Annotated in this window: 52 protein-coding genes, 3 tRNA genes, 2 pseudogenes and 2 riboswitches (2 of these 59 only partly in view); of the genes and pseudogenes, 35 read left to right on the plus strand and 22 right to left on the minus strand. The window is 62.4% G+C overall.

Annotated features, from left to right (window positions below; translation table 11 throughout):
* On the plus strand, positions 1-956 hold the 3' portion of the coding sequence (locus tag CAG46_RS15215) for an efflux RND transporter permease subunit (protein WP_085617614.1). Its footprint begins 2,191 nt before the window's first position; only the last 956 of its 3,147 coding nucleotides appear in the window; its start codon lies beyond the left edge, outside the window; the stop codon is at positions 954-956.
* A 134-nt stretch (positions 957-1,090) separates the two neighbouring features.
* Here CAG46_RS15215 and CAG46_RS15220 read toward each other — a convergent pair whose 3' ends face one another.
* The 13 genes from CAG46_RS15220 to nhaR form a co-directional block, all read right to left on the minus strand.
* Entirely contained in the window at positions 1,091-2,428 is a 1,338-nt protein-coding gene (locus tag CAG46_RS15220) for an MFS transporter (RefSeq protein WP_085617616.1), read from the minus strand.
* Between the two features lie 329 nt (positions 2,429-2,757).
* Positions 2,758-4,908 (minus strand): TonB-dependent siderophore receptor, encoded by a 2,151-nt coding sequence (locus CAG46_RS15230; protein ID WP_085617620.1) that lies wholly within the window; start codon positions 4,906-4,908, stop codon positions 2,758-2,760.
* Positions 4,909-4,978: 70 nt separating this feature from the next.
* Positions 4,979-5,389 carry a DUF2946 family protein gene (locus CAG46_RS15235; protein WP_085707967.1) on the minus strand — a complete coding sequence of 137 codons (411 nt, stop codon included), beginning with the start codon at positions 5,387-5,389 and terminating at the stop codon, positions 4,979-4,981.
* Positions 5,390-5,524: 135 nt separating this feature from the next.
* The gene (locus CAG46_RS15240) at positions 5,525-6,301 is read right to left on the minus strand and encodes a ParA family protein (RefSeq protein ID WP_085619105.1); all 777 of its coding nucleotides are present in this window, start codon (positions 6,299-6,301) and stop codon (positions 5,525-5,527) included.
* Between the two features lie 264 nt (positions 6,302-6,565).
* A complete protein-coding gene (locus CAG46_RS15245) occupies positions 6,566-8,137 on the minus strand; it encodes a sensor domain-containing diguanylate cyclase (RefSeq protein ID WP_085619103.1) in 1,572 nt (523 codons plus the stop codon).
* 78 nt (positions 8,138-8,215) lie between these two features.
* Positions 8,216-8,695 carry a hypothetical protein gene (locus CAG46_RS15250; RefSeq protein ID WP_075044663.1) on the minus strand — a complete coding sequence of 160 codons (480 nt, stop codon included), beginning with the start codon at positions 8,693-8,695 and terminating at the stop codon, positions 8,216-8,218.
* A 208-nt stretch (positions 8,696-8,903) separates the two neighbouring features.
* The gene (locus CAG46_RS15255; protein WP_085619101.1) at positions 8,904-10,244 is read right to left on the minus strand and encodes an OprD family porin; all 1,341 of its coding nucleotides are present in this window, start codon (positions 10,242-10,244) and stop codon (positions 8,904-8,906) included.
* A gap of 16 nt (positions 10,245-10,260) precedes the next feature.
* Positions 10,261-11,049: an ABC transporter ATP-binding protein gene (locus CAG46_RS15260; protein WP_085619099.1), complete on the minus strand. Its 789-nt coding sequence runs from the start codon at positions 11,047-11,049 to the stop codon at positions 10,261-10,263.
* A complete protein-coding gene (locus CAG46_RS15265; protein WP_085619097.1) occupies positions 11,046-12,062 on the minus strand; it encodes an iron ABC transporter permease in 1,017 nt (338 codons plus the stop codon). Before CAG46_RS15265 ends, CAG46_RS15260 begins: the two co-directional genes overlap by 4 nt.
* Positions 12,062-13,072 carry an ABC transporter substrate-binding protein gene (locus CAG46_RS15270; protein ID WP_085619095.1) on the minus strand — a complete coding sequence of 337 codons (1,011 nt, stop codon included), beginning with the start codon at positions 13,070-13,072 and terminating at the stop codon, positions 12,062-12,064. The genes CAG46_RS15265 and CAG46_RS15270 overlap by 1 nt, the downstream gene beginning before the upstream one ends.
* A 110-nt stretch (positions 13,073-13,182) precedes the next feature.
* Positions 13,183-13,381, minus strand: a riboswitch (cobalamin riboswitch).
* 28 nt (positions 13,382-13,409) lie between these two features.
* Positions 13,410-14,576, minus strand: a complete 1,167-nt coding sequence (locus CAG46_RS15275; protein WP_085619093.1) for a DUF1624 domain-containing protein — start codon at positions 14,574-14,576, stop codon at positions 13,410-13,412.
* Between the two features lie 203 nt (positions 14,577-14,779).
* Positions 14,780-16,906 carry a TonB-dependent siderophore receptor gene (locus CAG46_RS15280; protein ID WP_085619091.1) on the minus strand — a complete coding sequence of 709 codons (2,127 nt, stop codon included), beginning with the start codon at positions 16,904-16,906 and terminating at the stop codon, positions 14,780-14,782.
* Positions 16,907-17,014: 108 nt separating this feature from the next.
* A riboswitch (cobalamin riboswitch) is annotated at positions 17,015-17,223 on the minus strand.
* A 35-nt stretch (positions 17,224-17,258) separates the two neighbouring features.
* Positions 17,259-18,152: a transcriptional activator NhaR gene (nhaR, locus tag CAG46_RS15285; RefSeq protein ID WP_085619089.1), complete on the minus strand. Its 894-nt coding sequence runs from the start codon at positions 18,150-18,152 to the stop codon at positions 17,259-17,261.
* Positions 18,153-18,286: 134 nt separating this feature from the next.
* Between nhaR and CAG46_RS15290 the strand changes: the two genes are divergently transcribed.
* The gene (locus CAG46_RS15290; RefSeq protein ID WP_025338519.1) at positions 18,287-18,526 is read left to right on the plus strand and encodes a hypothetical protein; all 240 of its coding nucleotides are present in this window, start codon (positions 18,287-18,289) and stop codon (positions 18,524-18,526) included.
* A 29-nt stretch (positions 18,527-18,555) separates the two neighbouring features.
* Positions 18,556-19,308 (plus strand): TerC family protein, encoded by a 753-nt coding sequence (locus CAG46_RS15295; protein ID WP_003260907.1) that lies wholly within the window; start codon positions 18,556-18,558, stop codon positions 19,306-19,308.
* 131 nt (positions 19,309-19,439) lie between these two features.
* Here CAG46_RS15295 and CAG46_RS28920 read toward each other — a convergent pair whose 3' ends face one another.
* A complete protein-coding gene (locus CAG46_RS28920; protein ID WP_167506588.1) occupies positions 19,440-19,616 on the minus strand; it encodes a hypothetical protein in 177 nt (58 codons plus the stop codon).
* Positions 19,617-19,781: 165 nt separating this feature from the next.
* On the opposite strand from CAG46_RS28920, the gene CAG46_RS15300 reads away from it, so the two are divergent.
* Positions 19,782-20,516, plus strand: coding sequence for a peptidase C39 family protein (locus CAG46_RS15300; protein ID WP_085619087.1), 735 nt, complete (start codon positions 19,782-19,784; stop codon positions 20,514-20,516).
* Positions 20,517-20,636: 120 nt separating this feature from the next.
* Here CAG46_RS15300 and CAG46_RS28235 read toward each other — a convergent pair.
* The 3 genes and pseudogenes from CAG46_RS28235 to CAG46_RS15305 form a co-directional block, all read right to left on the minus strand.
* Positions 20,637-20,792: pseudogene (locus tag CAG46_RS28235) on the minus strand (gamma-glutamylputrescine oxidoreductase); the annotation flags it as partial.
* Between the two features lie 82 nt (positions 20,793-20,874).
* Positions 20,875-21,009: pseudogene (locus tag CAG46_RS28240) on the minus strand (gamma-glutamylputrescine oxidoreductase); the annotation flags it as partial.
* Positions 21,010-21,112: 103 nt separating this feature from the next.
* Positions 21,113-22,396 (minus strand): FAD-binding oxidoreductase, encoded by a 1,284-nt coding sequence (locus CAG46_RS15305; protein WP_025338521.1) that lies wholly within the window; start codon positions 22,394-22,396, stop codon positions 21,113-21,115.
* 203 nt (positions 22,397-22,599) lie between these two features.
* Here CAG46_RS15305 and CAG46_RS15310 point away from each other — a divergent pair.
* The 7 genes from CAG46_RS15310 (at position 22,600) to CAG46_RS15340 (ending at position 28,501) form a co-directional block, all read left to right on the plus strand.
* Positions 22,600-22,676 (plus strand) — tRNA-Val (locus CAG46_RS15310).
* Between the two features lie 202 nt (positions 22,677-22,878).
* A tRNA-Val gene (locus CAG46_RS15315) sits at positions 22,879-22,955 on the plus strand.
* 168 nt (positions 22,956-23,123) lie between these two features.
* Positions 23,124-24,494, plus strand: coding sequence for an oligosaccharide flippase family protein (locus tag CAG46_RS15320; protein WP_085619083.1), 1,371 nt, complete (start codon positions 23,124-23,126; stop codon positions 24,492-24,494).
* Positions 24,495-24,850: 356 nt separating this feature from the next.
* Entirely contained in the window at positions 24,851-25,993 is a 1,143-nt protein-coding gene (locus CAG46_RS15325) for a hypothetical protein (RefSeq protein WP_085619081.1), read from the plus strand.
* Positions 25,994-26,026: 33 nt separating this feature from the next.
* Positions 26,027-27,142, plus strand: coding sequence for a glycosyltransferase 61 family protein (locus CAG46_RS15330; RefSeq protein ID WP_085619079.1), 1,116 nt, complete (start codon positions 26,027-26,029; stop codon positions 27,140-27,142).
* A gap of 106 nt (positions 27,143-27,248) precedes the next feature.
* Positions 27,249-27,818, plus strand: a complete 570-nt coding sequence (locus CAG46_RS15335; RefSeq protein ID WP_025338525.1) for an SPOR domain-containing protein — start codon at positions 27,249-27,251, stop codon at positions 27,816-27,818.
* A 257-nt stretch (positions 27,819-28,075) separates the two neighbouring features.
* On the plus strand, positions 28,076-28,501 hold the full coding sequence (locus CAG46_RS15340) for an HD domain-containing protein (RefSeq protein WP_003260953.1): 426 nt from the start codon (positions 28,076-28,078) through the stop codon (positions 28,499-28,501).
* A gap of 14 nt (positions 28,502-28,515) precedes the next feature.
* Here the strand turns inward: CAG46_RS15340 and CAG46_RS15345 are convergent, their stop codons facing one another.
* Positions 28,516-28,758, minus strand: a complete 243-nt coding sequence (locus CAG46_RS15345) for a DUF1654 domain-containing protein (RefSeq protein WP_075044724.1) — start codon at positions 28,756-28,758, stop codon at positions 28,516-28,518.
* A 439-nt stretch (positions 28,759-29,197) separates the two neighbouring features.
* On the opposite strand from CAG46_RS15345, the gene CAG46_RS15355 reads away from it, so the two are divergent.
* The 3 genes from CAG46_RS15355 (at position 29,198) to CAG46_RS15365 (ending at position 32,613) form a co-directional block, all read left to right on the plus strand.
* Complete coding sequence (locus CAG46_RS15355; protein WP_085619075.1) at positions 29,198-30,580, plus strand: FAD-binding oxidoreductase; 1,383 nt, start codon at positions 29,198-29,200, stop codon at positions 30,578-30,580.
* A 14-nt stretch (positions 30,581-30,594) separates the two neighbouring features.
* Positions 30,595-30,945: a cupin domain-containing protein gene (locus tag CAG46_RS15360; protein ID WP_025338531.1), complete on the plus strand. Its 351-nt coding sequence runs from the start codon at positions 30,595-30,597 to the stop codon at positions 30,943-30,945.
* 156 nt (positions 30,946-31,101) lie between these two features.
* Positions 31,102-32,613 carry a CoA-acylating methylmalonate-semialdehyde dehydrogenase gene (locus CAG46_RS15365; protein WP_075044730.1) on the plus strand — a complete coding sequence of 504 codons (1,512 nt, stop codon included), beginning with the start codon at positions 31,102-31,104 and terminating at the stop codon, positions 32,611-32,613.
* A 74-nt stretch (positions 32,614-32,687) separates the two neighbouring features.
* Here CAG46_RS15365 and CAG46_RS15370 read toward each other — a convergent pair whose 3' ends face one another.
* On the minus strand, positions 32,688-33,776 hold the full coding sequence (locus CAG46_RS15370) for an asparaginase (protein WP_085619073.1): 1,089 nt from the start codon (positions 33,774-33,776) through the stop codon (positions 32,688-32,690).
* A gap of 404 nt (positions 33,777-34,180) precedes the next feature.
* On the opposite strand from CAG46_RS15370, the gene CAG46_RS15375 reads away from it, so the two are divergent.
* The 7 genes from CAG46_RS15375 (at position 34,181) to CAG46_RS15410 (ending at position 41,200) form a co-directional block, all read left to right on the plus strand.
* Positions 34,181-35,137, plus strand: a complete 957-nt coding sequence (locus CAG46_RS15375; protein ID WP_075044734.1) for a sugar ABC transporter substrate-binding protein — start codon at positions 34,181-34,183, stop codon at positions 35,135-35,137.
* 21 nt (positions 35,138-35,158) lie between these two features.
* On the plus strand, positions 35,159-36,712 hold the full coding sequence (locus tag CAG46_RS15380; protein WP_085619072.1) for a sugar ABC transporter ATP-binding protein: 1,554 nt from the start codon (positions 35,159-35,161) through the stop codon (positions 36,710-36,712).
* Positions 36,709-37,704: an ABC transporter permease gene (locus tag CAG46_RS15385; protein ID WP_015269786.1), complete on the plus strand. Its 996-nt coding sequence runs from the start codon at positions 36,709-36,711 to the stop codon at positions 37,702-37,704. Before CAG46_RS15380 ends, CAG46_RS15385 begins: the two co-directional genes overlap by 4 nt.
* Positions 37,705-37,708: 4 nt before the next feature.
* The gene (locus tag CAG46_RS15390; protein WP_085619070.1) at positions 37,709-38,731 is read left to right on the plus strand and encodes a LacI family DNA-binding transcriptional regulator; all 1,023 of its coding nucleotides are present in this window, start codon (positions 37,709-37,711) and stop codon (positions 38,729-38,731) included.
* Between the two features lie 15 nt (positions 38,732-38,746).
* A complete protein-coding gene (rbsK, locus tag CAG46_RS15395; RefSeq protein ID WP_085619068.1) occupies positions 38,747-39,655 on the plus strand; it encodes a ribokinase in 909 nt (302 codons plus the stop codon).
* Positions 39,652-40,050: a D-ribose pyranase gene (gene rbsD, locus CAG46_RS15400; RefSeq protein WP_025338538.1), complete on the plus strand. Its 399-nt coding sequence runs from the start codon at positions 39,652-39,654 to the stop codon at positions 40,048-40,050. Before rbsK ends, rbsD begins: the two co-directional genes overlap by 4 nt.
* 148 nt (positions 40,051-40,198) lie before the next feature.
* Positions 40,199-41,200, plus strand: coding sequence for a nucleoside hydrolase (locus CAG46_RS15410; protein ID WP_025338539.1), 1,002 nt, complete (start codon positions 40,199-40,201; stop codon positions 41,198-41,200).
* Here the strand turns inward: CAG46_RS15410 and CAG46_RS15415 are convergent.
* Positions 41,172-41,384 carry a hypothetical protein gene (locus tag CAG46_RS15415; protein WP_003260960.1) on the minus strand — a complete coding sequence of 71 codons (213 nt, stop codon included), beginning with the start codon at positions 41,382-41,384 and terminating at the stop codon, positions 41,172-41,174. The genes CAG46_RS15410 and CAG46_RS15415 overlap by 29 nt on opposite strands.
* Positions 41,385-41,660: 276 nt before the next feature.
* On the opposite strand from CAG46_RS15415, the gene CAG46_RS15420 reads away from it, so the two are divergent.
* Positions 41,661-41,981, plus strand: coding sequence for an I78 family peptidase inhibitor (locus tag CAG46_RS15420; protein WP_085619066.1), 321 nt, complete (start codon positions 41,661-41,663; stop codon positions 41,979-41,981).
* A 223-nt stretch (positions 41,982-42,204) separates the two neighbouring features.
* On the opposite strand, the gene CAG46_RS15425 is transcribed toward CAG46_RS15420, so the two are convergent.
* Positions 42,205-42,417: a cold-shock protein gene (locus CAG46_RS15425; RefSeq protein ID WP_003250656.1), complete on the minus strand. Its 213-nt coding sequence runs from the start codon at positions 42,415-42,417 to the stop codon at positions 42,205-42,207.
* A 162-nt stretch (positions 42,418-42,579) separates the two neighbouring features.
* Positions 42,580-42,885, minus strand: a complete 306-nt coding sequence (locus CAG46_RS15430; protein ID WP_085619064.1) for a hypothetical protein — start codon at positions 42,883-42,885, stop codon at positions 42,580-42,582.
* A gap of 338 nt (positions 42,886-43,223) precedes the next feature.
* On the opposite strand from CAG46_RS15430, the gene thrS reads away from it, so the two are divergent.
* The 13 genes from thrS to CAG46_RS15500 all read left to right on the plus strand — a co-directional run.
* Positions 43,224-45,146 carry a threonine--tRNA ligase gene (gene thrS, locus CAG46_RS15440; RefSeq protein WP_013972004.1) on the plus strand — a complete coding sequence of 641 codons (1,923 nt, stop codon included), beginning with the start codon at positions 43,224-43,226 and terminating at the stop codon, positions 45,144-45,146.
* Positions 45,146-45,697, plus strand: a complete 552-nt coding sequence (gene infC, locus CAG46_RS15445) for a translation initiation factor IF-3 (RefSeq protein ID WP_013972005.1) — start codon at positions 45,146-45,148, stop codon at positions 45,695-45,697. The genes thrS and infC overlap by 1 nt, the downstream gene beginning before the upstream one ends.
* A 61-nt stretch (positions 45,698-45,758) precedes the next feature.
* Positions 45,759-45,953 carry a 50S ribosomal protein L35 gene (gene rpmI, locus CAG46_RS15450; RefSeq protein WP_003250667.1) on the plus strand — a complete coding sequence of 65 codons (195 nt, stop codon included), beginning with the start codon at positions 45,759-45,761 and terminating at the stop codon, positions 45,951-45,953.
* A gap of 27 nt (positions 45,954-45,980) precedes the next feature.
* Complete coding sequence (gene rplT / locus CAG46_RS15455) at positions 45,981-46,337, plus strand: 50S ribosomal protein L20 (RefSeq protein ID WP_003250671.1); 357 nt, start codon at positions 45,981-45,983, stop codon at positions 46,335-46,337.
* Positions 46,338-46,446: 109 nt separating this feature from the next.
* The gene (pheS, locus tag CAG46_RS15460; protein ID WP_013972006.1) at positions 46,447-47,463 is read left to right on the plus strand and encodes a phenylalanine--tRNA ligase subunit alpha; all 1,017 of its coding nucleotides are present in this window, start codon (positions 46,447-46,449) and stop codon (positions 47,461-47,463) included.
* Positions 47,464-47,494: 31 nt separating this feature from the next.
* Positions 47,495-49,876, plus strand: coding sequence for a phenylalanine--tRNA ligase subunit beta (pheT, locus tag CAG46_RS15465; RefSeq protein ID WP_085619062.1), 2,382 nt, complete (start codon positions 47,495-47,497; stop codon positions 49,874-49,876).
* Positions 49,877-49,880: 4 nt separating this feature from the next.
* The gene (gene ihfA / locus CAG46_RS15470; protein ID WP_003250679.1) at positions 49,881-50,183 is read left to right on the plus strand and encodes an integration host factor subunit alpha; all 303 of its coding nucleotides are present in this window, start codon (positions 49,881-49,883) and stop codon (positions 50,181-50,183) included.
* Entirely contained in the window at positions 50,164-50,520 is a 357-nt protein-coding gene (locus tag CAG46_RS15475; protein ID WP_003250681.1) for a MerR family transcriptional regulator, read from the plus strand. Before ihfA ends, CAG46_RS15475 begins: the two co-directional genes overlap by 20 nt.
* A 113-nt stretch (positions 50,521-50,633) precedes the next feature.
* Positions 50,634-50,710, plus strand: a tRNA-Pro gene (locus CAG46_RS15480).
* Between the two features lie 1,164 nt (positions 50,711-51,874).
* Positions 51,875-53,434, plus strand: coding sequence for a type I restriction-modification system subunit M (locus CAG46_RS15485; protein WP_085619060.1), 1,560 nt, complete (start codon positions 51,875-51,877; stop codon positions 53,432-53,434).
* Positions 53,431-54,654 (plus strand): restriction endonuclease subunit S, encoded by a 1,224-nt coding sequence (locus tag CAG46_RS15490; RefSeq protein WP_085619058.1) that lies wholly within the window; start codon positions 53,431-53,433, stop codon positions 54,652-54,654. The genes CAG46_RS15485 and CAG46_RS15490 overlap by 4 nt, the downstream gene beginning before the upstream one ends.
* A 1-nt stretch (position 54,655) precedes the next feature.
* Positions 54,656-55,807 carry an AAA family ATPase gene (locus tag CAG46_RS15495; RefSeq protein ID WP_085619056.1) on the plus strand — a complete coding sequence of 384 codons (1,152 nt, stop codon included), beginning with the start codon at positions 54,656-54,658 and terminating at the stop codon, positions 55,805-55,807.
* Positions 55,808-55,926: 119 nt separating this feature from the next.
* A protein-coding gene (locus tag CAG46_RS15500) for a type I restriction endonuclease subunit R (protein ID WP_085619054.1) crosses the window boundary here: on the plus strand, positions 55,927-56,267 show its 5' end (the start). It continues 2,758 nt past the right edge of the window; only the first 341 of its 3,099 coding nucleotides appear in the window; its start codon is at positions 55,927-55,929; the stop codon falls past the right edge of the window.

A 56,267-nucleotide genomic window follows, 5' to 3' on the forward strand; every position in this document is an offset into this window, starting at 1 on the left:
ATATCGACCGCGACAAGGCGGCCCGCCATGGCCTTAACGTGGGTGATGTGCAGGACGCCATTGCCATTGCCGTGGGTGGCCGCACGGCCGGCACGCTGTACGAGGGTGACCGCCGTTTCGACATGGTGGTGCGCCTGTCGGAAACCCTGCGCACCGATGTCGACGGGCTGGGCAGCCTGCTGATTCCGGTGCCGGCCAGTGCTGCTGCGGGTGCCGGGCAAATAGGCTTCATCCCGCTGTCGCAGGTAGCCACGCTGAACCTGCAGCTGGGGCCGAACCAGGTCAGCCGCGAGGATGGCAAGCGGGTGGTGGTGGTCAGTGCCAACGTGCGCGGGCGCGACCTGGGTTCGTTCGTCGAGGAGGCCGAGCAGACGCTGATCGAGCAGGTGCAGATACCGCCGGGTTACTGGACCCGCTGGGGTGGCCAGTTCGAGCAGCTGCAGTCGGCGGCCGAGCGCCTGCAGGTGGTGGTGCCGGTGGCCTTGCTGCTGGTCATGGCGCTGTTGCTGATGATGTTCAACAACCTCAGGGATGGCCTGCTGGTATTCACCGGCATCCCGTTCGCCCTTACCGGCGGGGTGCTGGCGCTGTGGTTGCGAGACATTCCGTTGTCCATTTCCGCTGGCGTGGGGTTCATTGCCTTGTCGGGGGTGGCGGTGCTCAACGGGCTGGTGATGATCGCCTTTATCCGTGGCCTGCGGGAGGAAGGGCGCACGCTGCGGGCAGCGGTCGAGGAGGGCGCGCTGACGCGCTTGCGGCCGGTGCTGATGACGGCACTGGTGGCGTCGCTGGGGTTCATCCCGATGGCCTTGGCGACCGGGACCGGGGCCGAGGTGCAGAGGCCGCTGGCGACCGTGGTGATTGGCGGGATTCTGTCGTCCACCGCACTGACCTTGCTGGTGTTGCCGGCGTTGTATCAGTGGGCGTATCGGCGCGAAGAGGTGCAGGAGGGTTGAGCGTTTTGGGGCTGCTTTGCAGCCCATCGCGACACAAGGCCGCTCCTACAGGGGACCGCATCAGCCGCAAATTGACGCGATCCCTTGTAGGGGCGGCCTTGTGTCGCGATGGGCCGCAAAGCGGCCCCAAATTCTCAAACAGTACGACGAGCCCCAGCCCTAGCACCGTCGCCCCCCGCCTCATCATGCAACGAAATCCGCGAAGTCTCCGGCAACGCCAACCCACCCACCAACGCCACCAGTGCAATCACCACCAGGTAGAACGCCGGTGCCAGGCTGCTGCCGGTCTGCCCGATCAGCCAGGTCGCCACCAGCGGTGCGGTGCCGCCAAACAGCGTATAGGCCACGTTGTAGGTAATTGCCGAAGCGGTATAGCGGGTGCGGGTAGGGAAGCTTTCCGACAGCAATGCCGCCGTGACCACACCACTGCACAACGCCCCCACCGCCAGCAGGATCACCCCCAGCAGCGCACCGGACATCGAGCCGGAACTGGCCAGCCAGTACGCCGGGAACACGCACAGCATCACCCACAGGCAGGTAAAGCCGATAGTCTTGCGCCGCCCGACGCGGTCCGAGAACGCCCCGGCCAGCGGGCAGCCGACCGCGGCGAACAGCAGGGCCACGGTGGTTACCAGCAGCGATTGCGCGCGGGTCAGGTTGCCGACCAGTTGCAGGTAGGTGGCGAAGTAGGTGGTGAACATGTAGAACGACAGCGCGGTCAGCGAGATGAAGGCCCCCAGGTTGCGGATCGCCCGGCCATGGTTGCGCAGGGTTTCCTTGAGCGGTGAATGTTCATGCTCCTTGCCCTGGGCGATGGCTTCGCGGAACGCCGGGGTTTCTTCCATGCGCCAGCGCAGGTACAGGCCGACCAGCCCCAGCGGCGCGGCGATCAAGAACGGGATGCGCCAGCCCCAGGCATTCATCGCCTCGGCCGACAGGCTGGCTTCCAGGCCATAGGCAATCACTGCCGCGCAGGCAAAGGCGGAAAAGGTCGACACCGGCACGAAGCTGCCATAGAAGGCGCGCTTGTCGTTGGGCGCATGCTCCATCAGGTAGGCGCAGGCCCCGGCATACTCGCCACCGGCGGAAAAGCCCTGCAGGCAGCGCGCCAGGGTCAGCAGCGCGGGGGCTGCCAGGCCGATGCTGGCGTAGGTCGGCAGCAGGCCGATGAGGGTCGTGGAGCCGGCCATCAGCAGGATGGTCAGCGACAGGATGCGCTTGCGCCCGAGGCGGTCACCCAGCGCGCCGAACACGATGCCGCCCAGCGGGCGCAGGGCGAACGCCACGGCGAACACCGCAAAGGTCTTGAGCAAGGCCACGCTGGCGTCTTCGCTGGCGAAGAACTGGCTGGCGATCAGGGTAGCGAGAAAGCCGTAGACGGCGAAGTCGAACCATTCGACGAAATTGCCGATGGCCGAGGCGGCGATCACCCGGCGCAGGGTGGCGGGGGATACCTCGTGAGGTGCGGGCATGCGAGTGCTCTCCGGTTCCATTGGCAGGCATGATGAAAGTGGCGCGGTCGGGCCGCGCCATCATTGTTGTGCTTGCCAGTAGATAGCCGGGCGCTGGAAGGCGCTTTGTCGAGGGCGACCTCGGGATACCTGATTCAACCGCGAGCTGTTCGCTTGACGCGGTCCACTGTAGGAGCGGCCTTGTGTCGCGAAAGGGCTGCGCAGCAGCCCCTCGATTGCAGCTTCGCCACTGACATCGCCGGGGCCGCTCTGCGACCCTTTCGCGACGCAAGGCCGCTCCTACAAGAGCCAATGCAGGCCGGGATGTTCATGCAAGACAGGCCATGGGCTCAGAAGCGCATATCCAGCGCCAGCTCGAAGGTACGCGGCGGCCCCATGTAGTACTGGCTGTTGTAGGCCTGCTTGGCATACACCTCGTCGGTCAGGTTGCGTACCCGCCCAGTGAGCGTGGTGTGTTCATCCAGCCGGTAGCGGGCGAACGCGCCGAACAGGGTGTAAGCCGGGGCCTTGAGGCTGTTGGCGTTGTCGGCGTACACCGAGCCCACGTAGCGCCCGTCTGCCCCCACCGACCACGCCGGGGTCAGGCTGTAGGTCAGCCACAGGTTGGCGACGCTGGCCGGTACGTTCACCGGTGCGTTGCCCTTGCGCGATACCGACACGCCGTTCACCGCCTCGTTGAACTCGTCGTACTGCGCATCGACATAGGCATAGTTGGCCTCGGCCAGCAGCTTCGGCGTCACCTGCAGGCGCCCGGACAACTCGACACCGCGTGAGGTCTGCTGCCCGGCCTGGACCGTGAGGTTGGCGTCGTTGGAGTCGCGCACGGCAAAGTCCTTGCGCACGATCTGGTACAGCGCCAGCGTGGCTGCGCCGCGCCCGTCGAGAAAGTCGAACTTGCTGCCCACTTCCCACTGCTCGCCCTTGGACAGGTCGAACAGCCCGACGTTGGAATAGGTCGCTGCCGCCAGCGAACCGGCCGGCAAGTCGGCAGAGGTACTGTACTGCGCATAGACGCTGGCGGACGGGGTCAGCGCATAGGTCAGGCCGATACGCCCGGAAAGCGGTTCCCAGCGCCGTTCGAAGAACGCCGGCGAGGTTGGCGTTACCGCGCCGTAGTTGGTCACCTGCATGTCAAGGTAGTCGTAGCGCAGGGCGGTCAGCAGGGCCAGGCGTTCGGTGAGTTGCAGGCGGTTTTCGGCAAACACCGCGCGGTTGGTCACCTCGTGGCGGCGTTGCTTGGTCAGGCCGGCATTCACCCCGGGGATGTCGTCGAAGCTGCCGGGGTCGAAGTGTTCGGCATCGACCACATCGCTCCAGCTGCTCGAGGTGGGGTAGAGGGTCTGGCGCATGCGCGAGTACTCCAGCCCCAGCGACCACTGGCTGGCCAGGCCGAACAGCTGGTTGTCGTGGCGCAGCTCGATGCGGTCGCCCAGCAGGTTCTGGTCGTGGCGCTGCAGGTAAGGGCTGCTGCGTCGTACCCTGCCATCGTCGGTATAGCTGTAGCGTTCGAGGTTGCGGTAGTCGCGCTGGGCGTTGTAGTGGTAAAGCGTGTTCTGCACGCTGGTGCTGTCGCTGAGCTGGTAGTCGAGGATCGAGCGTAGCCAGCGTACCCGCTGCTCATAGCGCCCGTCGCCGACGTTGTAGTTTTCGAAGCGGCGGCTGTTGTCGATCTTCATCGTGCTGCGCCCGGGCAGGATCGGCGAGCCCCAGTAAGGGCTGTCTTCGCGGTCTTCCTGGTACTCCAGGGCCAGGGTGTGGGTGAGGTTGGGCGTGAGGTCGCTCAGCAACGAGAAGGCCAGGCTGTCGGTGTGCCGTTCGTTGCGGTCGATGTAGCCGTTGCCCTGCCCGCGGCTGAAGTCCAGGCGCATGAAATGGCGGGCATCGGCGGGGTTGCTGGCCAGTGCCTGGTTGATGCCGAACGCCACTTCGCTGTCGTCGAAGCTGCCATGGCGGATACGGCCGTCGATGGTCTGCTGATCGCGGCTGGCCAACTTGGTGATGTAGTTGATCGAGCCGCCCACCGCGCCCGCACCATGCAGGAACGACGATGGCCCGCCGATCAGTTCGACGCGGTCGAGCACCCAGGCATCCACTGGCCGGGTGGCGCTGCTGTAGCCCAGGTTGATGCCGTTGTACAACTGGGTAACCTGGTTCTGGGTGAAGCCGCGGTAGGCGACGAAGCCGCCAAAGCCGGGGTTGGCCGAGGCGTTGACGCCGGTCATGGCGTTGATCACATCCTGGCTGTCCTTGGCGCCGCGCTCCTCGATCAGGCGGCGGTCCGAGACACTGACCGAGGCCGGCGTTTCCCGCGCGGTGAGGCCCAGGCGCGAGCCGGTGCGGATCGGCTCGTCCAGTTGCACGCCGCTGGCGGCGTCGCGTTCACCGTCGATGGTGGTGGCGCTCAGTTCCACCGGGGCAGCATCCGCCCAGGCAAGGTTGCAGGTGCCCATGAGGAGCACCAGGGAGGTTTTGCGAAGCATGTTGGTGTGTCTTCCACGCAAAGGTCATGGCTGACCGCGAGCGCGCGCAGTCAGGCGCGCCCGGCTGAGGTCAGGCGAAATGAGGTACGGCTGCGGGGAAAGCGACGGGGGAGGCGCGGGGGTTGAGGGCGGGGCGTTGATAGCGCGGCGGCGGTTGCGCCCAGCTGCGCACCACGATGGGCGAGGTGGCCACGGCTTGCGTAGGGGTGAACGACCAGCCTCCGCTGCTGAGCGGCACGGCCAGGCCGAACGAGGAGCACACCGGGCAGTCGAGCTGGGCCATGTGCTGGTCGCCGCCGGCGCCATCCAGGTCGATGGCAACGCCGTGTTCGCTGTTGATCGAGCAGAAACCGCCTTCCAGGCCGGCCAGGCGCAGGCCACCCATCTGGCCATGGTGCAGGCCGCACAGAACCAGGCTGAACAGGACACTGGCGTAGAGCGTCCAGGCGGTCAGCGTGCGGGTATGCCGGGTGGTTTTCATGGCGGCGAATCTACCATCCGGATGAACGGTCGGGTAGTGCTTCGGGCTTGATATTTTGGGGCTGCAATTTGACGAGATCCCTTGTAGGAGCGGCCTTGCGTCGCGAAAGGGGCGCAAAGCGCCCCCATGGTTCTATCAGGCCGCACGCTCCAGTACATCCAGCAAATCAACAAACTCCAGCGCCAATTTGTGCCGCGGCGCCAGGTGCACCAGCGGCACCGAGGCCTGGTGCGATTCACGCATCTTGATCGAACTGCTCAGGTACACCGGCAGCACCGGCATGCCTTCACCGCGCAATTGCTCGATCAGGGTCTGGTGCAGCGCGGTGCGCCCGGCGAACTGGTTGACCACCACACCTTCCACCTGCAACGCCGGGTTGTGGTCCTGGCGCAGTTCTTCGACCTCGGCCATGACGCAGTGCAGGGCCTGGCGCGAAAAGCTGTCGCAGTCGAACGGGATCAACAGCCGCTCGGCCGCCACCAGCGCGCTGAAGGTATAGAAGTTGAGCGCCGGCGGGGTGTCGATGTAGATCCGCTCGTAGTCCTCGCCCAGTTCCACCAGCAGCTTGCGCAGCTTGTTGATCTTGAACTTGCTCTCCAGCTTGCCTTGCAGGTCGCTGAGGTCGGGGCTGGCGGTCACCAGGTGCAGGTTTCTGTAGCGGGTTTCGGTGATCGCCACCCGGTGCTTCTTGCCGGCAGCGGTGACTGGCGACAAGGTCTGGCGGAAGAAATCGGCGATGCCGGAAGGAATGGCGTCATTGACCAGGCCGGTCAGGTAGTAGGTGGCATTGGCCTGCGGGTCGAGGTCGACCAGCAAGGTCCGGTAGCCTTCGGCGGCACTTGCGGCGGCAAGGTTGCAGGCGATGCTGGACTTTCCGACGCCACCTTTCTGATTGAAAACCACACGACGCATTAGATGCTCATCCATGAAGTGAAAATGTCAGGTTGGGGTCAATCCTATGACTGGAACAAGACAGTTTTATGACAAGGAATGTTACGGCCTGCCAAGTTCATTCCGTCATGTGGCAATCGGTTTGCCTTGAGCTGTGTAGTGTCTGTTCCGGCCCTTTCGCGGGTGAACCCGCTCCCACAGGTTATGCACCGCCCTTGAGGGCTGCGGGGTACCTGTGGGAGCGGGTTTACCCGCGAAGAGGCCGGAACAGGCAAGCAAGGGCGTTCAGGCAACAACCACCCGATTGCGCCCCTCCTGCTTGGCCCGGTAAAGCGCCCGGTCAGCCTCGCTCAACGCATCCCCCGGTTCGCTCTCGGTCTCGCCATCCCAATGCGCCACCCCCAGCGACACCGTCACCGCCCCCACCGGCTCCACTGGCGTATCCTGCACCGTCACCCGCAGCCGCTCGGCCACCACTGCCGCAACGTCCAGGCTAGCCCCCGGCAGCAGCATCAAAAACTCCTCGCCGCCGGTGCGGCACAGCAGGTCACCCTCGCGGCAACAGCGGCGCATCAGTTCCGACAGCCGGCGCAGTACCTGGTCACCCACCTCGTGCCCGTGGCGGTCGTTTACCCGCTTGAAATGGTCGACATCCAGCACGATGGCCGCAAATGCCCGGCCCTCGGCTTCCAGCAACGACAGGTTGAACTCCAGGCTGCGGCGGTTGCCCAGGCCGGTCAGCGGGTCGGTCTGGGCGTCGCGGTTGAGCCGGCCGATGCGTTCATGCAGCAGGTTCAGCCCAAACAGCAGCGCGCGCTTCAGCTCGGCCGCCTCGAAGTACCAGGCCGGTACCCGATGCAGGCGCTCGGCAGTGCCGGCCCGGTCCATCGAGCGGGCGCCGGCGGCCAGCTGCCACAGCGGCCGGGCGATGGTCATGGCCAGCCACCACAGCAGCACGCTGCCCACCAGCGCCAACGGTGCGGAGGTGCCGACCACGTTGAGGATCAGGTGGCTAAGCGGCGTCACTGTCTGGGTCAGCGGCTGCTGCGCAACCACGCCCCAACCGGCGCTGGGCACGGTGGCATATCCGGCGAGCATTTCCACGCCGAGGCTGTTGGTCAGTTGCCGGGTACCATTGCCCAGGCTCGCCAGCTGATCGATCAATTCATTGCCTTCAACCACCGTCCCCACGCGCTGGCTGTCGGGGTGATACAGCAGACGGCGGTTGCGGTCGACCACGTACAGGTAGGAACCGTCCTTGTAGAAATGCTCCCCCAGCAGGCTGTTGAGGATGTTGCGTTCACGCAGGTACAGGCTGCCGCCGACATACCCCAGGTAGCGGCCATTGCTGTCGAAAATGGGTTGCGACAGCGCCACCACCAGGTTGTTGGCCGCCGATATGTAGGGCGTCGACACCAGTGGGCGGCGCGCCTGCAGCGCCTCCTGGACACCGGGCGAATGCATGTGGCTGCCGACCAGGTGCCGCAAAGGGGCGGGGGAAATCGCCAGCAGCACCCCGTTGGCATCGATCACGAAGGTGGAATTGAAGGCCATGCTCTGGCTCAGGACACGCTCGGTCTCCGCCTGCAGGGCGACGGCGTCACCCAGCTGGCGGCCTTGCACGCCAGCGCTGAACGACAGCTGCTGCAAGGCGTTGTCGATAAAGGTCTCGGTGATGCTTGCCAGCTTCATCGCATACACCCGGTTGGCTTCCAGGGCATGGTCGATCAGCAGTTGGCGTTGCACCCGGTAGCTGGCGAAGTAGCTGGCGCACAGCATGACCACGGCGGTAAGGGCGCAAAGCACCAGAATGAGTGTGCGTAGATCCGGGCGCAGTCCGTGCTTGGCGTGTGGCAATCCTGACCTCGGGTGATCGAAAAACAGCTACGAAATGGGAACAACCTTACGCCTTATAGGCGCAGTGGGGAACCGCGTTCAGGAGCCTGCCTTTTCCAGCGCGTCCAGTTCGTCTTCCACCTGTTGCATGCGCTGCTCGGCCAGGGCCTGCACCTTCGCGTCACGGGCCGATTCGCGCATCAGGGCGGTGAGCTTCTCGCTCAGGCGCTTGCCGGCCTCGGTGTCTTCCAGGGCACGGGCCTTGGCCGGGTCCTGGGTGGCCTCGACGATGGTGGCGAACTCGGCATCGCTGAAGTTTTTTTCGCTGTAAAGGCGGAACAGGTCCTGGCGCTGGTCCTCGACGGTCAGGTGCTTGCGCAGCACGCCCTGGATGGTCGTCTGCGGCAGCTGAGGATGCGTGCGGCCGAGCAGCGCGGCCATGCGCTCGATGTTGTGCGTGTAGGCATCCTGCAGCGGCAGCTGGGCCAGGATCTGTTCTTCACGGGAGGGTTTCTGGTCGCAGGCGGTGAGGGCTGCAGTCAGCAGCAGGGGCAGCAGCAACTTCTGGAGGCGAGGCATGGCGTGGCCTGGTTGGGCAGTGGGTGCTGCCGATTATACGGCAGTTGTGGTTGCCTGATGGATTTTGGGGGCCGCTGTGCGGCCCATCGCGACACAAGGCCGCTCCTACAGGGAGCGCGCCTGGCCGGATCTTTGCGCGAATCCCCTGTAGGAGCGGCCTTGTGTCGCGATGGGCTGCAAAGCAGCCCCACTCAGGCAACGCGAAACATCAGAACCCACCCCCCAACGGCCATTCCACCGCCAACCGTATCTGGTCCCCATCCAGCTCCGCCTGCGCCGTATTGCCCCGATGCACGTTATGCCGCAGCGAAAACGCGGTGCCCTTGGCCTTGCCGCTCTGCACCACATACCGTGCCTCCAGGTCGCGCTCCCAATGCTTGCCCCCCTTGCCATACCCCAGGTATGCATACCCGCCCGCAGGGTCGACATGGCTGCCGTCGATATCGAACCCGCGCACGTACAACGCCGTCAGGTTCAACCCCGGTACGCCGTAGGCGCCCATGTTCAGGTCATAGCGCGCCTGCCACGATTTCTCGTTCGGTGCGTTGAAGTCCGACATCTGCACCGCGTTGGCAATGAAGATCGCCCCTCGCGTCACGTAGTCGAATGGCGTATTGCCGTCCACCTGCTGCCAGCCCAGGCTGAAACCGTGCGGCCCGTGGTCGTAACGCGAGACCAGGCTCCAGGTGGTGTTGTCGATGTGCCCGGACAGCGCCTTGCCGGTGTCGGTCGTGCGGTACAGGTTGAGGTCGAGGGTGAGGCTGCGTCTCTCATCCAGGGCATGGCTGAGGGTGCTGCCCAGGTAATGCTGGTTCCAGCTGTCCTGATAGCGTGAGGTGTACAGGCTGCCGCTGAAGGCGGCGCCGGGGTTCCACACCACGCCGGCCAGGTCGAAGCTGTTGCCCTGGCGGCCATTGGAGTAGTTCACCACGAAGCCCTGGTCGTGGCTGGAAGCATTGCGGTCGGCGTTTTCGTTGAAGTGCCCGGCCACCAGCCTGAGGTGGTCGAACTCGGTGCTGTCAAGGAAGAACCCGGTCGCGGTCTCGGGCAGCAGGCGGCTGTCGGAGGAACTGAACACCGGGGTCTTGACCCGTTGCTCACCGTAGGACAGCACGGTATCGGACATGCGCAGTTTCAGTGCCGCGCCGGCACGGCTGTATTCGTTCTTCGGGTGCCCCTCGTTATCCACCCCGAGCAAGCGTGCCTTGCCCACGCGCCCGCCGCCGCTGTCGAGTTGCACGCCCAGGTAGGCGTGGGCGTCGACCCCGACACCAATCAGCCCCTGGGTGAAACCGGACCGGAAGGTGCCCATCAGGCCATAGGCCCATTCCTCGGCCTTGCCGCTACGTTCATCGCGCGGCTTGTGGGCGTTGCGCCCGGCACTGTTGCGCCCGCCATGCTTGTAGTCGCGCTGGTCGAATACGCTGCGGTTGAGCAGGCTCCAGCGGCCATCCTCGACAAAACCGTTGCTTTGCGACTGGGCGGAGTCGGCCAGCGCAGGGGGCGCGAGCAGGGCACTGGCGAGCAGCAAAACGGCAGGGCGCGGCATGGGCAGAACTTCCTGTTCAGGGGGCGCGAAAACGCAGGATGTGCGCGCCGTCGAAGGGGTCGATGAGGTAATGGGCGTGCACGCCGAAGGTGTTCAGCAGGCGCTCGGGTGTAAGCACCTCGAGCGGTTTGCCGAGGGCGACCAGGCGGCCCTTGTCGAGCACCGCGACGCGGTCGCAGGTGAGCGCCTGATTGAGGTCGTGCAAGGCCACCAGGGTGGTCACCGGCAGGGCCTGCACCTGTTGCAACAGGCTCAGCTGGTGCTGGATATCCAGGTGGTTGGTCGGCTCGTCCAGCAGCAGCACCTGCGGCCGTTGTGCCAGGGCACGGGCGATGTGCACGCGCTGGCGCTCGCCACCGGACAACGACCCCCACAGGCGTGTGCGCAGGTGCAGGGCGTCGAGGTCGGCCAGGGCCTGCTCGACGATCGTACGGTCCTCCCTGGAGAACGGCGCCAGCGCCGACAGCCAGGGGGTGCGGCCCAGGGCAACGGCATCGAACACGCTGATCGCATCGAGGGTGTCGGCCTGCTGTTCGACCAGCGCCAAGGCCTGGGCGACACGGCGTCGGGGCAACCGTGCCAGCGGTTCGCCCAGCAGTTGCACGCTGCCGCTGCCTGGCTTGCGCAGCCCGGCCAGCACCTTCAGCAGCGAGGATTTGCCGGAGCCGTTGGGGCCGACGATGCCCAGGGTTTCACCGGCGACAACGCTCAGTTCGATATCACTGAGCACGGTATTGCCGGCCAGTTGCAGCCCCAGGTTCTGGCAACTCAAGGGGGCCATCTGTAGCGCCGTCATGACCGTCATGGGCGCCCCCGGCGGCTGACCAGGATCAGCGCGAAGACCGGTGCGCCGAGCAGCGCGGTGACCACGCCAACGGGGATCACCTGGCCCGGGATCAAGGTGCGCGAGAGAATGTCGGCGGCAATCAGGAACAGTGCCCCACCCAGTGCGCTGGCGGGCAGCAGGCGGCTGTGCCCGGGGCCGAGCAGCAGGCGCAGGGCATGGGGGATCACCAGCCCGACAAAACCGATGGCACCGACGATGGACACCATCACGGCGGTCACCAGCGCCGCGCAGCTGATCAGCAGCAACTGGGTACGCCGCACCGGGATGCCCAGCGATGCCGCCGAGTCGGCACCGAAGGTGAAGGCATCCAAGGCACGGCGATGCCACAGGCACACCAACAGCCCGAACAGTACAACTGGCACGGCCAGCCATACCGAAGGCCAACGTACGCCACTGAGGTTGCCCAAAAGCCAGAACAGGATGCCGCGCGCCTGCTCGGCGGTGGCCGACATGGTGATGAGGAAGGCGGTAAGGGCGTTGAACAGTTGCGAGCCGGCGATCCCGGCAAGGATCACCTGGGCATTGTTGCTGCTGGGGCCGGCTGCCCGAGCCAGCAACAGTACCAGGGCGAACGCTGCCAGGGCGCCGATGAAGGCACCGCCGGACATGCTCAGCGCCAGGCTGCCGAAGCCCAGCAGGCCCACCAGCACCGCACCGGTCGAGGCGCCGGCAGACAGCCCCAGCAGGTAAGGCTCGGCCAACGGGTTGCGCAACAGTGCCTGGAGGATCACGCCGCAGGTGGCCAGGCCGGCGCCGCAGGCCGCAGCAACCAGGGTGCGGGGCAGGCGGTAGTTCCAGACGATGCCGGCGTCGATCGGGTCGACCGGGTAGCCGGCCTGCCACAGGTGGTTGGCCAGCACCTGGCCGACCACGCCGGGCGACAGGTTGGTTTCGCCGATGGCGGTGCCGGCCAGCAGGGCCGCCAACAGGGCGGCCAGGGCAACGGCGATGCAGGGTAACAGGCGCATCATCACTGGGCTGCTTTGCCGCTGGCGAAGGCGGTGGCCAGTGTCTGCAGGCCGCTGAACAAGCGAATGCCGGCCTGCATGGCGTCGGCGTCGAGGATAATGATGCGATCGTGCTTCACCGCGTCCATGTTGCGCGTTACCGGGTCGCTACGCAGGAATGCCAGCTTCTTCTGGTAGTCGTCGGCGGGGTAGCGGCGGCGGTCCATGCGGGCAATGATCAGCCAGGTGGGGTTGGCCTTGGCCAGGGTTTCCCAGCCTACGGTCGGCCATTCTTCGCTGGACTCGACCACGTTGCGCACGCCAAGGGTGCGCAGCATGAAGTCGGCAACCCCCTGGCGGCCTGCCACGTAGGGGTCGATGTGCAAGTCGGCGCTGGAGAACCAGAACAGCGCCGAGGTGGCGGCCAGGTCCTTGTCGGCCAGTTGCGCCTTGGCACTGTCCAATCGGCCTTTGAGTTCGGCATTCAGGGCCGTGCCACGGTCCTGCACATTGAAGATTGCCGCCAGCTGGCTGACGCTCTTGTAGATAGTGTCGACCTGGAACGCCTGCAGGCGGGTGCCATCGGCGCCCACCAGGTTGTCCTTGCCTTCGCAGTCCGACGGCAGCAGGTAGGTGGGGATGCCCAGTTCATCGAACTGCTCGCGGGTGCCGACCACGCCCTGGGCACCGACCATCCATTCGAACTGCACCGTCACCAGTTGCGGGCGCTTGCCCACTACCGCCTCGAAGCTGGGCTCGTTGTCGGCCAGGCGCGGCACCTTGGCGTTCTGCACCTGGTACTCGGGCAGCACGTTGTTGAACCACAGCGAGGTGGCCGCCAGTTTGTCGCCCAGCCCCAGCGCGTAGAGCATCTCGGTACCGGCCTGGCCAATGGTGACCGTGCGTTGCGGCGCCTGGGCGAAGGTTTGCGGCTTGCCGCAGTTGTCGACCGTCAGCGGGTAGTGGGTGGCAGCAGCCTGGGCCAGGCCGGTGAGGCCGAGGCCGGCGAGCAGGGTGGCAAAACGGGGCAGCATGCTGGGCGATCTCCTATCGGACAGTTCGGGTGAGGAACGCACGGACAGGCATCGCCGAGCCCCCGCTGGCGGCAGGGGCAACACTGATGGCCAATCCCGGACACCCCGCCGGTTGGTGAATGTAGGCCGGCAGGTCTCCTGACTGGTGCGTCATGGCCTGGCTCCGGCCTTCCCGGGTTCGTGGCCCAGTGGCATCGATGGAGCAGGCTCGGCACCTACAGTTGCGGGGGCAGTTCCGTTTGGCCCGAATTGGCGGGCCTGGGATTCCCTATTGATTCCGTGGTGGAAACCGGCGGCCGGCATGGTAGACCATCGTGCCGCCGGGTGAAAACGCTTTTCAGAAGTACTTCAGCCAGGTGATGTCGCGCCGCCGCGCCTTCAGGCGGGCGAACCAGCGCACCGGCAGGTACAGCGAAACCGCCAGCAGCACTGCCCCCAGCCACACCGCGGCGATGCCGTCGAAGCCGAAGTAGTCGCCATGGTTGCGGCCGAACAGCGCCACGCTGGCCAGGTACAGCAGCTTCAGCACATACAGGTGCAGCAGGTAGAAGAACATCGGTGCCGCGCCGAACACCGCCAGGGCACTGATCCAGCGGGCCTGGCCGGCGCGTTCGAAGGCGCGCAGCAACAGCAGGCCACAGCCCAGGGTCAGGGCCAGGAACAGCAGCGAGGGCGGGTACTTGGTGATGTTGAAGAAACTCATCAGGGTTTGCGTGACGGTTGGGTAAGCGCTCCACGGCGCCTCGCCGTAGCCGTTGACCAGGCGCAACACGACAAAGCCCAGCAGCGCGATCAGCCCGGCCAGCAGCAGGCGATGCTGGCGTTGACCGGCCTCGCTGCCAAGGGCGAACCACGGGCCCAGGCCGTAGCCCAGGGCGATGACACCGATCCACGGCAGCACCGGGTAGGAGGTGCGCAGGCGCAGGCTTTCGGAGAACTCCAGCCAACCCCGGTCATGCAGGATCGCCCATGGCACATGCAGGGCGGATTCGGCGCCGAAGTGCAGGCCGTCGAGCAGGTTGTGGCCGGCGATGATGATTGCGCCCAGGGTGATCAGGGCGGCACGTGGCAGCCAGACCAGCAGCGACAGGGCGATCATGCTCACGCCGATGGCCCAGATCACCTGCAGGTAGATGACGCTGGGTGGCAGCTGGAAAGTCCAGGCGAAGTTGACCAGGGTGAATTCCAGCACCACCAGGAACAGCCCGCGCTTGAACAGGAACGCCGAGACATCGCCGCGGCCCTGGTGTTTCTCCCCGTACAGCCAGGCCGACAGGCCGGTCAGCATGACGAACACCGGCGCGCACAGGTGGGCCAGGGTGCGGCTGAAGAACAGCGAAGGCTCAGTGGTATCGATAGCCATCGGGTCGCTGACCTGGCGGTGCAGGAAGAAGGTTTCGCGGACATGGTCCAGGAGCATGAACAGGATCACCAGGCCGCGCAGGGCATCGATGCTCTGCAGGCGCTGGGTGACCAGGGTGGGGGTGGCGCTGGCGCTTGTCATGGGAGGTCGCTGATAGGAATGGATGTCAACTGAAACGTTATCTTATAACTAAAGTGTGACGGGGCGGTAGATGTTTTTGTGCTACCTGTGCCGGCCTCTTCGCGGGTAAACCCGCTCCCACAGGTACCTCACCGTATTCGAATTCTGTGATATCCCTGTGGGAGCGGGTTTACCCGCGAAGAGGCCGGTGCAGGCAGTTCAGGTCAGAAGCTGTAATCCACCGTCGCAAAGTACGACCGTGGCATTCCCATCAGCCACTGCTGGCCACTGAACGCCGACTGCACATACTCACGGTCGAACAGGTTGTTCAACTGCAACCCCAGCCGCACATCCGGCAACACCTGCCAGCCGATGTCGGCATCGACCACGGTGTAGCCGGGGGCGCTCTGGGTGTTGGCGGTATTGGCATATCGTTCGTCCACATAGCGCGCGCCAATGCCGGCCTCCAGCCGCTGGCCGAAGCCTTTGCTCAGCCACAGGTTGGCGGTACGCCGCGGGACATTGGCCGGGCGATTGCCCGCACGGTCCTGCGCCACGCCGCCGACCATTTCGTCGAAGTCGTCATACCTGGCGCGCACGATCGCCGCGTTGGCCGACACCTGCCACTGATGCGCAAGCGCCAGTTCCAGGGTTGCCTCCAGGCCGTCGGACGTCTGCTGGCCAGCCTGCTGCTTCTCGTGGGTGAACGGGTCATCCACCAGCAGCTTCTTCTTGACGATGTGGTAGGCCGCCAATGTCCATTCGCCACGCCCCTCCCAGAAGCGCTGCTTCAGGCCCACCTCGGTCTGCCTGGCCTCGGTCAGGTCGTAGTGCATCTGGTTGGCGCTGAGGCTGATGAGGTTGTCGACCCCGTCCTCGCTGGTGGAGTACTGGCCATACAGCGACAGGTCGTCGCTGACCGCAAACACCAGCCCGGCACGCCAGTTGCCCCCTTGCAGGCTGCGGTCGCTGCGGCTGTCGGTGGTCAGTTTCTCCTGGACGATGTGGTTCTGGTCGCGGCGCACACCGGTGACCAGGGACAGGCGATCGCTCAACTGCAGGCGGTTTTCGGCGAACAGGGCAAAGGTGTGGGTGATAGAGAGCGTTTGCGGGCGCAGCGGCGAGGCGCTGTGGAACCAACCCGGTTGTGGCTGCCACGGGTCGACGTAGTCACCGCCCACATCGTTGTAGGGCGCGTTGCTGTCGACGTTGAAGCGGACTTTGTTGTACTCGGCGCCGACCACGGTCTTGCTGGCCAGGCCAAACAGCGTGTGGTCGAGGGTGAAGGCCTGGCGATCGCCGAACTGTTCCTGGTTGTGCTTGATCTGCAGGTAGCTGCCGCGCAGCAGCTGCTGGCGCCCGGCATCCCAGCTGTACTCCTCGGCATTGCGCCAGTGACGGCGGCTCTTGATGTAGTACAGCTGGTTGCTGGCGCTGAGGTGGTCGCTCAACGTCCAGTCGGTGTTCAGGCGGGTCCATTCATCGACGTAGTGCTGCACATCGTCCTGCACGTTGTAGTTCTTCTTGCGCAGGCTGCTGCGGTAGTGGCCGTCGATCAGCGGGGTGCCGTAGTAGTTGGCAGGTTGCGCATCGCCGCGGTCGTGGGCGAGGGTGAAGCTGAGGTCGTCGCTGGCATCGAAGCGCAGCGCGGCGCTCAGCGCCAGGCTGCGTGACGGGGTGCGGTCGACCCAGCCGTTACCGGTTTGCTGGTTCAGGGCCAGGCGGTAGCTCAGGCGCTCGCCGAGGCTGCCGCCGCTGTCCAGGCCGAGCTGCTGGCGGTCCCACGAACCGTAGCCCAGGCGCAGGTGGTTGCGTACCTCGCCGGCAAACGGCTTTTTCGGGATCACGTTGACCACCGCACCGGTGGCCCCTTCGCCATACAGCACCGAGGCCGGGCCGCGAATCACATCGATGCGCTCGACCATCCACGGGTCGACCGGGAACGTCTGGGTGCCGGCACCGGTGTACAGGCGTGCGCTGTCGAACAAGGTCATCACCGAGTTGTGCCCGGTAAAGCCGCGGGCGGACAGGCCCGTACCGCCGTCGCCCGGGGAGCCGATGTAGCTGATGCCCGGTGAGCGGGTCACCGCGTCCTGCACGGTGAGGTTGTTGCGCTGCTGGATCTGCTCGGCGCTGATGCTGCTGGTGCTGGCCGGTGTCTCAAGGGCGCTGAGGCCCAGGCGCGAGCCCGCCTGGGTCGGGGTGGCCAGGTCGATGGCGTGGCTGCCTTGGGTGTCGGTGATGGCCGTGGAGGGCAGGGCCAGTGGCTGTCGGTCGAGGTCATCGGCCAGGGCCGGCAGGGATACGGCCAGGCAGGCCGCCAGGGGGTGAAGCTTTAAGATACGGGACATGTCGTTCCACTACTGCAGGAATGAATGGATCCCGGTGGAAAACACGCAAAGGCGCACCGTGCACGCAGGCGCGCGCGCGGATACCGGCCTGCGCCCGCCCACCGCGGGTTGCCAAGTGAAGCTCCAGGCCGGTCTCCGGGCTTGCGAGGGGCATGAAACCTTCACCTTCCCATGCATGTGCACAGTGGTATCTCGAAGGGTTCGCTCGCTTACCGTTGCGGGGGCAGCGCCGGACTTGTCGTGGGCAACACGACGCACCGGCTTCCCGTTTCACCCTGCGCGCGGCGGCGCAGGGCACCTGAAACTGGCGGGCATATGACCATTGAAACGCGGGAGGCGTCAAATCTGCCTGCTACCAATGAAACAACTCTCGTCGCGCCCCCTCGGTAATCGCCACGATCCCCGGGTGCTTGACCTTGCGCTCCACCGAAATGGCATAGAACGACTCGTGCACCGCCTCGGTCTGCCCGATCAGCTCCACGCCGTACTGGCGGCACACTTCCTCGGCGATCACGCTGGGCGCGACGAAGATGCCGCTGCCCGACTGCCCGAACGCCTGCATCAAGGCACTGTCATCGAACTCGCCCACGATCCGTGGCTGCACCTGCTGTTCACCCAGCCAGCGCAGCAGGCGGCTGCGTACCACGGTTTCCGGCCCGGGGATAAGCAATGGCGCATCCTGCAGGCAGGCGGGGAAGGGGCCTTCCAGGCGTTGTGCCAGCGCCGGGGTGGCGAAGAAGCTCAACCCACACTCGCCCAGTTTCTGGCTATAACCCTTGATGTCCAGGTGGCTGGGCATGGGGCTGTCGGAAATCACCAGGTCCAGGCGCTGGATCGCCAGGTCGGCCAGCAGCCGTTCGAGCTTGTCCTCGCGGCAGTTGATACGCAGCACGTCGTCCAGCTCCATGGTCGGTGCCAGCAGGCGGTAGACGATGGACTTGGGCACCACGTCCGCCACGCCCACGCGGAACAGGATCTGCTCCTGCGGGCCGGCCCGCAGCATGGCCTCCAGCTCGTTACCCAGCTGGAACATCTGCTCGGCATAGATCAGCGTCTGGCGCCCGGTTTCGGTCAGTTCCAGCTGGCGCCCCACGCGCTGGAACAGCTCCAGGCCGTAGGTCTGTTCGAACAGGCTGATCTGCCCGCTGATGGTTTGCGGGGTCAGGTTCAACTGTTCGCTGGCGCGGGCGATGCTGCCGGTCTTGGCCACGGCCCAGAAGTAGTGCAACTGCCGATAGTTGAGCATCGGTATCGTTCCGGATTCGTAAAAACCGAAGTATAACCGCTGAAAATACGAATTTTCCGGATGTGTTGCGCTCTTTAGAATGCGACTCCATCAGGCGCCGTGTGCGCCGCCGGAACATGAAAAGCGAGGAACCCATGCTGCAACTAAAATCCATCGGCACGCCGCTGGTGCTGGCCTTGGCCCTGTTCACCCTGGCCGGTTGCGAGCAGGCCGAGAAATCCGCCCAGCAGATGCTCGACCAGGCCGCACAGTCGGCCAAGCAGGCCATCGACGACACCAACAAGGCCGCCCAGCAGGCGTTGAGCGAGGCCATCGGCAGCGAAGGGCACAAGCCCAAGGACGCCGACAAGAAAGAAGACACCCAGGAAATCTGACCCCCAACCGCTGCTGCAGGATTTGAACAATGGAATACTTGCTGGAACTCGTCGCTAGCCCTACCGCCTGGGTTGCCCTGGCTACGCTGGTGGCCATGGAAGTCGTGCTGGGCATCGACAACCTGATCTTCATCTCCATCCTGACCAACAAGCTGCCGGTGGAGTACCGCTCCAAGGCGCGCCGTATCGGTATCAGCATGGCCTTGGTCATGCGCCTGGCCTTGCTCAGCACGGTGGCCTGGATCGTCCAGCTGACCGACCCGGTGTTCGAAGTGTTCGGCAATGCCTTCTCCTGGAAGGACGTGATCCTGATTGCCGGTGGCCTGTTCCTGCTGTGGAAGGCGACCAAGGAAATCCACGAGAACGTCGACCCGCACGGGGCCAAGGAAGAAGCCAAGGTGTCGTCGACGGTTACCCTGGGCTTTGCCGCGGCGATCTTCCAGATCCTGTTGCTGGACATCGTCTTCTCGGTCGACAGCATCATCACCGCCGTGGGCATGACCGAGCACCTGCCGATCATGATCATTGCCGTTATCACTGCCGTGATCGTCATGATGGTGGCCGCCGACCCGTTGGCCAACTTCATCAACGACAACCCGACCGTGGTGATGCTGGCCCTGGGCTTCCTGATCATGATCGGCATGACGCTGATCGCCGAAGGTTTCGGCGCCCATGTACCGAAGGGTTATGTGTACGCGGCCATGGCCTTCTCGACGGCGATCGAGATCCTCAACATCCTGGCCCGTCGGGCGCGGTTGAAGCGCGAAGCGGCTGAAGGTTGATGTGAAAAGGCGGGGCGCTTGCGCCCCGTTCGCGGGCTTGCCCGCTCCCACAGGTGCCGCGTCAGCCGGATAGCTACGCGGTCCCTGTGGGAGCGGGCAAGCCCGCGAATGGGGGTAGGGAAAATCTGTAGTCAGTGCACCCCGGCATGCCGGCGCGCCCGGCGCACAGGCTGTGGCTTGGCGGGGGCCTGCGGTGGCAGGTGGTGGTGGGAATGACGCCGCACGATACGCAGTACACCCCATAGCATGGCGGCTGCAACGCTCAGCCACATGCCCACCAGCATGAGGATTGCCATGGTCAGGCTCATCTGTGCCTCCATCTCTACGGGCCGCGCTCGGTCGCCGACGCTGGCCTTCCAGACACTGCTTTAGTCTAGTCTCTCGCCTGTGACGTTCCATTGACCAAAGGTCTATTGCTTGGTCCGATTTGCTCCTAACCGGTGTCGGACTATACCCGCGCCGCTGTCCGACCTATGATCGGTGGCCAGAGCCGAGCGCTGCCTGCCCGGCGTTGGAGCAAGCGAGTGTCCATGCAGCAACCTTCCTTCAAGACCATCCCTCGTCGCCTGCTGGCGGCCTGCCTGGTAGCGGCCAGCCTGGCCGGTTGTGCCAGCGCACCCTCCGCCAACCTCAAGGGCCTGCCGCAGCGGGTCGAGATCAGCAGCGTGCCGTTCTACCGTGGCAACGCCAACCACAGCGGGGCCATGGCATTGGCGGCGGTGCTGTCGCAACAGGGGGCTCCGATCACGCCGGGGCTGCTGGACAAGCCGCTGAACCTGCCCCAGGGCGCCGAGGCGCTGGACACCAGCATCCCCCGGGTGGCGCGCGACTACGGCATGGTGGTGTATCCGCTGGACAAGCAGCTGGACGCGCTGTTGACCCAGGTGGCGGCGGGCAACCCGGTGCTGCTGCGTTACGAGGATGGTTCGGCCTGGTGGAGCGAGCCACGCTATGCCGTGCTGATCGGCTACGACCGCTACAAGCAGCGGGTGCTGTTGCGTTCAGGCATGCACCGGCGGCAGCTGATGGCGTTCGATGACTTTGCCTCGGCGTGGGCGAAGCTTGGGAGCTGGGCGGTGCTGGTGCAGCCACCGCGGCAGCTGCCGGCCCAGGTGGACCGCCAGCGCTGGTTGCAGGCTGCGGATGAACTGGCGCGGGCGGGGCAGGAGATTGCGGCGAAGCAGGCCGTGAGTAGCCTGAACAAATAGCTTTGTCTGTACCGGCCCTTTCGCGGGTGAACCCGCTCCCACAGGAAACCCGCTGCCCTCAGGTCCAGTGATATCCCTGTGGGAGCGGGTTTACCCGCGAAGAGGCCAGCCCTGCCTACATCAGAAGCCCAGGCGATCGCGCAGGCTGTAGTACCAGGCACCAATGGCGCTGAACGGCACGCGCAGCATCTGGCCACCCGGGAACGGATAGTGCGGCAGGCCGGCGAAGGCGTCGAAGCGCTCGGCCTGGCCACGCACGGCCTCGGCCAGCACCTCCCACAGGAAACCCGCTGCCCTCAGGTCCAGTGATATCCCTGTGGGAGCGGGTTTACCCGCGAAGAGGCCAGCCCTGCCTACATCAGAAGCACAGGCGATCGCGCAGGCTGTAGTACCAGGCACCAATGGCGCTGAACGGCACGCGCAGCATCTGGCCACCCGGGAACGGATAGTGCGGCAGGCCGGCGAAGGCGTCGAAGCGCTCGGCCTGGCCACGCACGGCCTCGGCCAGCACCTCCCACAGGAAACCCGCTGCCCTCAGGTCCAGTGATATCCCTGTGGGAGCGGGTTTACCCGCGAAGAGGCCAGCCCTGCCTACATCAGAAGCCCAGGCGATCGCGCAGGCTGTAGTACCAGGCACCAATGGCGCTGAACGGCACACGCAGCATCTGGCCACCCGGGAACGGGTAGTGCGGCAGGCCGGCGAAGGCGTCGAAGCGCTCGGCCTGGCCACGCATGGCCTCGGCCAGCACCTTGCCCGCCAGGTGGGTGTAGGTCACGCCGTGACCCGAGCAGCCCTGGGAGTAGTAGATGTTGTCGCCGATACGGCCAACCTGCGGCAGGCGCGACAGGGTCAGCAGGAAGTTGCCGGTCCAGGCGTAGTCGATCTTCACGTTCTGCAGCTGCGGGAAGGCCTTGAGCATCTTCGGACGGATGATCGCCTCGATGTTGGCCGGGTCACGCGCGCCGTACACCACGCCACCACCGAAGATCAAGCGCTTGTCGCTGGTCAGGCGGTAGTAGTCGAGCAGGTAGTTGCAGTCCTCGACGCAGTAGTCCTGCGGCAGCAGGGTGCGCGCCAGTTCGTCGCCCAGCGGCTCGGTGGTGATCACCTGGGTGCCGCATGGCATGGACTTGCTGGCCAGTTCCGGCACCAGGTTGCCCAGATAGGCGTTGCCGGCGACGATGATGAACTTGGCGCGGACCTTGCCCTGCGGAGTATGCACCACCGGGTTGGCGCCACGCTCGATGCGTACGGCCGGGGTTTGTTCATAGATGATGCCGCCCAGCGACTCGACCGCGGCGGCTTCGCCCAGGGCCAGGTTCAGCGGGTGGATGTGGCCGCCGCTCATGTCCAGCATGCCGCCCACATAGTTGTCGCAGGCGACCACTTCGCGGATGCGCTTCTGGTCCATCAGCTCCAGCTGGTTGTGACCGAAGCGTTCCCACAGGCGCTTTTGCGACTCCAGGTGACCCATCTGCTTGCTGGTGAGGGCAGCGAACACGCCACCGTCCTTCAGGTCGCACTGGATGTTGTACTTGGCCACGCGCTCACGAATGATGCGCCCGCCTTCGAAGGCCATCTGGCCCAGCAGCTGGGCCTGCTTGGGGCCAACGGTGCGTTCGATGACGTCGATGTCGCGGCTGTAGCTGTTGACGATCTGGCCACCGTTGCGGCCCGATGCGCCGAAGCCGACCTTGGCCGCTTCGACGATGCTCACCTTGAAGCCGTTCTCCAGCAGGAACAGGGCGCTGGACAGGCCGGTGTAGCCGGCGCCGATGATGCACACATCGGTTTCCACCTCACCCTGCAGCGCCGGACGTGGCGGCACCGGGTTGGCCGAGGCGGCGTAGTAGGACTGGGGGTAGGGGGTGTTAGCCATGCTGCAGGAACCTCGTGTTTTATATTTTTAACGAATGTACCGATGCTATCAATAATAATAAACACCCGCTAGTCGTCCGTTGAAAATCCTTTACTCGGTCCCCGTCAGCGCGCCTTTCTATAAAGAGTTTAAGATTCAGTAGGTTAGCGCGAAAAAAAATGTTGACAGGGTTTTTGGAATGGGTAGAATGCGCACCACACGACAGGCACATAGCTCAGTTGGTTAGAGCACCACCTTGACATGGTGGGGGTCGTTGGTTCGAGTCCAATTGTGCCTACCAAATCGAAGAAGGGGTGATCCGAAAGGGTCACCCCTTTTTTCATTGTGATTTTATGCGGCCAGGGGCTGGTGCGCAGCCCATCCGACCAATGCCGTGCTTCGGCTAGGCGGCCCCATGTGTAGAAAACTCGAAAGTTTTTGATTTTTCTCAAAAAAACGCTTTACAGGTACGCATTCGATCACTAATATGCGCACCACACGACAGGCACATAGCTCAGTTGGTTAGAGCACCACCTTGACATGGTGGGGGTCGTTGGTTCGAGTCCAATTGTGCCTACCAAACGAAAGTCCCGGTTTCCGGGCATCAAAAGGGCGACCCCAAGGGGTCGCCCTTTTGTTTTTGTCGTGCCCAACGAAGGGCGATTTCACGCGCTACAGTCTCGTCGGAAAGCCGCATAGCGAATTGCGACTATAGTGAGTCTCTAGCGATGGGGTCAGAGATGCGGCTATGCCTTCGATTGATGTGTCGCTTCCGTTGAGCCTGCGCAAACGGGCCATGTTGGCCAGTGCGTTGAACCTCCTCGCTGTCTTTGCTTCCCAGGTCATGCGACTGGGCGGCAATCTGGTGATCACCCGCTTGCTCGTGCCGGAAATGTTCGGCGTGATGGCCATTGCAACCACTGTTTCAGTGGTGCTGCAACTGCTTTCCGATGTTGGGCTGCGGCCGAACGTCATTCAGAGCTCGCGCGGCGACGAACCGCTGTTTCTCGATACCGTGTGGACGGTGCAAGTCATCCGTGGGTTTGTGCTGTTCCTTCTGACGTTGCTATTGGCCCTTGGGGCAAAATTCACGCAGTACATCGAACTGTGGCCGGCCCATTCCACCTACGCCGCTCCAGAGCTACCGATGGTGCTGGCTTTGTCTGGGTTCACCGCGATCATCTATGGCTTCCAGTCGCCCAAGGTCGATGTGGCCATTCGTGTCTTCCAGCAGAAGAAGGTGGTGATCGCCGAACTGATTGCACAGTTTGTCGGTTTGATAGTGATGCTCGTGGCAGGCTATCTCACCCGCTCCATCTGGTCATTGGTGGCGGCGGGGCTGCTGAGCACACTGGTTTTCACCGTACTCAGTCACCTGGTCTTCCAGGGGCCGCGCAACCGCCTGCGATGGGACCCCGCCGCGCTGCGCGAGGTGTTCGATTACGGACGCTGGATCTTGTTGTCATCCTCCGTAGGGGTGCTGGCGATGCAGGGTGACCGGATCTGGTTCGGCGGAAGTATGTCGGTCGCGGAACTAGGGGTCTATTCCATCGCTGTCGCCATCCTCGGGGCGATTCAGTCGGTCCTGCTGCGGCTGGCGGGGGCAGTCGCCTTGCCGGCCTTCAGTGAGGCAACGAGAAGTGGCGACAAAGAGCGGGTGCGCAGCCTTTACTACCGTTCCAGGGTGCTGTTCGACCTGACCTCGCTGTTCGCTTGCGGTTTTTTGCTGACTGCCAGCCCGCTGTTGATCAGTTGGCTGTACGACGACCGTTATGCCGGCGCCGGCAATACCATGGCCATTCTCTCGCTCTCTCTTTTCACCTTGCGCTTCACGCTGGCACACCAGCTCTGGTTGGCCCTGGGGCTGACCAAATACGTGGCGATGGACAACATCATCCGGGTCGTTTCGCTGTTTATCCTGCTGCCGGTCCTCATGGCCATCGGTGGCGTGAGCTATGCCATCTGGGGTGTGGCGCTGCATACCTTCTTCACGCTTTTCCTGATTTTTCCTGTCAATCGCAAACTGGGTCTGCTGGACCTGAAGCGCGAGGTTGTAGTACTGCCTGCCCTGCTGATCGGCGTCTTTTTCGGTGAAATGATAACCAGCCTGTTCACCTGATTGGGCCGTGAAGGCGCAGGCAGGTGAGCGTGTGGTCGGTAGACACATGGGCCGCGAAAGGTTCCAGCGCCTGGGAGGGGAGGCTGCAGCAGGCGGCCCCTGAGACCGCACGGTCCGGTATGCCGTTGTTATCTTTCGCCATATCCACAAGTAGAAAAAATGGCGCCATAAAACATACAGTTTCCACTGGCTAATCATTGAATAATCAATGATTAAGCGTGTCTTGACAGATCTTTTTCGCAGATCTTTAATCTTTTGGTATCTGGCAGCCTGAAGCGTTTAAGTGCCAAAGGTTATTGGGTGTTCATTTGGCAGCGCTTATTACTTGTTAACTGGATAAGCTTCAAGGGCATGAAATGAGAAAGCACATACGAAAGCTCATAACGCCGTCGATGCGCTTCGAAATAAGAAAGTTCTTGACTTGGGCTCAGGATATAATGGGGCGCGCGTGTTTGTGGCGCTGGGAAATTACCAGATTTCGGCTGCAGACAAGTAACGACTACGAAGTCTTATATGTGGGTCGAAAGAGCCGCAAGGAAATGGCCAAGCTGCTCATCGGCGGTAAACCCGAGGCCGACATCAAATCCGGCGATGGCACGCAACAGCCTGGCGCCGCGTCCCATAGGGTGTTGATCAGCGAGATGCCCAGTGCAGGTGCCCTGTACGTGCCCCATTATCTGAGTGCCATCATCCCCCTGGGGCGTCCGCTGGAAGAGATCATCGCCCGCTACGACGGTGAACTGCGCCGCAACATCCGCAAGTGTCGGCCGCTGTACCGCATGCAGCAGGTGCTGACGGATGAGGAGATTGGCAAGGCCGACCGGGAAATGTTGCAGCCTTATGCCCAGGCGCGGCATGGCCTGTATGCCAAACAGTTCGATTCCCAGGACGTGTTGCGCATCGCCAAGACCGTTGGCCGGCTCGACCTCGTGATGAAAGGCGACGAGGTTGTAGCCTGTCATTTCGGTTGTGTAATAACCCGGGCCGGCAAGCGCTATTGGAGCACGCTTCGCTTTGGCTACCCGGAGGCCGTCTTCAACGACCCAAAACGACTGCGCGAGGTCAACTCGATCACTACCTTCATGGCCCTGGAATGGGCCATCGAGCAGGGTTTCGATTATTACGATATCGGCCAATGTCTGGCACGTCCGGACGATGGGCTTTTGAAATGGAAGCGCCGGCGCGGCGGTGATGTGGATACCTTGGGCAACCAGGCTTATATGTTCGTCCGGCTGCCGAAGACCGGTATCGCCAAGTTTCTCTGGGAATTCCCTTTATTTGCCGTCGAGAACAGCAGGCTCACACTGCATCTGGGTTTGCCGGATGGGGCAAGTGACGAGGAAGTTGTCGACCGCTATCGTGAAATGGTCTTCGGTGGATTATTCAAGATATACATTTACTGTGCGAAAGCGCCTGGCGAACTGCTGCTGGAGAACTTGCGCGATCGATATGCTCACTTCCAGTCCCCTCCCATTCTGGAAAAAGTAGTGTGCAACTGAGCGTGAAAGATAGCCTTTCAATGAGAGCGCTGCATGATGAACGACATTTCGGGTATAGACACGAAGGGATCCGACCATAAAAGCTGGAGCTTGGCCGCATACAAGTACCTCGCAAGAAAGCGGCTGGTACGAAAGCCGTCGGAGAACCTGAAGAACCTTGCGGTCAGGACCTGGGATATCGCCCCGGCCGAGGTCACCCCAGCGCCTCCCGCTTTCTTTCTGCCGAATCAGTTGGAGCGGGTGACCGGCTGGGAAGCGAAACGTTTCTTTCCTTTCGAGCATCCGCGGCGGACCATGGAGGGGCTGGGCAGCGTCGCACAGGCCCCTACCAAGGGCTATCTGATCAAGGACGTCATTCTGATCGATGGCGCCCTCTACAAGAACAATGCCAGCTTCTGGCTGTCTGACCGGCCCAATGGGTTGCCGCGAATCGTCGTGGAGCAAGAGGTCGAGCGTGGGGCCGCTTATTGTTCACGTTACGGCAACCGCTGGTTTGGAACGTGGCTGGCCGAGGATTGCGTCACATATGCTTTGGCCCGTAACGAAGGCGTGCCGGTCACCACGGCGCCCTCGGGCAGGTTCCCCCTTTTTTCCCAGGCTGCGCAGTACGAAGAATGGCTTGGCATGCATCCGTTTCGGCTGCACACGGCCTTTTTTCGAGAGTTGGTGCTGTTCGATGACTTCAGCCACAACACAAACCAGTCCGAGCGATACCGCGCCATGGGCCAGAAGTTGTTGTCGCGGGTAAATTACCAGTCCCACCCGGGGGTTTTCATCTTGCGGGGCGGTGATGGGGATCCGCGCCTGCTGCGCAACGAACTACAGATTGCCGAACATCTGCAAAAACATCGCGGCTTTCGCATCCTTGCCCCTTTGAAGTGCGACCTGGCAACCATCGTGGAAACCTGTGCCGGGGCGAGGGTAGTGGTGGGCGTCGAAGGCAGCCAGCTCATCCACGGTATGAATGTGCTGTCGCCCGGCGCTTCGGTACTGACGCTACAGCCACCTGATCGCTTTGTCTGCTTCTACAAGTACCTGACTGATCGCGATCAGCAGCATTTCGGTTTTGTGGTCGGGATACCTGATGGCAGCGGCTTCCGCATCGACCTCGATGAGCTCGAACGGACCTTGGATCTGCTGCCGTCATGACTGCCTGAGCTGCATGGCCAGTGGTCGCACGGTGTAACGTATGGTCGCGGTCCTTGCCCGGGGAGGGCGTGCTAGAATCCGCGCCTTCGAATCTGGAGGTACACGCGTGCGCAAACTGGCTGTGGTAATGGCAGTGCTCGCCCTGGCGGGCTGTGAGAACGAAGTCGAAGGCGTGCACAAACAGGTGGCCGAACACCTGCACAACCCCAAGACCGCCAAGTTCGGCAACGTGCGGATCGACACCCAGGGCACCATCTGCGGCCAGGTCCGCGGCAAGGATGATGCCGGGCAGTACGAAGCCTACCGCAGCTACGTGGCGATCAAGCGCGATGGCCAATACGAAATCATCGTCGACGACAGCGGCAACAACCTGCGCATCCGCGAGATGTGTGGCGGCGCCGAGCTGCAACGTCGCGCCGAAGCCCTGGCTGGCCAGCCGGCCCCGCAAGGCTGGGATGTGGAAGTGATCCAGGGCGCCAACATGGGCGCGCTCAGCGACATGACCGCGCGCCTGATCGAAAAGGGCATCCCGTCCTCGGTGGAGTACCGCGACGGCAAGCCGGTGGTGCTGATGGGGCCGTTCCCCAGCCGTGAGGAAGCCGAAGCACGCAAGGCCGAGGTGATGGCCAAGCTGGGTACCGATTCGGTGGTGATCCAGCACGGCGCAGCGCGCTGAACCCGGTTTCTGCAGGCGCGGCCTTTTGTGGGAGCGGCCTTGTGTCGCGAAAGGGCTGCGTAGCGGCCCCAGAATCTTGAACCCTGCACAGATTGCCGGGGCCGCTATGCGGCCCTTTCGCGACACAAGGCCGCTCCCACACGGCTTCCACAAGTCCGCTTGTGCAAGTTCGGCGCGGCACAGTCACACGCGCGCTAGACATTGTCCGCACAGTTTTGGCTATGCTTGGCAGGAAGAAGCCGAACGGGGAGGGCCTCATGTCTACACTGGAGCGGGCCATTGCCGTGGCCGCCAGGGCGCATGAAGGGCAATACGACAAGGGTGGGGCTGCTTATATCCTCCACCCGCTACGCGTGATGATGCGGGTTTCCACAACCGAACAACGGATTGTCGCGGTGCTTCATGATGTGATCGAAGACACCCCGCTGACCCTGTCCGACCTGGCGCGCGAGGGTTTCGCGCTGAAAATCCTTGCCGCCTTGCTGGCGCTCAGCCGCCGTGAGGGCGAGGCCTACCAGGACTTCGTGGTGCGCCTGGGCGGTGACCCGCTGGCGCGCACCGTCAAGCTGGCCGACCTGGCCGACAACAGCGACCTTTCGCGCATCCCCTGCCCAGGCCCCACCGACCTGGCGCGGCTGGCGCGTTACCGCGAAGCCAGCGCCTACCTGCAGGCGTTGGCCTGAGGTTGAATACGCAGTCAGTCTTCCTTCGGTACGGTCCAGAAAATCTGCACACCGCCATCGTCGCGGTGGGCGAGGGTGACGTTATCGTTTTCGGCGATTTCCTCGAGCAGGGTTTCCCAGTCTTCCGGGGCTTCCTGTTCCAGGCGAAAGATCAGCGCCGCGCGGCTGCGCTGGGCAGTGGGGCTGTTGATGATCTTCTGGATGCGCATACCCAGTTGTTCATAGCTGCTCGGGGTGGCGGAGGCGGTGCTGGACACAAGTGTTTCCTTGTTTTTTGCTGTATGCACATACAGTATTTCACTGTAAGTAATTTCGCAACAGCTTGTCAGGGGAAAACTGTGCTCAAGCCTGGGCCGATCCGTGCGCAGCGTTATCCAGGGTATTCCACAGGCTTCTCATCGTAGGGTTCTGATGCGGGAGACCCTGTGGGAGCGGGCATGCCCGCGAACACCGGCGAAGCCGGTGCCATACACCGCGTCGCATGCTTCGCGGGCATGCCCGCTCCCACAGGTACTGCACAACTGCAAATGCTGATGATCGTTCATACATTTGTATGACTGATGGCTCCGTCTATTGAAAATGGTCGATACCACCCCCCCGCCAACCCCGCATAACCTCAGGCCAACACGCACTGGTCACTACTGACAAGACGAAGCCCTCTACACCAGTCGCAAACGCCAACGGGAAGCCACCAGCATGTCAGCGAAATCCGATTTGTCCCTGTTACCCAACAAACCGCTATGGTTTGCCCCGAGCGCGCCACGGGCCCGGCTGGACGGCGTGGCCGATGCCGATGTGGTGATCGTCGGTGCCGGGTACACGGGGTTGTGGACCGCCTACTACCTGCTCAAGAGCGACCCGTCGCTGCGCGTGGTGCTGCTGGAAAAGAACGCCGTCGGCTTCGGCGCCTCGGGCCGCAACGGCGGTTGGGCCTCGGCGATCTTCCCAATTTCCCTGCATCGGGTGGAGCAACTGTATTCCCACCATGCGGCCTTGCACCTGCAGGCTGCGATGAATGCAACGGTCGACGAGATCGGCCGGGTGCTGGCGCTGGAAGGGGTCGATGCCGACTATGCCAAACAGGGCTTCCTCTCCCTGGCCCGCAGCGCCCCGCAGATGGCGCGGGCGCGTGCGGCCGTGGAGGCCTCGGCGCGCTTCGGGCTGCCTGACCAGTGGCGAGTGCTGGAGGCAGCCGAAGCCCAGGCCCGGACCGGCGCCCAAGGCACCCTTGGCGGCCTCTACACCGAACACTGCGCGCTCATCCACCCCGGCAAGCTGGTGCGTGGCCTGGCCAAGCTGGTCGAAAGCCTGGGCGCGACAATCTACGAGCAGTCGGCGGTCACCCAGATGGCCCCGGGCGTGGTGCACACCGAACATGGTTCGGTACGTGCCGGCATGACCGTGCGGGCCACCGAGGCATTCACCTCGCAGCAGCCGGGCAAGTCGCGTTTCGTCATCCCGCTGTATTCGCTGGTGCTGGCCACCGAGCCGTTGCCACGTGAGCTGCTGGCCCGGCTCAACCTCGACCACCGCCTGGCGTTCAACGACATGCGCCACCTGCGCGTATACGGCCAGGTCACCGCCGAAGGCCGGCTGGTGTTCGGTGGCCGGGGCGCGCCCTACAAATGGGGCTCGAGCATGCCTGAGCAGGCCGACCTGGTGGACAGTATCCACGGCAAGATCCACGACACCCTGCTCGAATTCTTCCCGGCCCTGCGCGACGCCCGCATCACCCACCGCTGGGGTGGCGCGCTGGGTGTTTCCCGCGACTGGTGCCCGACCGTCAGTATCGACCGCAACCAGCGCATGGCCTGGGCCGGCAACTACGTCGGTGACGGCGTGGCCACCAGCAACCTGGCCGGGCGCATTCTGCGCAACCTGATTCTCGAGCGTGATGAAGACATCAACACGCTGCCCCTGGTCAACCACCGCTCGCCATCCTGGGAGCCAGAACCGCTGCGCTGGTTCGGCATCAACAGCGGCCTGGCTGCCGCGTCGCTCAGTGATCTGGAAGAGCGCTACACCCACAAACCTTCACGTACCGCGATGCTGCTGGAAAAGCTCACCGGCGCCCATTGACAAGGAGAAACCCCATGCCTTCGTTCACCATCATCAAGCACGCCGACATCAAGGCACTGCCACTGAACCCTGCCGGTCAGCGTGCCGGCGCCGACAAGGGGGACCCTCAGATCGCCATCAGCAAGCAGGCCCCGGAAGCGGTCGGCAACCTCGGCGTATGGGAATGCCAGCCCGGCGGCTGGCCGGTGGTCGACCGCCCTGACACCGAGTTCACCTACATCATCTCCGGCAAGGCGCTGCTCACCGACGACAGCACCCGGGAGGTGGTGGAAGTGACCGGCGGCGACCTGATCATCCTGCCGCCAGGCTGGACCGGCCGCTGGGACGTGCTGGAAACCGTGCGCAAGGTCTATGCCATCTACTGATTTGCGCCAGAGCTGGAAGCCTGCCTCGATCCTTGTGGGAGCGGCTTCAGCCGCGAACACCGGCGCAGCCGGTGCCATGCACCGAGTTGCCTTCTTCGCGGGTGAACCCGCTCCCACATGGCCGGCGCATCCATCAACCATTTTCGGATAACCACAATGACCCAAACCATCATGAACTGGATCTCCGGCGCTCAGGCCGAGACCACCAGCGGCCAGCAACTGCCGGTCTACAACCCGGCCACCGGCGTGGTCACCGGCCAGGTGCAGCTGTCTGCACAAAAGGACGTGGACGCCGCCGTCGCGTCGGCCAAGGCCGCTTTCCCGGCCTGGAGCAACCTCTCGCCACTGCGCCGTTCGCGGGTGCTGAACAAGTTCCTGGCGTTGCTCAACGAGCACCGCGACGACCTGGCCCGCATGATCACCGCCGAGCACGGCAAGGTGTTCACCGATGCCCAGGGCGAGGTGATGCGCGGCATCGAGATCGTCGAGTTCGCCTGCGGCGCGCCGCAGCTGCTGAAAACCGACTTCACCGACCAGGTCAGCACCAACATCGACAACTGGACCCTGCGCCAGCCGCTGGGCGTGGTCACCGGCATCACCCCGTTCAACTTCCCGGTGATGGTGCCGATGTGGATGTTCCCGGTCGCCCTGGCCACCGGCAACACCTTCGTGCTCAAGCCCAGCCCGCTGGACCCGAGCCCGAGCCTGTTCATCGCCGAGCTGCTGAAGCAGGCCGGCCTGCCGGACGGCGTGTTCAACGTGGTGCAGGGTGACAAGGACGCGGTCAACGCGCTGATCGAGCACCCGGATGTGCAGGCGGTGTCGTTCGTCGGCTCCACGCCGATCGCCAACCACATCTACGAAACCGGTGCCCGCCACGGCAAGCGCGTGCAGGCGCTGGGCGGGGCTAAGAACCACCTGGTGGTGATGCCCGACGCCGACATCGACCAGGTGGTCGATGCGCTGATCGGTGCCGCCTATGGCTCGGCTGGCGAGCGTTGCATGGCGATCAGCGTGGCGGTGTTTGTCGGTGACGATACTGCCGAGAAGGTCATGCCCAAGCTGATCGAGCGTACCCGCGAGCTGAAAGTGCTGAACGGTACCAACCTCGAAGCCGAGATGGGCCCGATCGTCACCCGCGCGGCGCTGGAGCGCATCACCGGCTACATCGAGCAAGGCGTGAAGGAGGGCGCGAAGCTGCTGGTCGATGGCCGCAACTTCAACGGCCAGGCGGCTGGCGAAGGTTGTGGTGACGGTTTCTGGCTGGGCGGCACGCTGTTCGACAACGTCACCCCGGACATGCGCATCTACAAGGAAGAGATCTTCGGCCCGGTACTGGCCTGCCTGCGGGTGAAGGACTTTGCCGAAGCGGTCGACCTGATCAACGCCCACGAGTTTGGCAATGGCGTGAGCCTGTACACCCGCGACGGCCACATCGCCCGCGAGTTCGGCCGACGCATCCAGGTGGGCATGGTCGGTATCAACGTGCCTATCCCGGTGCCGATGGCCTGGCATGGCTTTGGTGGCTGGAAGAAGAGCCTGTTCGGTGACATGCATGCCTACGGTGAGGAAGGGGTGCGCTTCTACACCAAGCAGAAGAGCATCATGCAGCGCTGGCCGCAGGCGATTGCCAAGGGGGCGGAGTTCGCGATGCCGACCAGCCATTGAGGCATTCGGCTAGCTGACAGCAAACGGCCCCGCCCACGCAGCGGGGCTGTTTGCATTTCAGGGGGTACTAGTGATCAGTACTCCCAGAAGATCCGCTGCAGCTCCTTGCTGTCCTGGGTCTTGGTCATCGCCACCATCGCCAGGATCCGCGCCTTTTGCGGGTTCAGATCATGGGCCACGACCCAGTCGTTCTTATCATCCGGCTGTTCGGCGTTGCGCAGCACGAAACCACCTTGGTTGACATGCGACGAGCGAATGATCTGCACGCCGTTCTTGCGCAGTTCCTGCAGCGCCGGCACTACCCGCGACGACACCGAACCGTTGCCGGTACCGGCATGGATCAGTGCCTTGGCACCATTCTGCGCCAACGCCTTGTAGGCGGTGTCGGTGACGTTGCCATAGCCATAGGCGATGTCCACCTGCGGCAGGCTGCTGATCTGCTTGATGTCGAACTCGGAGTTGACCGTGTGGCGCTTGGCCGGCAGGCGGAACCAGTAGGACTTGCCTTCCACCACCATGCCCATCGGGCCCCAGGCGCTCTTGAAGGCTTCGGTCTTGATGTTGAGCGCCTTGCTCACATCGCGGCCGGACTGGATCTCGTCATTCATGGTCACCAGCACGCCCTTGCCGCGCGACTGCTTGTCGCTGGCCACGGCCACGGCGTTATACAGGTTGAGCATGCCGTCGGCGGACATGGCGGTGCCCGGGCGCATCGAACCGACGACCACGATCGGCTTGTCGGTCTTTTCCACCAGGTTGAGGAAGTAGGCGGTTTCTTCCAGGGTGTCGGTGCCGTGGGTGATGACGATACCGTCCACGTCCTTGCTTTCGGCAAGTTCGGCAACGCGTTTGCCCAACTTGAGCAGGTCGTCGTTGGAGATGCTCTCAGAGGCGATCTGCATGACCTGCTCGCCGCGTACGTTGGCCAGGTCGGCCAGTTCCGGTACGCCGGCGATCAGCTTGTCGACGCCCACCTTGGCGGCCTGGTAGGTGGCGCTGTTGGCGGCGCTGGCGCCAGCACCGGCAATGGTGCCGCCGGTGGCGAGAATGACCACGTTGGCCAGCTTCTGCTGGGTTTCGGCTTCTTTGGCCGAGACGGTGGTTGGCAGCACCAGCAGCAGGGCGAGTGCGCTGGGGGCGAAGGTTTTCAGTGCGGCATTCATCGTTATTGTTCTCTCTCTTCCTAATGAGATGGTTGTTTTGTCGCACAGGGTGCAAGGCAGGTTTCGTACCAGGCATGTGCGCGCTGCCTGTAGGAGCGGCCTTGTGTCGCGATGGGGCGCGTAGCGGCCCCAGATTCACGGGCGAATACACAAATTGCCGGGGCTGCTGCGCAGCCCATCGCGACACAAGGCCGCTCCTACATGAAGGTGCGTGCCATTCGAGATTCCGAACAAACGTAGGAAAAGACGTTCGGCTTTTCGGAAAAAATCCGGATAAACTGCCCCAGGCTCGACTTGACCTCCCCCAGCCAAACGGATTTGACAAACCCCGGTCCTGTTTCCATAGTTAGGCAACGCAAACGTTTGCGATCCGACAAAAAACACAAGATCCGGAGTCATCGTCCATGAAACTGCCGTTCCCCGGTCGTCTGCTGGCCCTTGCGGTCATTTCCTCGCTGTCCCTGGCCCTGCCGTTTTCGGCCGCCCACGCCGAAGACAAGCCCAAGGTCGCCCTGGTCATGAAGTCGCTGGCCAACGAGTTCTTCCGCACCATGGAAGACGGCGCCAAGGACTACCAGAAAGCCCACGCCGATGAATTCGAGCTGATCGCCAACGGCATCAAGAACGAGACCGACACCGGCGAGCAGATCCGCATCGTCGAGCAGATGGTCAACGCGGGCGCCAAGGCTCTGGTCATTGCCCCGGCCGACTCCAAGGCGCTGGTATCGGCGGTGAAGAAGGCCATGGACCAGGGCGTGGTGGTGATCAACATCGACAACCGCCTGGACCCGGCGCTGCTCAAGAGCAAAGGCATCAGCGTACCCTTCGTGGGCCCCGACAACCGCAAGGGCGCGCGCTTGGTCGGCGACTACCTGGCCAACGAGAAGCTCAAGGCCGGCGACCAGGTCGGCATCATCGAAGGCGTGCCGACCACCACCAACGCCCAGCAGCGTACCGCCGGCTTCAAGGACGCCATGGAGGCCGCGCAGATCAAGATCGTCTCGGTGCAGAGCGGCAATTGGGAAATCGACAAAGGCAACGCCGTCGCCGCTTCCATGCTCAACGAATACCCCGACCTGAAAGCCCTGCTGGCCGGTAACGACAGCATGGCCCTAGGCGCCGTGTCGGCCGTGCGTGCTGCTGGCAAAGCCGGCCAGGTGCAAGTGGTGGGCTACGACAACATCAACGCCATCAAGCCGATGCTCGCCGATGGCCGCGTGCTCGCCACCCTCGACCAGGCGGCCAGCCAGCAGGCGGTGTACGGCATCCAGGCGGCGCTGAAAATGGTCAAGGGCGAGAAGCCTGACGTGGATGCCGACAACGTCATCCAGACCCCGGTCCAACTCATCACCAAGCCCTGATTGCTGGCAGGAGAAACGGCCATGCCTGCATCGGCCAATGAAGTGGTGCTCGCCGCCAGCGGCCTGGGCAAGACCTACGCCCAGCCCGTGCTCGGCGAGGTCAGCCTGAACCTGCGTGCCGGTGAAGTGCTGGCGCTGACCGGTGAGAACGGCGCCGGCAAGAGCACCCTGTCCAAGCTCATCAGTGGCCTGGAAACCCCCACCACCGGGCACATGCACTACCGCGGCCAGGCCTACGCGCCTGGCAGCCGCAGCGAGGCCGAGCGCCTCGGCGTGCGCATGGTCATGCAGGAGCTGAACCTGCTGCCCACGCTGACCGTGGCGGAAAACCTGTTCCTCGACAACCTGCCCGGCCGCTTTGGCTGGATCAGCCAAAAGCGCCTGCGCCAACTGGCCACGGCCGCCATGGCCCAGGTTGGCCTCGACGCCATCGACCCGGACACCCCGGTCGGCGAGCTGGGCATCGGCCACCAGCAGATGGTCGAAATCGCCCGCAACCTGATCGGCGATTGCCATGTGCTGATCTTCGATGAACCCACCGCCATGCTCACCGCGCGCGAGGTGGAGCTGCTGTTCACCCAGATCGAGCGCCTGCGCCAACGTGGCGTGGCCATCGTCTACATCTCACATAGGCTGGAAGAACTGCAGCGCGTGGCCCAGCGCATCGTCGTGCTGCGCGACGGCAAGCTGGTGTGCGACGAGCCGATCCAGCGCTACAGCAGCGCCGAACTGGTCAACCTGATGGTCGGCCGCGAACTGGGCGAGCATATCGACCTGGGCCGCCGGCAGATCGGCGCGCCACTGCTCAAGGTCGACAAGCTCAGCCGTGCCGACAAGGTGCGTGGAGTGTCGTTCGAAGTCAGGGCAGGGGAGATCTTCGGCATCTCCGGCCTGATCGGTGCCGGCCGTACCGAGCTGTTGCGCCTGATCTACGGCGCCGACCGTGCCGACAGCGGCAGCATTGCCCTCGGCCAGCCACCGCAGGTGGTCACCATCGACTCGCCCAAGGCTGCCGTGCAGGCCGGTATCGCGCTGATCACCGAAGACCGCAAAGGCGAGGGCCTGCTGCTGACGCAGTCGATCAGCGCCAATATCGCCCTGGGCAACCTCGGCGCGGTATCACGGGCCGGGGTGCTCGATGGCGAAGCCGAAGCGGCATTGGCCGAGCGCCAGATCCAGGCCATGCGCATTCGCAGTGCCGGCCCGCAGCAGGTGGTGGGCGAGCTGTCTGGCGGCAACCAGCAGAAGGTGGTGATCGGCCGTTGGCTGGAGCGCGACTGCCAGGTGCTGCTGTTCGACGAGCCCACCCGTGGCATCGACGTCGGCGCCAAGTTCGACATCTATGGCCTGCTGGCCGAGCTGGCGCGCCAGGGCAAGGCCCTGGTGGTGGTGTCCAGCGACCTGCGCGAGCTGATGCTGATCTGCGACCGCATCGCCGTGCTGTCGGCCGGTCGCCTGATCGACACCTTCGAGCGTGACCATTGGAGCCAGGACCAGCTGCTGGCCGCGGCCTTTGCCGGTTATCAGAAACGTGACGCACTGCTGCATGACGCAGCTCCCAGGATGGATGCATGAAAACCACCCCGCTCGACAGCCAAGGCGCCGCACCAGTGCGCCGCAGTGGCACCTATCTTGGCCTGGGTACCTACCTGGGCCTGGCCGGCGCCTTGCTGGCGATGATCGTGCTGTTCTCGTTCCTCAGCAGCCACTTCTGGTCGTACAACACCTTCAGTACCCTGGCCAACCAGATCCCCGACCTGATGGTGCTGGCGGTGGGCATGACCTTCGTGCTGATCATCGGCGGCATCGACCTGTCGGTGGGCTCGGTGCTGGCGCTGGCAGCCTCGACGGTCAGCGTGGCGATCCTCGGCTGGGGTTGGGGCGTGCTGCCTTCGGCCCTGCTGGGCATGGCCGTGGCCGCGCTGGCCGGCAGCATCACCGGCGGCGTCACCGTGGCCTGGCGCATTCCGTCGTTCATCGTTTCGCTCGGGGTGCTGGAAATGGCCCGCGGCCTGGCCTACCAGTTCACCGACTCGCGCACCGCCTATATCGGCGATGCCTATGCCTGGTTCTCCAACCCCATCGCATTCGGCATCTCGCCGGCGTTCATCATCGCCTTGCTGGTGATCGTGCTGGCCCAGTTGGTGCTGACCCGCACGGTGTTCGGCCGCTACCTGATCGGCATCGGCACCAACGAAGAGGCCGTGCGCCTGGCCGGCATCGACCCGCGCCCGTACAAGGTGCTGGTGTTCGCCCTGATGGGCCTGCTTGCCGGCCTGGCCGCGCTGTTCCAGATCTCGCGCCTGGAAGCGGCAGACCCCAATGCCGGCTCCGGCCTGGAGCTGCAGGTGATCGCCGCCGTGGTGATTGGCGGCACCAGCCTGATGGGCGGGCGTGGCTCGGTCATCAGCACCTTCTTTGGTGTGCTGATCATTTCGGTGCTGGCTGCAGGGCTGGCGCAGATCGGTGCCAGCGAACCGACCAAACGCATCATCACCGGGGCGGTGATCGTCATCGCCGTGGTGCTCGACACTTACCGTAGCCGGCGTGCAGGCCGGCGGAACTGAAAACATGGCAACCATCAAAGACGTCGCGGCACTGGCAGGCATTTCCTACACCACCGTGTCCCATGTGCTGAACAAGACCCGGCCGGTCAGCGAGCAGGTGCGGCTGAAAGTCGAAGCCGCCATCGCTGAGCTCGACTACGTGCCCAGCGCCGTGGCCCGCTCGCTGAAGGCACGCAGCACGGCCACCATCGGCTTGCTGGTGCCCAACAGCGTCAACCCGTACTTCGCCGAACTGGCGCGGGGCATCGAAGACGCCTGCGAGCGCAACGGCTACTGCGTGATCCTGTGCAACTCCGACGACAACCCGCAGAAACAGCGCAGCTACCTGCGCGTACTGCTGGAAAAACGCATCGACGGCCTGGTGGTGGCTTCGGTGGGCCAGGACAGCGACCTGCTGCAAAGCCTGACTGGCGTGCGCACGCCAATGGTGATCGTCGACCGCGAACTGGATGGCGTCGATGCCGACCTGGTGCGCATCGACCACGAGCAGGGCGCCTACCTGGCCACCCGCCACCTGCTGGAGCTTGGCCATCGCGACATCGCCTACATCGGCGGCCCCGCCGAGACCGGGGTCACCCAGCTGCGGCTGAGCGGCTTCCGTCGCGCCATGGCCGAGGCCGGCGCAGCGGTGCTGGGCGACCGCGTGCTGCACTGCGACTTCACCAGCCCGGGGGGCCATGCGGTGGCAACCCGGTTGCTGGAGGGCATGCGGCCCACGGCGATCTTCGCCGGCAACGACATGATCGGCTTCGGCGTGCTGCGCGCCGCGGCCGAACGCAATATCAACGTACCCGGCGAGCTGTCGGTGATCGGCTTCGACGACATCGAGCTCAGCCGCTATGTGTACCCGCCGTTGACCACGGTGGGCCAGTCGATCCGCGAGTTGGGCGAGAGCGCCGCGTCGCTGTTGCTGGCGCGTATCGGCACGCCCCGGCAGGGCGCGGCGGAGCAACGCATCGTCGCCCCGCGCATCGTCCTGCGCGAGTCCACCGGGCCGCGCCCGGACCTGTTCAACGATTACCGCTAACGCTAAGGAAATGTCATGAGTGCCAAGGTCGTGGTAGTCGGTAGCCTCAACATGGACCTGGTGGCCCGCGCCCAGCGCCTGCCCCGGGCCGGCGAAACACTCCCCGGCGAAAGCTTTTTCACCGTGCCGGGCGGCAAGGGGGCCAACCAGGCGGTGGCCGTGGCGCGCCTGGGCGGCAGCGTGGCGATGATCGGCAACGTCGGCGACGATGATTATGGCCGGCAACTGCACCGGGCCTTGTATGTGGAAGGCATCGACTGCCAGGGCGTCAGCACCTGCCAGGGCGTGTCCAGCGGTGTGGCACTGATCACCGTGGATGCCGCCAGCCAGAACTGCATCGTCATCATCCCCGGTGGCAACGGCCTGCTGACGCCGCAGTCGGTGCAGCGGTTCGATGCGCTGCTGCATGCGGCCGAGGTGATCATCTGCCAGCTGGAAGTACCGGCCGACACCGTGGCCTGGACCTTGGCTCGGGGGCATGAACTGGGCAAGCGGGTGATCCTGAACCCGGCGCCGGCGACCGGCCCCTTGCCGGCGGGCTGGTTCGCCCACATCGACTACCTGACGCCCAACGAAAGCGAGGCCGAAGCCCTGACCGGCGTGGCGGTGGCTGATCTGGACAGCGCCCGGCGTGCCGGCGAGCGTTTGCTGCAACTAGGCGCGGGCAAAGTGATCATTACCCTGGGCGCGCAAGGGGCCTTGCTGGTCACCCCCCAGGGCCACCAGCACTTCCCCGCGCCGGTGGTGCAGCCGCTGGACACCACGGCAGCCGGCGATACCTTTATTGGCGGCTTTGCCGCTGGCCTGGTGCGCGGCCTGGAGGAGGGCGAAGCCATCTCCTTCGGCCAGCGCGCCGCGGCCCTGTCGGTTACCCGCGCCGGTGCCCAGCCGTCGATTCCCTACCTGGCGGAGCTTGCGCCATGAAGAAAACCCCACTGCTGAACGTCGCCCTGTCGCGGACCATCGCCGGCATGGGGCATGGTGACATCCTGGTGATCGGCGATGCCGGGCTGCCGGTGCCGCCGGGTGTCGAACTGATCGACCTGGCCGTCACGCCCGGCCTGCCGGATTTCGCCAGCGTGTTGCGGGTTGTGCTGAGCGAGTTGCAGGTAGAGCGCCACGTGCTGGCCGAAGAGATGCAGAAAGTAGTGCCACCGGCGCTGGTCGAGATCGAGCGGCTGAAGGGCAAGCTGGGCAAGCGCGAATGGCTGAGCCATGAAGAATTCAAGGAATTGTCACGCAGTGCCCGTGCGGTAGTGCGCACCGGCGAGTGCCAGCCCTACAGCAACATCGCGCTGATTTCCGGCGTGACCTTCTAGCTCGTCGCCCCCTGTGGGAGCGGGTTCACCCGCGAACACCGGCGAAGCCGGTGCCATCCACCGCGCTGCCTTCTTCGCGGGTAAACCCGCTCCCACAGGGATTTGCGGTGTATCAGGAATACCAATCCAGGCAACAGGAGTGCCACCCATGCTCAAACCCTTGTTACAAGGAATCGCCCTCATGGCCGCAGCCACCACCCTCCAGGCCGCCCCCATCGACCTGATCATCGACACCGACCCCGGCGCCGACGACGTGGTCGCGCTGTTCCTGGCCATGGCCTCGCCCGACGAGCTCAACATCCGCGCCATCACCACCGTGGCCGGCAACGTGCGCCTGGAAAAAACCTCGCGCAACGCCCGCCTGGCCCGCGAATGGGCCGGCCGCGAAGACATCCCCGTGTACGCCGGCGCCGCTCGCCCGCTGGTGCGCAAGCCCATCTACGCCGCCGACGTGCACGGCGAAGAAGGCCTCACCGGCATCCAGGTCCACGAACCGAAAGCGCCGCTGGCTCAGGGCAATGCCGTGCAATACCTGGTCGACACCCTGGGCACAGCCAAGCCCCACAGCATCACCATCGCCATGCTCGGCCCGCAAACCAACCTGGCCCTGGCGCTGATCCAGCGCCCGGACATCGCCAAAGGCATCAAGCAGGTAGTGGTCATGGGCGGTGCCCATTTCAACGGCGGCAACATCACCCCGGCGGCGGAATTCAACCTCTATGCCGACCCACATGCCGCCGAAGTGGTGCTGGCCAGCGGCGTGCAACTGACCTACCTGCCGCTGGACGTCACCCACAAGCTACTGACCAGCGACGCCCGCCTCAAGCAACTGGCGGCGGTGAACAACCAGGCCAGCAAACGGGTGGTGGATATCCTCAACGCCTACATCACCCACGACATGGACCTGTACGGCATGCCCGGCGGCCCGGTGCATGACGCCAGCGTCATCGCCTACCTGCTCAAGCCCGAGCTGTTCAGCGGCCGGCGCATCCACATGAGCATCGACAGCCGCGAAGGCCCCAGCTTCGGCCAGACCCTTGCCGACTGGTATGGCGTGCTCAAGCAGCCAGCCAACGTGATGTGGGTGGAGGAGGGCGATGCCCAGGGCCTGTTCGACCTGCTCAGCGCCCGTTTGGCGCGATTGGAATAGCCGTGTGCGGCGCGTAGCGCTCGAACACCTGGTCGAAGAAGCTGCGTGCCGCCTCGGCGCCGCGATCGCGCACCAGCAGGTCGATGGCAATCAGCAGCAACTCCTCCGGCGTGCCAGGGCTGTACGCGCTCTGGCCTTCGGCCCATTTGACCTTGATATCGGCTTCGATGCTGTGGCTGCTCATGAAAGGCTCTCGCTTGGGGCCCGGGACGAAGGGGCGAACACCTGACCCTGGTGTTCGATGGAGGCGGGGTGCGCTCCACTTCTTGCACTAAATCATGACTTTGCGTCAGTGACCTTGCGGCTTAAGCATATGGCAAACGCAGCAGGTTGTGCAAAATCCGGTCACGATTGCGTTTTCGCCTCGGCTGCCGAGTTCAGGCAGACTTGACCGGTTTTGCAACAAAAGATGAGCGGAACTGTCGGATCAGACAGTTCCCGGACCGATTTAGGAGGCTTCATGTTCCGTACCCGTGCTTACCTGGCAACCCTGGCGGTGGCTGCTGTCCTGGCTGGTTGCAGCACTGGTGGCAATTCTGCTGGTGGCGCTGCACCAGCTACGCCGGCAGGCAATGATGGCCGCTGCGAAGCCAGCGGCGCCGATTTCGCCATTGGCAAGCCCGCCAGCGCCGAGCTGCTGGAGCAGGCGCGCAAGGCCAGTGGCTCGCAGATGGCCCGCATTCTCAAGCCGCATGATGTGGTTACCCTTGAGTACCGCTCCGAGCGCTTGAATCTGAATGTGGACGAGCAGGGCAAGGTAATTCGCGTCAACTGCGGCTGATACGCGGTCCTTGTGGGAGCGGCCTTGTGTCGCGAAAGGGCCGCAAAGCGGCCCCGGCCATTGATGCTGCGAAGCTGAAACCCTGGGGCCGCTACGCGCCCCTTTCGCGACACAAGGCCGCTCCCACAAAAAAAGCCGCGCCCGCATGGGCCAACCCCTTCAGCCCATGCAGCACCCATAAAAAAACCCGCCACAAGGGCGGGTTTTTTTACAGCTATCCGAATTACTCCGGACGAACCTGTGCAGCCTGCATGCCCTTCTGGCCGCGCTCGGCGACGAAGGAAACAGTCTGGCCTTCTTTCAGGCTCTTGAAGCCGTCAGATTCGATGGCCTTGAAGTGAACGAACAGGTCGTCGCCGCCGCCTGCTGGGGTGATGAAGCCGTAGCCTTTCTCATCATTGAACCATTTGACGGTGCCTTGTTGGCGATTGGACATGGGTGAATCTCCAGAACATTTAGTTTTTTCAGTGGTGCAATGCGGCCGAGGCTACGGAGCACGGAACACATCATAGTCTAATTCTGCGCATCTAGCGCCTTTTACCTTCGCAGGATATTGATCCAGCTCAAAGAATAGCTGGTCTGCTCTGGCTTTAAGGTTTCAGCTCTTCGGTGCGCAGGCCTGTTTCACGACCGTCTGGGCCTTCTGCATCAGCTTGGCGTCCACGCCGTCCTTGCTGTCGAGGTCGGCAATCTCCGCGTCGGTGAAATTCTTTTTGATGGCTTGGGCGCCACAGTCGCAGTGTTTTTTCGCGGTTGCAGCATCAACGCCCTGGCCGCTGGCCACCTGCGTGCACTGGGCCATGTAGCCAGCCTCCTTTCCGGGCGGGAAGTTGCCGGCGTTCGCAGCCATGGGCAGCAGCAGGGCCCCAGCAGCCGCCAGGGCCAGAAGAGACGGAACTCGCATAACCAGTTACTCCTTGGGTTAAGGTCTCATCAAGAGTAGGTTGCTTCCCAAGGTCTGATAGGAATTTTTCCGCGTTAGTTCACCGCTGCGGCGTAATTTCCAAATATTTCTGCCTGGCATGCAACCCGCGTGCTAGCATGCCCGGCTTGCAGCTGACAACTTGCAGCCTGCAGCTATCTTTTTTCTTTCCAGTCACTCTGGTTCGTCCCTGGCAAGCCGAAAGGCTTCTGCCACTGTGAGGCAGGCTTCCCGTTGCGGGAAGGCAGGTCGGATCTTGTACTGGCTCATCCCAACCCACGTGACCTTTGGTAGGGGTCACCACTAGGAGAGGAGGCGCCATGCCCGTTATTACTCTTCCCGATGGCAGTCAACGTTCGTTCGATCATGCCGTATCCGTAGCCGAAGTTGCCGCTTCCATCGGCGCCGGCCTGGCCAAGGCCACCGTGGCCGGCAAGGTCGACGGCAAACTGGTCGATGCCTGCGACCTGATCAGCAACGACGCCACCCTGCAGATCATCACCCCTAAAGATGAAGAGGGACTGGAGATCATCCGTCACTCGTGCGCCCACCTGGTCGGCCACGCGGTGAAACAGCTGTACCCGACCGCCAAGATGGTGATCGGCCCGGTCATCGACGAAGGCTTCTACTACGACATCGCCTACGAGCGCCCCTTCACCCCTGAAGACATGGCCGCCATCGAAAAGCGCATGATGGAGCTGATCGACAAGGACTACGACGTCATCAAGAAGGTGACCCCGCGCGCCGAAGTCATCGACGTGTTCAAGGCCCGTGGCGAAGACTACAAGCTGCGCCTGGTCGAAGACATGCCGGACGAGCAGGCCATGGGGCTGTACTACCATGAAGAATACGTCGACATGTGCCGCGGCCCGCACGTGCCGAACACCCGCTTCCTCAAGGCATTCAAGCTGACCAAGCTGTCCGGCGCCTACTGGCGCGGTGATGCCAAGAACGAGCAGCTGCAACGCGTGTACGGCACCGCCTGGGCCGACAAGAAGCAGCTGGCTGCGTACATCCAGCGCATCGAAGAAGCCGAAAAACGCGACCACCGCAAGATCGGCAAGCAGCTCGACCTGTTCCACCTGCAGGAAGAAGCCCCGGGCATGGTGTTCTGGCACGCCAACGGCTGGACCGTGTACCAGGTACTCGAGCAGTACATGCGCCAGGTCCAGCGCGTCAACGGCTACCAGGAAATCAAGACCCCGCAGGTTGTCGACCGCATTCTCTGGGAGCGTTCCGGCCACTGGTCCAACTACGCCGAGAACATGTTCACCACTTCGTCGGAAAGCCGTGACTACGCGGTCAAGCCGATGAACTGCCCGTGCCACGTGCAGGTGTTCAACCAGGGCCTGAAGAGCTACCGCGACCTGCCGCTGCGCCTGGCCGAGTTCGGTGCCTGCCACCGTAACGAGCCGTCCGGCGCCCTGCACGGCATCATGCGCGTGCGTGGCTTCGTGCAGGACGACGCGCACATCTTCTGCACCGAAGAACAGGTGAAGAAAGAAGCCGCCGACTTCATCAAGCTGACCCTGGACGTGTACAAGGACTTCGGCTTCACCGACATCGCCATGAAGCTGTCGACCCGCCCGGCCAAACGCGTGGGTTCCGAAGAGCTGTGGGACCGTGCCGAAGGTGCACTGGCCGACGCCTTGAACGAATCGGGCCTGGAGTGGGAATACCAGCCGGGCGAGGGCGCCTTCTACGGCCCGAAGATCGAGTTCACCCTGCGCGACTGCCTCGGCCGTAACTGGCAGTGCGGTACCCTGCAGTACGACCCGAACCTGCCGGAACGCCTGGATGCCAGCTATATCGCCGAAGATAACAGCCGAGTTCGCCCGGTCATGCTGCACCGCGCCATCCTCGGTTCGTTCGAGCGCTTCATCGGCATGCTGATCGAGCACTACGCTGGCGTGTTCCCGGCCTGGCTGGCACCCACCCAGGCCGTGATCATGAACATCACCGACAAGCAGGCCGATTTCGCCCTCGAGGTGGAAAATACCCTGAACGGTAGCGGTTTCCGTGCCAAGTCGGACTTGAGAAATGAGAAGATCGGCTTTAAAATCCGCGAGCATACTTTGCTCAAGGTCCCGTACCTTTTGGTTATAGGGGATCGCGAAGTCGAAACGCAGACCGTCGCCGTACGCACCCGTGAAGGCAAAGACCTCGGCTCCATGCCGGTGGCTGAATTCACGCAGCTGCTCAACAGCGCTGTTGCCCAGCGCGGTCGCCTAGAATCGGAGTAATGACTATTAAGCGTGAAATGAGAAACGATAAACGAACTGCACCGAAAGCCCCGATCAACGAGAATATCTCGGCACGCGAGGTTCGGTTAATTGGCGCTGACGGCGAGCAGATTGGCATCGTCTCGATTGATGAAGCGCTTCGTATCGCTGATGAAGCGAAGCTGGATCTGGTGGAAATCTCTGCAGACGCGCAACCGCCCGTCTGCAAGGTGATGGACTACGGCAAGCACCTCTTCGAGAAGAAGAAGCAGGCCAACGAAGCCAAGAAAAACCAGAAGCAGATCCAGATCAAAGAAATCAAGTTTCGTCCAGGGACGGAAGAAGGGGATTACCAGGTAAAACTACGCAACCTGGTACGTTTCCTTACCGATGGGGACAAGGCCAAGATCTCTCTGAGATTCCGTGGCCGTGAGATGGCCCACCAGGAGCTGGGCATGGAGCTGTTGAAGCGGGTCGAAGCCGACCTCGCCGAATACGGCTCCGTTGAGCAGCATCCGAAGATGGAAGGACGCCAGCTTATGATGGTCATCGCCCCCAAAAAGAAGAAGTAATCTCCCGGGCACGGCAGGCCTGATGATTATTGTGTAATTTTATCGAATGCGGAGTTCCAACATGCCAAAAATGAAAACCAAGAGCGGTGCTGCGAAGCGCTTCCTGAAGACCGCTTCCGGCTTCAAGCACAAGCACGCTTTCAAGAGCCACATCCTGACCAAAATGTCGACCAAGCGTAAGCGTCAACTGCGCGGTGCCAGCCTGCTGCACCCGTCTGACGTGGCAAAAGTCGAGCGCATGCTGCGCGTACGTTAATTCTGGTTTAGATAGAGGAAGTTACTCATGGCTCGTGTTAAGCGTGGCGTCATCGCTCGTAAGCGTCACAAGAAAATTCTGAAACTGGCTAAAGGCTACTACGGTGCACGCTCGCGCGTATTCCGCGTTGCCAAGCAGGCTGTCATCAAGGCAGGTCAATATGCCTACCGTGACCGTCGTCAGAAGAAGCGTCAGTTCCGCGCACTGTGGATCGCTCGTATCAACGCCGGTGCCCGCACCAACGGTCTGTCCTACAGCCGTCTGATTGCTGGCCTGAAAAAGGCTTCGATCGAAATCGACCGTAAGGTTCTGGCCGATCTGGCAGTGAACGAAAAAGCGGCGTTTGCTGCGATTGTCGAGAAAGCTAAAGCCGTTCTGGCTTAAGTACCCGCGACAATCACCCGGCGGCGCTAGCGCCGTCGGGCATTGAACGTCATCGATAGGGGAAGAGCCTTCAAAGCTCTTCCCCTATTTTCGTATCTGGAGTCTGTACATGGAAAACCTGGATGCGTTGGTCTCCCAAGCCCTAGAGGCCGTGGAGCGCGCTGAAGACATCAATACCCTGGAACAGATCCGGGTGAATTATCTCGGCAAGAAAGGCGAGCTGACCCAGGTGATGAAGACCCTGGGCAACCTGCCAGCCGAAGAGCGGCCGAAAGTCGGCGCGCTGATCAACGACGCCAAAGAGCGCGTCACCGTTGTGCTCAATGCCCGCAAGGCCGCCTTCGAAGAAGCCGAGCTCAGCGCTCGCCTGGCTGCCGAATGCATTGACGTCACCCTGCCAGGCCGCGGCCAGGCCACCGGTGGCCTGCACCCGATCACCCGTACACTCGAGCGCATCGAGCAGTTCTTCACCCACATCGGCTACGGCATTGCCGAAGGCCCAGAGGTGGAAGACGACTACCACAACTTCGAAGCGCTCAACATCCCTGGCCACCACCCGGCCCGGGCGATGCACGACACCTTCTACTTCAATGCCAACATGCTGCTGCGTACCCACACCTCGCCGGTGCAGGTGCGGACCATGGAGTCCACCCAGCCGCCAATCCGCATTGTCTGCCCGGGCCGCGTGTACCGCTGCGACTCGGATATCACCCACTCGCCGATGTTCCACCAGGTCGAAGGCCTGCTGATCGATCGCGATATCAACTTCGCCGACCTCAAGGGCACCATCGAAGAATTCCTGCGCGTGTTCTTCGAAAAAGAACTGGCGGTACGTTTCCGCCCATCGTTCTTCCCCTTCACCGAGCCGTCCGCCGAAGTCGACATCCAGTGCGTGATGTGTTCCGGCAAAGGCTGCCGCGTGTGCAAGCAGACCGGCTGGCTGGAAGTGATGGGCTGCGGCATGGTGCACCCGAACGTGCTGCGCATGTCTGGCATCGACCCTGAAGAGTTCCAGGGCTTCGCCTTCGGCATGGGCGCCGAGCGCCTGGCCATGCTGCGCTACGGCGTCAACGATTTGCGTCTGTTCTTCGATAACGACCTGCGGTTCCTTGCCCAATTCCGCTAGGCCCAATCGACGCACATTCTAGGAGAACAGCATGAAATTCAGTGAACAGTGGCTGCGCGGTTGGGTAAACCCGCAAGTCTCCCGTGACGAACTGGTCGCCCGCCTGTCCATGGCCGGCCTCGAAGTCGACAGCGTTACCCCCGCTGCCGGCCAGTTCAGCGGCATCGTCGTGGGCGAAATCCTCGCCACCGAACAACACCCGGACGCCGACAAGCTGCGCGTGTGCCAGGTAAGCAACGGCCAGGAAACCTTCCAGGTCGTGTGCGGCGCCCCTAACGCCCGCCCAGGCATCAAGATTCCGTTCGCCATGATTGGCGCCGAACTGCCAGGCGACTTCAAGATCAAGAAGGCCAAGCTGCGCGGCGTCGAGTCCTTCGGCATGCTGTGCTCGGCTGCCGAGCTGCAGATCAGCGAAGAGAACGATGGCCTGCTGGAACTGGCTGCCGACGCCCCGGTTGGCGAAGACATTCGCCAGTACCTGAGCCTGGACGACGCCAGCATCGAAATCGGCCTCACCCCCAACCGCGGCGACTGCCTGTCCATCGCAGGTCTCGCCCGCGACGTCAGCGCCCTGTACGACACCCCGGTCACCCGCCCGGTGGTGCCAGCCGTACCGGCTGCCCACGACGAAGTGCGCCCGGTCGAAGTCAGCGCCCCGGCTGCCTGCCCGCGCTACCTGGGCCGCGTCATCCGCAACGTCGACCTGAGCAAGCCGACCCCGCTTTGGATGGTCGAACGCCTGCGCCGCAGCGACGTGCGCAGCATCGACGCCGCCGTCGACATCACCAACTACGTGATGCTCGAACTCGGCCAGCCGATGCACGCCTTCGACCTGGCAGAAATCAACGGCGGCATCCGCGTACGCATGGCCGAAGAGGGCGAGAAGCTCGTCCTGCTCGACGGCCAGGAAGTTGCCCTGCGCGCCGACACCCTGGTAATCGCCGACCACACCCGCGCCCTGGCCATTGCCGGCGTCATGGGTGGCGAGCACAGCGGTGTGAACACCGAAAAAACCCGCGACCTGTTCCTCGAAAGCGCCTTCTTCGAGCCGATCTCCGTCGCCGGTAAAGCCCGTTCCTACGGCCTGCACACCGACGCCTCGCACCGCTACGAGCGCGGCGTAGACTCGCAGCTGGCCCGCGAAGCCATCGAGCGCGCCACCCAGCTGCTGCTGGACATCGTCGGCGGCGAAGCCGGCCCGGTCGTCGAAGCCGTCAGCGAACAGCACCTGCCGCAAGTGGCCCCGGTTACCCTGCGCGCCGAACGCATCACCCAGATGCTCGGCATGGAAATGGACCCAGCCCAGGTCGAGCAACTGCTCAACGCCCTGGAACTGACCACTACCAAGAGCGGGGAAGGGCAGTGGACAGTCAACGTTCCAAGCCACCGCTTCGACATCAGCCTGGAAGTGGACCTGATCGAAGAGCTGGCCCGTCTGTACGGCTACAACAACCTGCCGGTTCGCTACCCGCAAGCCCGCCTGGCCCCCCAGGGCAAGCCGGAAACCCGCGGTGACCTGCCGACCCTGCGCCGCCTGCTGGTTGCCCGCGGCTACCAGGAAGCCATCACCTACAGCTTCATCGACCCGAAACTGTTCGAACTGTTCAGCCCGGGCGTAGAGCCGCTGCTGCTGGCCAACCCCATCTCCAGCGACATGGCCGCCATGCGCGCGTCCCTGTGGCCGGGCCTGGTCAAGGCACTGCAGCACAACCTGAACCGCCAGCAAGACCGCGTGCGCCTGTTCGAAAGCGGCCTGCGTTTCGTCGGCCAGCTCGGCGACCTGAAGCAGCAGCCGATGATCGCTGGCGTTGTCACCGGCAGCCGCCTGCCAGAAGGCTGGGCCAACGGCCGCGACGGCGTCGACTTCTTCGACGTCAAGGCCGACGTGGAAGCCCTGCTGGGCTACTCCGGCGCCCTGAGCGACTTCACCTTCAGCGCCGGCAAGCACCCAGCCCTGCACCCTGGCCAGACCGCCGCCATCGAGCGTGACGGCAAGCTGGTCGGCTACCTCGGCGCCATCCACCCAGAGCTCGCAAAAGCCCTGGACCTGGACCGCCCGGTGTTCCTGTTCGAGCTGGTGCTGGGCGACGTGGTCGAAGGCCGCCTGCCGAAATTCAGCGAGCTGTCCAAGTTCCCGGAAACCCGCCGCGACCTGGCTTTGATCGCAGGACGTGATGTAGCTTCTAGCTCGGTGCTTGAAGTAATTCGTGACAATGCAGGCGAATGGCTCACAGACCTCAGGCTGTTTGATGTCTACCAAGGTAAAGGCATTGATCCTGATAGAAAAAGCCTTGCCGTCGGCTTGACCTGGCAGCATCCATCGCGCACTCTTAACGACGATGAGGTGAACACTACCCTGCAAAACATCCTCACCTCGCTCGAACAAAGGTTGAACACCACGTTAAGGAAATAACGGCATGGGTGCTCTGACGAAAGCTGAGATGGCCGAAAGGCTGTACGAGGAGCTGGGGCTTAACAAGCGTGAGGCCAAGGAGCTGGTCGAGCTGTTTTTTGAAGAAATTCGGCACGCACTTGAAGAGAACGAGCAGGTCAAGCTGTCCGGTTTCGGCAACTTCGACCTTCGCGACAAACGCCAGCGGCCGGGCCGCAACCCCAAGACAGGGGAAGAAATCCCGATCACTGCACGGCGCGTCGTCACCTTTCGTCCAGGGCAGAAGTTGAAGGCCCGGGTTGAGGCCTATGCTGGAACCAAGCCATAACGACGAACTGCCTCCCATACCGGGCAAAAGGTACTTCACCATTGGTGAGGTGAGTGAGCTTTGTGCGGTAAAACCGCACGTGCTGCGGTATTGGGAGCAGGAGTTCGATCAGCTCAATCCCGTGAAGCGGCGGGGGAACCGGCGGTATTATCAGCGGCAGGATGTGCTGATGATTCGCCAGATTCGTGCGCTGCTTTATGACCAGGGGTTCACCATTGGCGGGGCTCGGTTGAGGCTTTCCAGTGATGAGGCCAAGGATGAGTCGAGCCAGTACAAGCAGCTGATTCGGCAGATGATTGTCGAGTTGGAGGATGTGTTGGTGGTGTTGAAGAAGTGACCTTGGTTTTTGATGAGTGAAATTTCTTTGAGAAAAAGCTTTCATTTATCAGGAGGTTAGGGTACATTCTTCAGCGTTCTCGGTAGCATTGAGAGCATGCTTCAAAGCCCAGTCGGGGCGTAGCGCAGCCCGGTAGCGCACTTGCATGGGGTGCAAGGGGTCGAGTGTTCGAATCACTCCGTCCCGACCATTATTTAAACGACTAAGCCACCTTCGGGTGGCTTTGTTGTTTCTGGAGTTTTTGGTTTTTTAGAGGCTTCGCTTGTTTCATTAATCAATCTTGTGATTCGGTAAGGCAAGATAGCTGTGCGCATCGTTTCGCGAACCTCGTAATAGAGCAGGCGTTTCCTAAGAGGAGGGGGCTACCTTGGTTCAATTTCGGTTGGGCTTTTCTTGTGTTCAGGTTCAGGTTCAGGTGCTGATGCTTCCTGCGCTAACCGGTGGGGCCATGCGGGCATGCGAATTTGCAGGCTGAACTCTTTGTGTTGGAGCGTACGCAGCTTGGAGTGGTTGTCCTGCGGTTCATGTCATGCCTCGGGAGCGCCCGGGTAATCTGAAACAACTCGGTATCTATCTGTTTTCACTGGTTAATAAATTGTTGGTAAAGCTCCTTGGAATACCAGTAGGAACGCTGGGTGGTCTGGCTTCCGATGGACGGTGCTTTTTTCAGCTCCGCCCCCAAAAAGGAATTGGGATCGAGTCTATCAAGCAAATGGTCGCGCTGTTGATTGTTGCCCCTGCTCGTCTGATGTCCCCACTCGCAGGCACATTCACTGTTGCGATACGTACGTCCAGCTCTGCGATCAGCCCCAATGCTCGACCAGCAGGCACCTTTACCGGGCCAGCTTTCGGTCAGCGGCAACACAGACGAGGAGCCACTTATTCCCAAGTGCCTTCAGCTGTGTGGTGTCGGTGATGTCTCAGGAGATATCGTCAAAACGAAGATCGGCACCGAAAAGGATCTGTTGAGACCGTCTCATCTGGATTAACTCGCCCAGGTTTGCGACGTGTACAAACTGGGCTGCGTACGAAATCTCGAGCTACCCTCCGCCCACCCTCAGAGGGCAGATCCTTAAGCTGGCAGGGGAAAGAGCAAGAGAAGCGGTATCGGCATTCATCCACACGGCAGACGGTTTCTCTGTGTCATTAAGCCGCAAAAGTCAACGTATTTTTGTGGGTATGTTCTTGATTGTAGGGTGCAAAGAAAGCCCTCGACAGTATATCTAATTGAAGGGAGCACATAGAATGAGCATCTTTGTGCCGACGTCGACTCGACACGCACCTAACACGATTCAGGTCAGGTCCGAATGCAATGGAATGACCATGTAAACCGCATTGAAACAGGATAAGCAGTATGACCAGTGCCCAACAACGTTCCGCCCTGCAACGTCAGATCTGGGCCATCGCCAATGACGTGCGTGGCGCCGTCGATGGCTGGGACTTCAAGCAGTACGTGCTTGGGACCCTGTTCTACCGCTTCATCAGCGAGAACTTCGTCGACTACATCACTGGAGGCGACAGCGCGATTGACTACGCGGCGATGGAGGATGATGACCCGCGGATCGCCGCCGCCAAAGATGACGCCATCAGGACCAAGGGCTATTTCATTGCCCCCAGCCAGCTGTTCAGCAACGTGGCCACGAAGGCCAGCACCAACGACAGCCTGAATACCGATTTGGCGCGTATCTTTGCCGCCATTGAGAGCTCGGCCAGCGGCTACGCCTCCGAGCAGGACATCAAGGGCCTGTTCGCCGATTTCGATACCACCAGCAACCGCTTGGGCAATACCGTCGCCGACAAGAACAAGCGCTTGGCGGATGTGCTTAAGGGAGTGAGCAAGCTGGAGTTCGGCAGCTTCGATGCCAGTCACATCGACCTGTTCGGCGACGCCTACGAGTTCCTCATCTCCAACTACGCGGCCAATGCCGGCAAATCCGGCGGCGAATTCTTTACCCCGCAGCATGTGTCCAAGCTGATCGCTCAGTTGGCGATGCACAAGCAGACTAGCGTCAACAAAATCTACGACCCGGCGTGCGGCTCCGGCTCGCTGCTGCTACAGGCGAAAAAGCATTTCGACGCCCACGTCATCGAGGATGGGTTCTTCGGCCAAGAGGTGAACCACACCACGTACAACTTGGCGCGAATGAACATGTTTCTGCACAACATCAACTATGCCAAGTTCAACATCCAGCTCGGCGACACTCTGCGCGCCCCGCACTTTGGTGACGACAAACCCTTCGACGCCATCGTCTCCAATCCGCCGTATTCGGTGAAGTGGATCGGCAGCGACGACCCCACGCTGATCAACGACGACCGCTTTGCCCCGGCCGGCGTGCTGGCGCCCAAGTCCAAGGCGGACTTCGCCTTCGTGCTGCATGCGCTGAGCTACCTTTCAGGCAAAGGGCGCGCGGCGATCGTCTGCTTCCCCGGCATCTTTTACCGCAGTGGCGCCGAACAGAAGATCCGCCAATATCTGGTGGACAACAATTATGTTGAGACGGTGATCTCGCTAGCGCCCAACCTGTTTTTCGGTACCACCATAGCCGTGAATATTCTGGTGCTTTCCAAGCACAAGCTGGACACCACCACCCAGTTCATCGACGCTAGCGCGCTGTTCAGGAAAGGTACCAACAACAATCTGCTGGAAGATAAGCATATCGAGCAGATCATGCAGGTGTTCGACAGCAAGGCAAGTGTCGAGCATTTTGCCAAGTCGGTACCCTTAGAAAGGATAGCGGCCAATGACTACAATCTCTCGGTCAGTAGTTATTTGGAAGCGAAAGACAACCGCGAAGTGGTGGAAATTGCCGCTCTCAACGTCGCTCTGAAAACCACAGTCGCCCGCATCGACCAGTTGCGCAAGGAAATTGATGCCATCGTCGCGAAGATTGAGGGCCAGGAGTTAGAGGCATGAGCGAGCTGTTGGATGGCGTTACCGTAGAGTGGACGGCATTGGGTGATGAGCGCTTTGTAGAAATAGCGAACTCTGCAAGGAGGCCGGTAAAGGCTTCGTTACGTGTATCTGGAGAGGTTCCATACTACGGCGCAAATAACATCCAAGACTACGTGGATGGATATACCCATGACGGCGAGTACGTGCTTATTGCAGAAGACGGTTCAGCAAGTCTTGAAAATTACTCTGTACAATATGCGAATGGAAAGTTCTGGGCGAATAACCACGTGCATGTTGTGCGTGGTAAGCAAGGGCTGAGCACTAAATTTCTCTACCACTATTTGCGTTCTGTGGATTTTAGTCCTTATTTGCCAAACAAAGATAGATCGAAATTGACAAAAGGGGAGATGGTCAAGATCCATGTTCCCATCCCCTGCCCAGGCAATCCCAATAAATCGCTGGAAATACAGGCCGAAATCGTTCGCAGATTGGACACCTTCACCGAGCTTACCTCCGAGCTAATCGCTGAGCTTACCGCCGAGCTTGCTGCCCGCAAGAAACAATACAGCTACTACCGCGACCAGTTGTTGAGTTTTGACGGCCAGGAGGTGGAATGGAAGGCGCTGGGAGATATTGGCGAGTTCATTCGCGGTAAGCGATTTACAAAGGCTGATTACGTCGAAGAAGGCATTCGCGTCATCCACTACGGTGAAATTTATACCCGATATGGTGCGTGGGCGGACCAAGCATTTTCAAAGGTTCGAGATGACATGGCTAGCTCGCTGCGCTATGCGGAGCCGGGTGATGTTGTCTTGGCCGGCGTTGGCGAAACGGTGGAAGATGTATGCAAAGCTGTTGCGTGGCTAGGAACTCAGAGTGTGGCCATTCACGACGATAGCTATGCTTTTCGCCACTCAATGAATCCAAAGTACGTCTCCTATGCGATGCAAACGGCTTCATTCCATTCTCAGAAGACTAAGCATGTGTCTAGCGGGAAAGTTAAACGCATACTCATCGAGGGTTTTAAAAAAGAGGTTAGAATTCCTGTCCCATATCCCGATGATCATGAAAGATCGCTTGCAGAGCAGGCTCGCATCGTCGCTATTCTTGACAAGTTTGACACGCTCACCAACTCCATCAGTGAGGATTTTCCCCGCGAGATTAAACTGCGCCAGAAGCAATACGAGTATTACCGCGATCTGCTGCTGAGCTTCCCCAAGCCGGAAGAGACGGTGGCCTGAAATGAGCAATACGTTGACTGAGATCGCCGAGCAGTTAAAGAACGCCAACAAGAAGGTGCAGCTGATCTATGCCTTCAACGGCACGGGCAAGACGCGTCTGTCGCGCGAGTTCAAGCAGTTGGTCGCAAAGGGCGACGGTGAAGAGGCGTTTGATCCACCGGCGGCGTCGCGCCACAAAGTCATCTACTTCAATGCTTTTACCGAAGACCTGTTCTATTGGGATAACGACTTGGCGCAGGATGCCGAGCCCAGGCTGCGGATTCAGCCCAACTCATTCACGGACTGGCTGCTCGCGATGCTTCGTGACCTAGGGCAGGACGGCAACATTGTTAGGTACTTCCAGCATTACACAAGCGACAAACTGACCCCGCATTTTAGTGCAGACTTTTCGGAAGTCACTTTTTCGTTGGAGCGCGGTGATGACGAAGGCTCGGGGAATCTCAAGATTTCCAAGGGTGAAGAAAGCAATTTTATATGGAGTATTTTTTACACGTTGCTGGAACAGGTCGTCAGCACACTCGATGTGCCTGAACCGGAGGACCGTGAGACGCGGGAGTTCGATCAGTTGGAGTACGTGTTCATCGATGATCCGGTGAGTTCACTGGACGAAAACCATCTTATCGAGCTGGCGGTCAATCTTGCAGGGCTGATCAAGGCCAGTCCCTCGGACCTGAAATTCGTCATCACCACCCACAGCCCGCTTTTCTACAACGTGCTGCACAATGAGCTTGGCCTCAACAAAGGTGGCAAAAAAGAGGGTTGCTATTTACTGAGCCGTCTCGATGACGGCAGCTTTGATCTGTGTGTCAAGTACGGCGACTCCAACAAGAGTTTTTCTTACCATCTCCACTTGCGGCAGACCCTTGAGCAGGCAATTGCCGCTGGCCAGGTACAGCGCTATCACTTCACCCTGCTGCGCAACCTCTACGAAAAAACCGCCAGCTTTCTGGGTTATCCGCAATGGTCGGCGCTTTTACCTGACGACAAGCAGGCTTACCTGAACCGCATTATGCAGTTCACCAGCCACAGCACGCTGTCCAATGAAAGCGTCACTGAGCCAACCCCGCAGGAGAAGCAGACGGTGAGGTTGCTGCTGGACCATCTGGTGGCCAACTACGGCTATTGGCAACAGGAAGAGGCGCCGGGCGACTGATCGCATGAGCGTCAGCTCATTCACCACCAAGGACATTCCACTGGCCGTGCAGTCGCAATTGCCTACGGTGGAGGAGATTGAAAGCGAATTCGCACAGGGATATGGGGAGCCCCCAAGCAATGACTGATTACAAGACCATCGCTGAGTCCAACACCTTCATCGTGCTCGACAGGTACGCCAGAGAAAGGGAAGTTGCCGAGAGCTACCAGAGCGAAGGCGATCTGGAGCGCGAGTTCATCCAGGACTTAGTCGATCAGGGCTATGAGCACCTCACCGGGATGAAGACGATGCCGGCTCTGCTGGCCAATGTGCGCACGCAGTTGCAGGCGCTGAACAGCGTCGATTTTTCCGACGGTGAGTGGGCGCGCTTCGTGGAAAGCTGGCTGGACAAGCCTAGCGACAGCATCGTCGACAAGACCCGAAAGGTTCACGACGATCATGTGCACGACTTCGTGTTTGA

This window comes from Pseudomonas sp. B23(2017), assembly GCF_002113725.1.
Taxonomy (GTDB): Bacteria; Pseudomonadota; Gammaproteobacteria; order Pseudomonadales; family Pseudomonadaceae; genus Aquipseudomonas; species Aquipseudomonas putida_Z.

Coding starts and splice junctions, on each gene's coding strand:
- CAG46_RS15220 (WP_085617616.1), bottom strand. CDS start 2,428: ATGCCCGCACCTCACGAGGTATCCCCCGCCACCCTGCGCCGGGTGATC.
- CAG46_RS15230 (WP_085617620.1), bottom strand. CDS start 4,908: ATGCTTCGCAAAACCTCCCTGGTGCTCCTCATGGGCACCTGCAACCTT.
- CAG46_RS15235 (WP_085707967.1), bottom strand. CDS start 5,389: ATGAAAACCACCCGGCATACCCGCACGCTGACCGCCTGGACGCTCTAC.
- CAG46_RS15240 (WP_085619105.1), bottom strand. CDS start 6,301: ATGCGTCGTGTGGTTTTCAATCAGAAAGGTGGCGTCGGAAAGTCCAGC.
- CAG46_RS15250 (WP_075044663.1), bottom strand. CDS start 8,695: ATGCCTCGCCTCCAGAAGTTGCTGCTGCCCCTGCTGCTGACTGCAGCC.
- CAG46_RS15255 (WP_085619101.1), bottom strand. CDS start 10,244: ATGCCGCGCCCTGCCGTTTTGCTGCTCGCCAGTGCCCTGCTCGCGCCC.
- CAG46_RS15260 (WP_085619099.1), bottom strand. CDS start 11,049: ATGACGGTCATGACGGCGCTACAGATGGCCCCCTTGAGTTGCCAGAAC.
- CAG46_RS15265 (WP_085619097.1), bottom strand. CDS start 12,062: ATGATGCGCCTGTTACCCTGCATCGCCGTTGCCCTGGCCGCCCTGTTG.
- CAG46_RS15270 (WP_085619095.1), bottom strand. CDS start 13,072: ATGCTGCCCCGTTTTGCCACCCTGCTCGCCGGCCTCGGCCTCACCGGC.
- CAG46_RS15275 (WP_085619093.1), bottom strand. CDS start 14,576: ATGACAAGCGCCAGCGCCACCCCCACCCTGGTCACCCAGCGCCTGCAG.
- CAG46_RS15280 (WP_085619091.1), bottom strand. CDS start 16,906: ATGTCCCGTATCTTAAAGCTTCACCCCCTGGCGGCCTGCCTGGCCGTA.
- nhaR (WP_085619089.1), bottom strand. CDS start 18,152: ATGCTCAACTATCGGCAGTTGCACTACTTCTGGGCCGTGGCCAAGACC.
- CAG46_RS15290 (WP_025338519.1), top strand. CDS start 18,287: ATGCTGCAACTAAAATCCATCGGCACGCCGCTGGTGCTGGCCTTGGCC.
- CAG46_RS15295 (WP_003260907.1), top strand. CDS start 18,556: ATGGAATACTTGCTGGAACTCGTCGCTAGCCCTACCGCCTGGGTTGCC.
- CAG46_RS28920 (WP_167506588.1), bottom strand. CDS start 19,616: ATGAGCCTGACCATGGCAATCCTCATGCTGGTGGGCATGTGGCTGAGC.
- CAG46_RS15300 (WP_085619087.1), top strand. CDS start 19,782: ATGATCGGTGGCCAGAGCCGAGCGCTGCCTGCCCGGCGTTGGAGCAAG.
- CAG46_RS15305 (WP_025338521.1), bottom strand. CDS start 22,396: ATGGCTAACACCCCCTACCCCCAGTCCTACTACGCCGCCTCGGCCAAC.
- CAG46_RS15320 (WP_085619083.1), top strand. CDS start 23,124: ATGCCTTCGATTGATGTGTCGCTTCCGTTGAGCCTGCGCAAACGGGCC.
- CAG46_RS15325 (WP_085619081.1), top strand. CDS start 24,851: ATGAGAAAGCACATACGAAAGCTCATAACGCCGTCGATGCGCTTCGAA.
- CAG46_RS15330 (WP_085619079.1), top strand. CDS start 26,027: ATGATGAACGACATTTCGGGTATAGACACGAAGGGATCCGACCATAAA.
- CAG46_RS15340 (WP_003260953.1), top strand. CDS start 28,076: ATGTCTACACTGGAGCGGGCCATTGCCGTGGCCGCCAGGGCGCATGAA.
- CAG46_RS15355 (WP_085619075.1), top strand. CDS start 29,198: ATGTCAGCGAAATCCGATTTGTCCCTGTTACCCAACAAACCGCTATGG.
- CAG46_RS15360 (WP_025338531.1), top strand. CDS start 30,595: ATGCCTTCGTTCACCATCATCAAGCACGCCGACATCAAGGCACTGCCA.
- CAG46_RS15365 (WP_075044730.1), top strand. CDS start 31,102: ATGACCCAAACCATCATGAACTGGATCTCCGGCGCTCAGGCCGAGACC.
- CAG46_RS15370 (WP_085619073.1), bottom strand. CDS start 33,776: ATGAATGCCGCACTGAAAACCTTCGCCCCCAGCGCACTCGCCCTGCTG.
- CAG46_RS15375 (WP_075044734.1), top strand. CDS start 34,181: ATGAAACTGCCGTTCCCCGGTCGTCTGCTGGCCCTTGCGGTCATTTCC.
- CAG46_RS15380 (WP_085619072.1), top strand. CDS start 35,159: ATGCCTGCATCGGCCAATGAAGTGGTGCTCGCCGCCAGCGGCCTGGGC.
- CAG46_RS15385 (WP_015269786.1), top strand. CDS start 36,709: ATGAAAACCACCCCGCTCGACAGCCAAGGCGCCGCACCAGTGCGCCGC.
- CAG46_RS15390 (WP_085619070.1), top strand. CDS start 37,709: ATGGCAACCATCAAAGACGTCGCGGCACTGGCAGGCATTTCCTACACC.
- rbsK (WP_085619068.1), top strand. CDS start 38,747: ATGAGTGCCAAGGTCGTGGTAGTCGGTAGCCTCAACATGGACCTGGTG.
- rbsD (WP_025338538.1), top strand. CDS start 39,652: ATGAAGAAAACCCCACTGCTGAACGTCGCCCTGTCGCGGACCATCGCC.
- CAG46_RS15410 (WP_025338539.1), top strand. CDS start 40,199: ATGCTCAAACCCTTGTTACAAGGAATCGCCCTCATGGCCGCAGCCACC.
- CAG46_RS15415 (WP_003260960.1), bottom strand. CDS start 41,384: ATGAGCAGCCACAGCATCGAAGCCGATATCAAGGTCAAATGGGCCGAA.
- CAG46_RS15420 (WP_085619066.1), top strand. CDS start 41,661: ATGTTCCGTACCCGTGCTTACCTGGCAACCCTGGCGGTGGCTGCTGTC.
- CAG46_RS15425 (WP_003250656.1), bottom strand. CDS start 42,417: ATGTCCAATCGCCAACAAGGCACCGTCAAATGGTTCAATGATGAGAAA.
- CAG46_RS15430 (WP_085619064.1), bottom strand. CDS start 42,885: ATGCGAGTTCCGTCTCTTCTGGCCCTGGCGGCTGCTGGGGCCCTGCTG.
- thrS (WP_013972004.1), top strand. CDS start 43,224: ATGCCCGTTATTACTCTTCCCGATGGCAGTCAACGTTCGTTCGATCAT.
- infC (WP_013972005.1), top strand. CDS start 45,146: ATGACTATTAAGCGTGAAATGAGAAACGATAAACGAACTGCACCGAAA.
- rpmI (WP_003250667.1), top strand. CDS start 45,759: ATGCCAAAAATGAAAACCAAGAGCGGTGCTGCGAAGCGCTTCCTGAAG.
- rplT (WP_003250671.1), top strand. CDS start 45,981: ATGGCTCGTGTTAAGCGTGGCGTCATCGCTCGTAAGCGTCACAAGAAA.
- pheS (WP_013972006.1), top strand. CDS start 46,447: ATGGAAAACCTGGATGCGTTGGTCTCCCAAGCCCTAGAGGCCGTGGAG.
- pheT (WP_085619062.1), top strand. CDS start 47,495: ATGAAATTCAGTGAACAGTGGCTGCGCGGTTGGGTAAACCCGCAAGTC.
- ihfA (WP_003250679.1), top strand. CDS start 49,881: ATGGGTGCTCTGACGAAAGCTGAGATGGCCGAAAGGCTGTACGAGGAG.
- CAG46_RS15475 (WP_003250681.1), top strand. CDS start 50,164: ATGCTGGAACCAAGCCATAACGACGAACTGCCTCCCATACCGGGCAAA.
- CAG46_RS15485 (WP_085619060.1), top strand. CDS start 51,875: ATGACCAGTGCCCAACAACGTTCCGCCCTGCAACGTCAGATCTGGGCC.
- CAG46_RS15490 (WP_085619058.1), top strand. CDS start 53,431: ATGAGCGAGCTGTTGGATGGCGTTACCGTAGAGTGGACGGCATTGGGT.
- CAG46_RS15495 (WP_085619056.1), top strand. CDS start 54,656: ATGAGCAATACGTTGACTGAGATCGCCGAGCAGTTAAAGAACGCCAAC.